This is a genomic window from Vibrio sp. 1-2 (7-a) (genome assembly GCF_013048515.1).
Lineage (GTDB): Bacteria > Pseudomonadota > Gammaproteobacteria > Enterobacterales > Vibrionaceae > Vibrio > Vibrio diabolicus.
This window is the reverse complement of record NZ_VHSQ01000001.1, coordinates 115,343-173,013: the sequence shown is the minus strand read 5'-3', so window position 1 is coordinate 173,013 and position 57,671 is coordinate 115,343. Positions and strand designations below refer to the sequence as shown.

At 45.3% G+C, this 57,671-nt stretch carries 50 protein-coding genes (2 of these 50 running past the window's edge); 22 read left to right on the top strand and 28 right to left on the bottom strand.

What is annotated here, in order from left to right; genetic code table 11:
• Both glpD and FKN08_RS00710 read left to right on the top strand, forming a co-directional pair.
• Window positions 1–931, top strand: the 3' portion of a protein-coding gene (gene glpD, locus FKN08_RS00715; RefSeq protein ID WP_170891036.1) for a glycerol-3-phosphate dehydrogenase. It extends 629 nt beyond the left edge of the window; only the last 931 of its 1,560 coding nucleotides appear in the window; its start codon lies beyond the left edge, outside the window; its stop codon occupies window positions 929–931.
• A 283-nt stretch (window positions 932–1,214) separates the two neighbouring features.
• Window positions 1,215–2,168, top strand: coding sequence for a CorA family divalent cation transporter (locus FKN08_RS00710; protein WP_012841472.1), 954 nt, complete (start codon window positions 1,215–1,217; stop codon window positions 2,166–2,168).
• Window positions 2,169–2,240: 72 nt separating this feature from the next.
• On the opposite strand, the gene FKN08_RS00705 is transcribed toward FKN08_RS00710, so the two are convergent.
• Window positions 2,241–3,425: an NnrS family protein gene (locus FKN08_RS00705; RefSeq protein ID WP_170891035.1), complete on the bottom strand. Its 1,185-nt coding sequence runs from the start codon at window positions 3,423–3,425 to the stop codon at window positions 2,241–2,243.
• Window positions 3,426–3,609: 184 nt separating this feature from the next.
• On the opposite strand from FKN08_RS00705, the gene FKN08_RS00700 reads away from it, so the two are divergent.
• A complete protein-coding gene (locus FKN08_RS00700) occupies window positions 3,610–4,161 on the top strand; it encodes a gamma-glutamylcyclotransferase family protein (RefSeq protein ID WP_170891033.1) in 552 nt (183 codons plus the stop codon).
• A 69-nt stretch (window positions 4,162–4,230) separates the two neighbouring features.
• Here the strand turns inward: FKN08_RS00700 and FKN08_RS00695 are convergent, their stop codons facing one another.
• On the bottom strand, window positions 4,231–4,563 hold the full coding sequence (locus FKN08_RS00695; protein WP_170891031.1) for a tRNA-binding protein: 333 nt from the start codon (window positions 4,561–4,563) through the stop codon (window positions 4,231–4,233).
• Window positions 4,564–4,739: 176 nt separating this feature from the next.
• On the opposite strand from FKN08_RS00695, the gene FKN08_RS00690 reads away from it, so the two are divergent.
• A complete protein-coding gene (locus tag FKN08_RS00690) occupies window positions 4,740–5,738 on the top strand; it encodes a substrate-binding domain-containing protein (protein WP_104970889.1) in 999 nt (332 codons plus the stop codon).
• A 90-nt stretch (window positions 5,739–5,828) separates the two neighbouring features.
• On the opposite strand, the gene FKN08_RS00685 is transcribed toward FKN08_RS00690, so the two are convergent.
• Both FKN08_RS00685 and FKN08_RS00680 read right to left on the bottom strand, forming a co-directional pair.
• Complete coding sequence (locus FKN08_RS00685; protein ID WP_249373346.1) at window positions 5,829–7,217, bottom strand: MFS transporter; 1,389 nt, start codon at window positions 7,215–7,217, stop codon at window positions 5,829–5,831.
• Window positions 7,218–7,287: 70 nt separating this feature from the next.
• Complete coding sequence (locus FKN08_RS00680) at window positions 7,288–8,358, bottom strand: cellulase family glycosylhydrolase (protein ID WP_048625922.1); 1,071 nt, start codon at window positions 8,356–8,358, stop codon at window positions 7,288–7,290.
• A gap of 212 nt (window positions 8,359–8,570) precedes the next feature.
• On the opposite strand from FKN08_RS00680, the gene FKN08_RS00675 reads away from it, so the two are divergent.
• Window positions 8,571–9,596, top strand: coding sequence for a LacI family DNA-binding transcriptional regulator (locus FKN08_RS00675; RefSeq protein WP_167426284.1), 1,026 nt, complete (start codon window positions 8,571–8,573; stop codon window positions 9,594–9,596).
• Between the two features lie 73 nt (window positions 9,597–9,669).
• Here FKN08_RS00675 and galM read toward each other — a convergent pair whose 3' ends face one another.
• From galM to galE, 4 genes are all read right to left on the bottom strand, one after another.
• The gene (galM, locus tag FKN08_RS00670; protein ID WP_170891029.1) at window positions 9,670–10,734 is read right to left on the bottom strand and encodes a galactose-1-epimerase; all 1,065 of its coding nucleotides are present in this window, start codon (window positions 10,732–10,734) and stop codon (window positions 9,670–9,672) included.
• 9 nt (window positions 10,735–10,743) lie between these two features.
• Window positions 10,744–11,904, bottom strand: coding sequence for a galactokinase (gene galK / locus FKN08_RS00665; RefSeq protein ID WP_170891027.1), 1,161 nt, complete (start codon window positions 11,902–11,904; stop codon window positions 10,744–10,746).
• Window positions 11,905–12,013: 109 nt separating this feature from the next.
• Complete coding sequence (locus FKN08_RS00660; protein ID WP_017447731.1) at window positions 12,014–13,066, bottom strand: UDP-glucose--hexose-1-phosphate uridylyltransferase; 1,053 nt, start codon at window positions 13,064–13,066, stop codon at window positions 12,014–12,016.
• 84 nt (window positions 13,067–13,150) lie between these two features.
• Window positions 13,151–14,170, bottom strand: a complete 1,020-nt coding sequence (galE, locus tag FKN08_RS00655) for a UDP-glucose 4-epimerase GalE (RefSeq protein WP_170891025.1) — start codon at window positions 14,168–14,170, stop codon at window positions 13,151–13,153.
• 380 nt (window positions 14,171–14,550) lie between these two features.
• Here galE and ebgR point away from each other — a divergent pair, with 380 nt between their 5' ends.
• From ebgR to FKN08_RS00635, 4 genes are all read left to right on the top strand, one after another.
• Complete coding sequence (gene ebgR, locus FKN08_RS00650; RefSeq protein ID WP_025591165.1) at window positions 14,551–15,537, top strand: transcriptional regulator EbgR; 987 nt, start codon at window positions 14,551–14,553, stop codon at window positions 15,535–15,537.
• 346 nt (window positions 15,538–15,883) lie between these two features.
• The gene (gene ebgA / locus FKN08_RS00645) at window positions 15,884–18,982 is read left to right on the top strand and encodes a beta-galactosidase subunit alpha (RefSeq protein WP_170891023.1); all 3,099 of its coding nucleotides are present in this window, start codon (window positions 15,884–15,886) and stop codon (window positions 18,980–18,982) included.
• 3 nt (window positions 18,983–18,985) lie between these two features.
• Window positions 18,986–19,438, top strand: a complete 453-nt coding sequence (locus tag FKN08_RS00640) for a beta-galactosidase subunit beta (protein ID WP_140064435.1) — start codon at window positions 18,986–18,988, stop codon at window positions 19,436–19,438.
• Window positions 19,439–19,516: 78 nt separating this feature from the next.
• The gene (locus tag FKN08_RS00635) at window positions 19,517–20,950 is read left to right on the top strand and encodes an amino acid permease (RefSeq protein ID WP_006742400.1); all 1,434 of its coding nucleotides are present in this window, start codon (window positions 19,517–19,519) and stop codon (window positions 20,948–20,950) included.
• A gap of 48 nt (window positions 20,951–20,998) precedes the next feature.
• Here the strand turns inward: FKN08_RS00635 and FKN08_RS00630 are convergent, their stop codons facing one another.
• Complete coding sequence (locus tag FKN08_RS00630; protein ID WP_170891021.1) at window positions 20,999–21,943, bottom strand: LysR family transcriptional regulator; 945 nt, start codon at window positions 21,941–21,943, stop codon at window positions 20,999–21,001.
• Between the two features lie 88 nt (window positions 21,944–22,031).
• Here FKN08_RS00630 and chrA point away from each other — a divergent pair, with 88 nt between their 5' ends.
• The gene (chrA, locus tag FKN08_RS00625; RefSeq protein ID WP_170891019.1) at window positions 22,032–23,171 is read left to right on the top strand and encodes a chromate efflux transporter; all 1,140 of its coding nucleotides are present in this window, start codon (window positions 22,032–22,034) and stop codon (window positions 23,169–23,171) included.
• Between the two features lie 223 nt (window positions 23,172–23,394).
• On the opposite strand, the gene FKN08_RS00620 is transcribed toward chrA, so the two are convergent.
• The gene (locus FKN08_RS00620) at window positions 23,395–24,039 is read right to left on the bottom strand and encodes a response regulator transcription factor (protein ID WP_023624282.1); all 645 of its coding nucleotides are present in this window, start codon (window positions 24,037–24,039) and stop codon (window positions 23,395–23,397) included.
• Window positions 24,040–24,607: 568 nt separating this feature from the next.
• Here FKN08_RS00620 and FKN08_RS00615 point away from each other — a divergent pair.
• Genes FKN08_RS00615 through FKN08_RS00600 form a run of 4 tightly spaced genes read left to right on the top strand, consistent with a single transcriptional unit; the run spans window position 24,608 to window position 27,185 of the window.
• On the top strand, window positions 24,608–25,537 hold the full coding sequence (locus FKN08_RS00615; protein WP_152811674.1) for a dentin sialophosphoprotein: 930 nt from the start codon (window positions 24,608–24,610) through the stop codon (window positions 25,535–25,537).
• A 20-nt stretch (window positions 25,538–25,557) separates the two neighbouring features.
• Window positions 25,558–25,881, top strand: coding sequence for a hypothetical protein (locus FKN08_RS00610; protein WP_005380167.1), 324 nt, complete (start codon window positions 25,558–25,560; stop codon window positions 25,879–25,881).
• 5 nt (window positions 25,882–25,886) lie between these two features.
• Window positions 25,887–26,564: a C39 family peptidase gene (locus FKN08_RS00605; RefSeq protein ID WP_005380165.1), complete on the top strand. Its 678-nt coding sequence runs from the start codon at window positions 25,887–25,889 to the stop codon at window positions 26,562–26,564.
• Between the two features lie 54 nt (window positions 26,565–26,618).
• Window positions 26,619–27,185, top strand: a complete 567-nt coding sequence (locus FKN08_RS00600) for a hypothetical protein (protein WP_170891017.1) — start codon at window positions 26,619–26,621, stop codon at window positions 27,183–27,185.
• Between the two features lie 224 nt (window positions 27,186–27,409).
• On the opposite strand, the gene FKN08_RS00595 is transcribed toward FKN08_RS00600, so the two are convergent.
• Window positions 27,410–28,405: a transporter gene (locus tag FKN08_RS00595; protein ID WP_005380160.1), complete on the bottom strand. Its 996-nt coding sequence runs from the start codon at window positions 28,403–28,405 to the stop codon at window positions 27,410–27,412.
• Between the two features lie 476 nt (window positions 28,406–28,881).
• Between FKN08_RS00595 and FKN08_RS00590 the strand changes: the two genes are divergently transcribed.
• A complete protein-coding gene (locus FKN08_RS00590) occupies window positions 28,882–30,573 on the top strand; it encodes an AMP-binding protein (protein WP_170891015.1) in 1,692 nt (563 codons plus the stop codon).
• Between the two features lie 68 nt (window positions 30,574–30,641).
• Here FKN08_RS00590 and FKN08_RS00585 read toward each other — a convergent pair whose 3' ends face one another.
• Entirely contained in the window at window positions 30,642–30,851 is a 210-nt protein-coding gene (locus FKN08_RS00585) for a DUF1127 domain-containing protein (protein ID WP_170891013.1), read from the bottom strand.
• 98 nt (window positions 30,852–30,949) lie between these two features.
• Between FKN08_RS00585 and FKN08_RS00580 the strand changes: the two genes are divergently transcribed.
• On the top strand, window positions 30,950–31,900 hold the full coding sequence (locus FKN08_RS00580; RefSeq protein ID WP_170891011.1) for a LysR substrate-binding domain-containing protein: 951 nt from the start codon (window positions 30,950–30,952) through the stop codon (window positions 31,898–31,900).
• A gap of 118 nt (window positions 31,901–32,018) precedes the next feature.
• On the opposite strand, the gene fusA is transcribed toward FKN08_RS00580, so the two are convergent.
• Both fusA and radA read right to left on the bottom strand, forming a co-directional pair.
• Window positions 32,019–34,109 (bottom strand): elongation factor G, encoded by a 2,091-nt coding sequence (gene fusA, locus FKN08_RS00575; protein WP_012841459.1) that lies wholly within the window; start codon window positions 34,107–34,109, stop codon window positions 32,019–32,021.
• 215 nt (window positions 34,110–34,324) lie between these two features.
• Window positions 34,325–35,704 (bottom strand): DNA repair protein RadA, encoded by a 1,380-nt coding sequence (gene radA / locus FKN08_RS00570; protein WP_046875036.1) that lies wholly within the window; start codon window positions 35,702–35,704, stop codon window positions 34,325–34,327.
• Window positions 35,705–35,840: 136 nt separating this feature from the next.
• On the opposite strand from radA, the gene FKN08_RS00565 reads away from it, so the two are divergent.
• Window positions 35,841–38,189, top strand: coding sequence for a PilZ domain-containing protein (locus FKN08_RS00565; protein ID WP_170891009.1), 2,349 nt, complete (start codon window positions 35,841–35,843; stop codon window positions 38,187–38,189).
• 64 nt (window positions 38,190–38,253) lie between these two features.
• On the opposite strand, the gene serB is transcribed toward FKN08_RS00565, so the two are convergent.
• The gene (serB, locus tag FKN08_RS00560; RefSeq protein ID WP_006742382.1) at window positions 38,254–39,234 is read right to left on the bottom strand and encodes a phosphoserine phosphatase; all 981 of its coding nucleotides are present in this window, start codon (window positions 39,232–39,234) and stop codon (window positions 38,254–38,256) included.
• Window positions 39,235–39,325: 91 nt separating this feature from the next.
• On the opposite strand from serB, the gene FKN08_RS00555 reads away from it, so the two are divergent.
• On the top strand, window positions 39,326–39,931 hold the full coding sequence (locus FKN08_RS00555; RefSeq protein WP_041852892.1) for a YtjB family periplasmic protein: 606 nt from the start codon (window positions 39,326–39,328) through the stop codon (window positions 39,929–39,931).
• Window positions 39,932–40,028: 97 nt separating this feature from the next.
• Here FKN08_RS00555 and deoD read toward each other — a convergent pair whose 3' ends face one another.
• The 10 genes from deoD to FKN08_RS00505 form a co-directional block, all read right to left on the bottom strand.
• Window positions 40,029–40,748: a purine-nucleoside phosphorylase gene (gene deoD / locus FKN08_RS00550; RefSeq protein ID WP_006742381.1), complete on the bottom strand. Its 720-nt coding sequence runs from the start codon at window positions 40,746–40,748 to the stop codon at window positions 40,029–40,031.
• A 138-nt stretch (window positions 40,749–40,886) separates the two neighbouring features.
• Window positions 40,887–42,107, bottom strand: coding sequence for a phosphopentomutase (locus FKN08_RS00545; RefSeq protein WP_170891007.1), 1,221 nt, complete (start codon window positions 42,105–42,107; stop codon window positions 40,887–40,889).
• A gap of 68 nt (window positions 42,108–42,175) precedes the next feature.
• Complete coding sequence (gene deoA, locus FKN08_RS00540; protein WP_170891005.1) at window positions 42,176–43,504, bottom strand: thymidine phosphorylase; 1,329 nt, start codon at window positions 43,502–43,504, stop codon at window positions 42,176–42,178.
• Window positions 43,505–43,600: 96 nt separating this feature from the next.
• The gene (deoC, locus tag FKN08_RS00535) at window positions 43,601–44,377 is read right to left on the bottom strand and encodes a deoxyribose-phosphate aldolase (RefSeq protein ID WP_006742378.1); all 777 of its coding nucleotides are present in this window, start codon (window positions 44,375–44,377) and stop codon (window positions 43,601–43,603) included.
• Between the two features lie 581 nt (window positions 44,378–44,958).
• The gene (locus FKN08_RS00530; RefSeq protein ID WP_047008943.1) at window positions 44,959–46,242 is read right to left on the bottom strand and encodes a NupC/NupG family nucleoside CNT transporter; all 1,284 of its coding nucleotides are present in this window, start codon (window positions 46,240–46,242) and stop codon (window positions 44,959–44,961) included.
• A gap of 204 nt (window positions 46,243–46,446) precedes the next feature.
• Entirely contained in the window at window positions 46,447–47,220 is a 774-nt protein-coding gene (locus tag FKN08_RS00525) for a TatD family hydrolase (protein ID WP_170891003.1), read from the bottom strand.
• Window positions 47,207–47,404 (bottom strand): DUF5363 family protein, encoded by a 198-nt coding sequence (locus FKN08_RS00520; protein WP_046875042.1) that lies wholly within the window; start codon window positions 47,402–47,404, stop codon window positions 47,207–47,209. Before FKN08_RS00520 ends, FKN08_RS00525 begins: the two co-directional genes overlap by 14 nt.
• Before the next feature lie 95 nt (window positions 47,405–47,499).
• The gene (prfC, locus tag FKN08_RS00515; RefSeq protein ID WP_012841453.1) at window positions 47,500–49,089 is read right to left on the bottom strand and encodes a peptide chain release factor 3; all 1,590 of its coding nucleotides are present in this window, start codon (window positions 49,087–49,089) and stop codon (window positions 47,500–47,502) included.
• 146 nt (window positions 49,090–49,235) lie between these two features.
• Window positions 49,236–49,691 (bottom strand): ribosomal protein S18-alanine N-acetyltransferase, encoded by a 456-nt coding sequence (gene rimI / locus FKN08_RS00510; protein ID WP_005394641.1) that lies wholly within the window; start codon window positions 49,689–49,691, stop codon window positions 49,236–49,238.
• A 55-nt stretch (window positions 49,692–49,746) separates the two neighbouring features.
• A complete protein-coding gene (locus FKN08_RS00505; RefSeq protein ID WP_047008945.1) occupies window positions 49,747–50,157 on the bottom strand; it encodes a DNA polymerase III subunit psi in 411 nt (136 codons plus the stop codon).
• A gap of 150 nt (window positions 50,158–50,307) precedes the next feature.
• On the opposite strand from FKN08_RS00505, the gene FKN08_RS00500 reads away from it, so the two are divergent.
• Entirely contained in the window at window positions 50,308–50,754 is a 447-nt protein-coding gene (locus FKN08_RS00500) for a hypothetical protein (RefSeq protein WP_012841451.1), read from the top strand.
• Between the two features lie 64 nt (window positions 50,755–50,818).
• On the opposite strand, the gene FKN08_RS00495 is transcribed toward FKN08_RS00500, so the two are convergent.
• Both FKN08_RS00495 and FKN08_RS00490 read right to left on the bottom strand, forming a co-directional pair.
• Entirely contained in the window at window positions 50,819–51,322 is a 504-nt protein-coding gene (locus FKN08_RS00495) for an N-acetyltransferase (RefSeq protein WP_104970909.1), read from the bottom strand.
• On the bottom strand, window positions 51,306–51,833 hold the full coding sequence (locus tag FKN08_RS00490) for an SCP2 domain-containing protein (protein ID WP_170891674.1): 528 nt from the start codon (window positions 51,831–51,833) through the stop codon (window positions 51,306–51,308). Before FKN08_RS00490 ends, FKN08_RS00495 begins: the two co-directional genes overlap by 17 nt.
• Window positions 51,834–52,196: 363 nt before the next feature.
• Here FKN08_RS00490 and FKN08_RS00485 point away from each other — a divergent pair, with 363 nt between their 5' ends.
• From FKN08_RS00485 to FKN08_RS00475, 3 genes are all read left to right on the top strand, one after another.
• Window positions 52,197–54,236, top strand: a complete 2,040-nt coding sequence (locus FKN08_RS00485) for a bifunctional diguanylate cyclase/phosphodiesterase (protein WP_170891001.1) — start codon at window positions 52,197–52,199, stop codon at window positions 54,234–54,236.
• Between the two features lie 133 nt (window positions 54,237–54,369).
• Entirely contained in the window at window positions 54,370–55,383 is a 1,014-nt protein-coding gene (locus FKN08_RS00480; RefSeq protein WP_005394650.1) for a peptidase U32 family protein, read from the top strand.
• 20 nt (window positions 55,384–55,403) lie between these two features.
• Window positions 55,404–56,282: a U32 family peptidase gene (locus tag FKN08_RS00475; RefSeq protein ID WP_164666362.1), complete on the top strand. Its 879-nt coding sequence runs from the start codon at window positions 55,404–55,406 to the stop codon at window positions 56,280–56,282.
• Between the two features lie 53 nt (window positions 56,283–56,335).
• Here FKN08_RS00475 and FKN08_RS00470 read toward each other — a convergent pair whose 3' ends face one another.
• Window positions 56,336–57,671, bottom strand: the 3' portion of a protein-coding gene (locus FKN08_RS00470) for an MATE family efflux transporter (RefSeq protein WP_109169503.1). It continues 11 nt past the right edge of the window; only the last 1,336 of its 1,347 coding nucleotides appear in the window; its start codon lies off the right edge, out of view; it ends in the stop codon at window positions 56,336–56,338.

The following is a 57,671-nucleotide window of genomic DNA, read 5'->3' as shown; positions in this document are numbered from 1 at the left end:
AGCAAAAGCACTAGTAAACGCAGCTGGCCCTTGGGTAAAACAGTTCTTTGATGATGGATTAGAGCAAGCCTCTCCTCGCAACATTCGCTTAATCAAAGGCTCGCACATCGTTGTTCCTCGTATCCACAACGAACCGCAAGCCTACATTCTTCAAAACAAAGACAACCGCATCGTATTTATGATTCCTTACTTAGATAAGTTCTCAATCATTGGTACAACAGATGTGGAATACAAAGGTGATCCACGCGAAGTGGCGATCTCAGATGACGAAGTCGATTACCTCATCGACATCGTAAACCAACACTTTGTCCACCAGTTGACTCGCGAAGATGTGGTTTGGACATACAGCGGTGTTCGTCCTTTATGTGACGATGAATCTGACTCTCCGCAAGCGATCACACGAGACTACACGCTAGAACTCGATGCGGAATACGACCATGCACCTCTGCTTTCTGTCTTTGGTGGTAAGCTGACGACCTACCGTAAACTGGGTGAAGCGGCAATGAAAAAGCTGGCTCCTTTCCTACCAGAGATGGGAAGCGACTGGACGGCAAATCAAACCCTACCAGGTGGTAACTTCAGCTGTAGTCGTGAACAATTAGCTAAACAAATTCATGCTAAATACGCTTGGGCGCCAGAAGCATTGATTCTTCGTTACGTAACACAATTTGGTACCCAAACGTGGAACTTAATGGAAGGCACAGCAAGCGAAGCTGACCTTGGACACGCGTTCTCATCGCAAACCGGCGGTGTTTACCAACGTGAGATCGACTACTTAATGAACCATGAAATGGCAATGACCGATGAAGACATTTTGTGGCGTCGTACCAAACTTGGTCTGTACATGAACGATGAAGAAAAGCAGGCTTTATCGGACTATTTAAAAGAAAAGCTACAACAGAAAGTGGTTAATCTTTCTCAAGTTGGCTAACTGCTCCTCTCCACCCCACTAGAAAGCCTGCCTCGCTGCAGGCTTTTTTATTTTGCTGTTTTTACACCACACTTTGGCTTGCTTCACTTGATTACAAATAAGAGCAACTATTCATAGACATTTAGCGTTAAATGCAATCATACTCATTTGAATAATTATCCCTGAATAACTTCATGGCGCTGGGTTCAGAACGTTATCACTGATGCACTTCCCGGAAAAAATGCAGTGGAAGAACAGGCTCTTTCCGAGTTATTTGGGGAAAGGCTCAGACAAGGAAAAGAAAATGGGTTTTATGATTGAACATTGGGATTTTTCAACCCCAGAAGCAACTCAGCAATCCACAACGGCGGAGCAGATTCAAGCCAAACATTGGTACCATTGTGAACGGCTGCATCCCGATATTCGTGGCTGGCTAGAGCAAAACCAAGTGCCACGTGCCACTGTTGATCACCTGTTAGCCGACGAAAGCCGACCGTCTTTCCACCCTTTGGATGACGAGAACTTCATGTTGATTTTACGAGGAGTCAATATGAATGGCGATGCTTCACCAGAAGACATGCTCAGTATTCGAATTCTCTATTTTCAAGGCGCACTGATTTCAACACGTAAGATCCCATCGCGTGCCATCATGGAAATTCGTCAAGCATTGGCGGAACACAAAGGTCCGAAAAGCCTTGCTGGTTTACTTCATCAGATTATTGAAGGATTAAATAGCAAAATAGATGTTTACCTTGATACGATTGAAGAGACGTTAAACCAGTTTGATGTGAATGATGAATCGACGTACAAGCATATGGCGACTCAAAAAGCGCTTATTTCCATCAAACGTTTTATTCGCCCTCAGCAATATGCTATTCGTGATCTCGTTGAATCAGAGTCCGAGTTGGTGGCTTTAAGGCCCCATCAATATCGCTTCGCCCACAATAATATTACGCGCATAAATGAAACACTTGAGTTTTATCTTGGAGAAGTCGCACTCTTTCAAGAAGAAATCAAACATCATCGTGACGAGAAAACTAATAAAAACAGTTATCTATTTACCTTGGTGGCGACTATTTTCTTGCCAACCAGCTTCCTAACAGGTTTGCTTGGCATCAACATTGGCGGTATGCCAGGCGTGGAATCCGCCATGGCGTTCACCTGGTTCTGTATCGCTTTAATTGTCATCTTTGCTCTAGAGTGGTGGCTATTCAAACGCTTGGGGTTCACGAATAAAACGGACGACGAAGACGAATAAGCGCTAATCCTATAAAGAACAAAAATCAAAAGAGGAGCGCGCGGCTCCTCTTTCTCTACTCACATTAGCGCCCTATCCGGGATGACCATCAACGCGAGGGGTAATAAGCATCACGCCAAAGCGCCAAACAAACAGGCCAAATGCGACAATCCACAATCCGCCACTGATATTAATCCACAGCATCATATTGGCAGGATCAAATATCACGGCAAAACTGCGAACCAAAGCTGCCGCGGTAATCGCCGCAAACGCAAGGCTCATGTTCGGACCTTTGTAGATCATGCGACCAGTATGTCCCATCGTCACGCGTGCGATCATCGCTAAAATCAAGCCGCCTAATGCACCTATCGCAAACAGGTGAATCAGGTTATGGCTGGCAAATGCATCTCCCCAAGTGCCTCGCAAAATTAAGCTTAGTGGCAAACACAAATACGCAGCATGCAGCGACCACACTAAAGGCTCGCTCAGGGTTAACCAAGGTTTCCAACGAACAAAACGCACCAACTGAGCAACTCCTGCAAACAGCATCAACGGATTGCCTAATTCTGCAAACGTCACAGGGAAAAAGCTCAGCACAAATAGCATTACCAACGGCAAGTTCGCGAACCATTCTAACCAAGCCAGTGGTTGCGCTTTTTCGAAATTAAATCGACGCGCAGTAAAGAATGGAATCACACGCCCGCCCATGACCGACAGTAACAACGTAAACCACCACAACATCGCCTGCCATACAGCAGAAGAGCTAAACGGCGGCATGCCTTTTATCGTCGCGTAACTTGCAAAGTTCGCAAAGATGGCCAAAAGAAACAGCGGTACAAAAAACAAGTTACGCCAGCCTTTGGCTCGATACACACGAATGCCCACCTCATAGGCGACAAACAGTAAAAATACCGCTTCGATACTACTGGTTAACCACAACGGTGCTGGTGTCCAAAGCAATATGCGGGGCACTAACCACAAGCCAAATAAAGCCAGAAGCATGTAATGCTTGGTGCCATTAATGCCAGTCCAGTTTTGTACCGCGGTCAGTACAAAGCCAACTACGATTGCCATCGAAAAACCGAACAACATTTCATGTACGTGCCACCATAATGCCGGTACAGCTAATGCGTTTGGCTGTCCGCTCTGGAACATCCACACCCACAACGCGATCGCAACAATGGCGTAAATCGACCCAAACAGAAAAAACGGCCGAAAGCCTAATCGCAGCCATGCGGGGATTTTTTCTTCCACTTTTTTATCGGTGATATTCAGCATTATCTTGCCCTCAAGCGTCTCTCGATGCTGGTTAACTCAACTACAATATTGATGCTACCATAAACATGCATAAAAAATACATGTTAAGAGTTAAGATTATACTTAAGAGGTAAAGTTGTGCTTCAGAGGCGGGTTAGGTATAAACGGTGAGAGACACAACCATCAGTTAAGGGATGCAACGAAGATGTACATATTTGGCTATGGCAGTTTGATTAATTCTGCGTCACGTAAGTTAACCGGACAAACGGGAGAAGCCATTCCCGTCATTGCTCATGGACTGGTGCGCTACTGGGGAAAAATTGATGACAGCTACACTCTGTCTCCTCTGGTTGTAAACCAAGGCGATGGGCAGGTCAACGGCGTTTTACTCGAAGTGAATGAAGAGGCTCTCGCAGAATTCGATCGCCGTGAGCGTGGTTATCATCGTATTCAAATTCAGCCAGATCAAATAGAAACGGACGCGAACTTTAACCAAGAACATAGCATCTGGGTTTACGTAAAAGACGAGCCATTACCACCGTGCGTAAAAAGCCCAATCATGCAAAGCTATGTCGATACCGTGCTAGCAGGTTGCTTAGAAGTATCTCATGCGTTTGCAGAGCATTTTGTGCGTCACACCATTGGCTGGCAACACGCAAAAGAAAATGACCGCCACCAACCTAAATATGGCAACCTTGCAGGCGTGCAAAAGTATCATTACGAGTTGATTGATAATCTGATTGCCCAAAATTCGTAGCTCAATCCCATCTATAAAAACAGCTCTAAACTAAGAGCTGTTTTTACAATAGAGCGACCAGTGAACTGATTAAACAATTCTCACCCCAGTCGGCATCGCTCTTTCTGGCGTAAGCAACACACTTTCGGACTCATCATCCGTTTCTGCGCATAACAACATACATTCAGAGGTTTCACCGCGCATTTTGGCTTTGGCAAGATTACACAACACGACCACTTGTTTGCCCATCAACTCTTCCTCGGTGTAATAAGGTACTAAGCTGATTACGGTTTGAAGTGTTTTTTCACCAATATCAATTTGCACAATGTACAGCTTGTCTGCATTTTGATGACGAGCCACTTCAATGATTTTTCCGGTACGAATTTCCAGTTTGGCAAAATCAGAGTAAGCGATAGTTTCCATAATTAAAACCTCAGTAAAGTTTTACTAAAAAGATAACGTTTACACTATCAGTAAGCTTAATAAATACAAGTGGTAAAGATCTCATTTCCGAAAGCAAATCTCCTATCAAATTGAACTTATTACACAATGGGTGTTTAATACTTCCAGTCAAAATTTTTAGCCACTAAAGGTTCTATATGGCAACGATCAAGGATGTCGCGAAAGAAGCCGGTGTTTCGGTCGCAACGGTTTCTCGCGTGATCAACAAGTCCCCAAAAGCCAGTCAATCATCGGTAGAGTCGGTCACCAAAGCAATGAGTAAATTGGGTTACAGACCCAATGCCGCAGCTCGTGCCCTGGTGAGCCAAAGCACCAATACCATGGGTGTGTTGGTGAGTGATGTGTCCGATCCTTTCTTCGGCACGCTGGTCAAATCCGTCGATAATGTCGCGCGCGAAAATGGCAAACATATCTTGATTGGCAACGGTTACCATAATCCAGAAGATGAGCGTCAAGCCCTAGAATTACTGATCAACAGCCGTTGCGATGCAATAGTCATCCACTCGAAAGGCTTATCTGATGAGGAGCTAATTGGCTACGCCCAAGAAGTAAAAGGTATGGTGCTTATCAATCGTCATATCCCAGAGCTGGCTGAACGCTGTATTTCCCTTGATAACCGCAAAGGAGCATTCCTCGCGACAGAATATTTAATTCGTCACGGGCATCGCAAAATCGCTTGCATTGCCTCATCCCACGATATCGAAGATACCGATGAGCGATTGCAAGGTTACCAAGCAGCATTGAAAGAACATGGTATTGAACTCTCCAAAAGCTACATCGAATACGGTGAACCCAACAGTGATGGTGGCGAAGTTGCGATGACCAACCTGTTAACCAAATCTTTGGAGATTACTGGAGTGGTGGCCTACAACGACTACATGGCCGCTGGCGCACTGGCAGCGTTAGATCAAAATGGCATTGACGTACCAAGTAAGGTTTCTATGGTCGGGTTCGATGATGGCTTAATCGCCCGCTTTGTTCACCCTAGCTTGACTACTATTCGCTACCCAATCGAGATGATGGCAGAACGCGCCGCCCGTTTGGCTTTGGCGCTATCTCGTGACGAAAAAATTGAAGACGAAACCATTATTTTTAGCCCAACTTTAGTACGAAGAAACTCTGTCGAGCGTTGTTGATGGTGAATAATCTGTAATTTGAAAACGAAAAGCCCGCTCAGGTTATTGAGCGGGCTTTTTCTTTGAGCACTTGTCGAGACGATATGGACTCTAGCTCAAGGCTTCGTTCGGTTTTGCAGACTTCACGTCAACGCCTTCCGCAAACTCACCACGCTGTAATTTTTCTCGTAAAATCGCGTGTTGGTCTTCGGTAAATGTGTAGCGAGACATAATAAAGATGCGCACTAAAGCTCCCAATGCGGGTAGCAACGCAATACAGAAGAACATGCCACTGAGCGCGGTTTCCGTTTGCACCGCATTTGGTACATAGCCAATCATCGTCAAGATTACCCCCGTTAAGCCGCCCGCTACCGCAACAGAAAGTTTGCCTGTAAAGGTTTGTCCCGAGAACGTGATCGCCGCTGTACGTTTGCCACTGTGGTAGTACGAGTACTCTACTGTGTCTGCAATCATGGCCGAGATAAGAGGGTTGGTCATCATAAAGATGCCTGTAATCACCGCTAACCACGCCATCACGACCGTTGGATTATCATAGCCAGTAAAATAGAACCCAATGCGAGCGATGATCTCTAAAACACACAGCGCAATAAAGATGTCACGTTTTTTGAAACGCTTTGTCAGCACAGGCGTAGCCAAACACGCAATCGCACTTACCAAAGTGATGGTACCAATCAGAGAGACTAACCCTGCGTCACCCATGTTGTATGTGAAGAAGAAAATGTATAAGCCATTCACCAGATTGAAGAACACATTCATGAAAAACGCTGCCAGAATAAAAAACAACGGCTTGTTTTTACGAACGGCTTGAAAGGTTTGTTTTAGCGTGACTTTTTCACAGCTCTTCGTCGAGATGCGTTCTTTGGTGTTATAAAAACCGTTCAGCATGAAGAACAAACCCGCAATCATCAACACAATCACAGCTGGTAAGTAACCCTGATCTGCCCGGCCATCAGCGAAGTAAGCGCTCAGTTTTGGGAACACAACCAAAGTCGCACCAATACCCGCATTCACCCCTAACATGGCACAAGTTGCCGCTTTTGCTCGCTCTTGTGGTTCATCCGTCATAACAGAAGACATAGACCAAAACGGCACATCAGAAATGGTGTAAAGCGTACCCCAAAGAATGTAAGTGATACCGGCATACATCACTTTTGTCGATGTATCAGCATCGATGTTATAGAAAGCGGCCACCGTGACCAGAACAATCAGAACCGGCGTAAACAGCATGTAAGGGCGGAATTTACCAAAGCGAGAGTCTAACGTGTCCATGTATCCGGCAATGAGCGGATCGTTTACCGCATCCCACACACGAGCAATCAAAAAAATCGTACTCGCCGCAATTGGAGAAATGCCCAAAATATCGGTATAGAAATAAAGAATAAAAGAGCCGACTAGACCAAAGCTAAAGCACTGGCCTACCCCATAGCCGAAGTAAGACATCAGCTCCTTATTAGTGAGTTTGTTTTGTAGAGTAGTCATTGTTCACGTCTCAATTGATTTTATTGTAAATAAGAAACCGACCCATTTCTCAGAGTCGGCTCACAGGCAATTAATCCACTTCTGCGAGTGTTTTGATCAATTGCACTTCGCTTGCGTCATACGGCTGTCCTTGCTCATCAAGCAGATCGTGGAACCATTGACTCGCATAGTTTGCATCGCTACGTTTTATCTCTGGCCAAGGCAGATGCGTTTGTGTTTTTCCTTTCACTAATCCCCACTGGTAGCAGCCAATGTTTTTCTGTTTAAAGACCGGAAGCTGTTCGTGCATGTACGATTGCGCATGACGAGCAAGCCACTCAGTACACATCATTGGTCGGTTGTAGCTTTCTACAATTTCAACGGCTTTATGGAACAGATCGAGTGGTAAGTAAGCGTGGAAAGTAATGATGTCCGACAGCTCCATCGCTTTTCGATCGGTTGGGTGTTCATAAATCGGTAGACTTCGGTCAAGAATGCTTGGCGCATGCCAAGCGCCGACGGTAAGAGGCTGAGTTGGGTTTTCTTCACGTGCCCACTCAAACGCTTTTTCCATCAGCTCATGGCTAAAGATTTCCATTTCTTCGTCATAAGCGATCTCACCCGTAGTGGTGAAAATCATGCGGTTGGTTGGCTCGTTATAGAGATCCCAAATAACGATTCGAGGGTCATTTTTGTAGGTAGAGATGATGTCGCGAATATACGCTTCGACCTCACCCCACATAGATTTGTCCATCACCACATTGCGACCAGGACTTGCTGCTGCTTGGCTGTTGTGCAAATCCGGTACGGGCGCTTTTTGTTCACCAAGATAAGGATGGTCGCCCGAGAAACCGCAGTCATCCATCGGCGTGAGCATCACTTTGATTTGATTGCGTTCGCAAATATCCAGAAAGCGCTCAATTCGCGCATGTAAACCATCGCGATCCGCTTGCCAAACTATAAATGGTAAGTTGGTACGTAAAGTGTTGTAACCCACATCATGCGCCCAAGCTAACTCTTGTTCCATCACCTCAGGTGCAAAAGATTCCGCTTGCCACATCTCATTCCAGTTAACCGCTGTGCGCGGTAAATAGTTAAAGCCACGTAGCCAGCCATGCTCTTTTTGCCATTGCCACGCTTTCTCTTCCGACCATCTTTTCATCTTACTCACCTTAAAACTAAATTATTAACTAATAATATTAGCTAATATATTAATTAATAATTTAATGACTAGGTAGTCAAAGAATAAACGTGGTTAAAATCACAGCTTTTAAGTTGCTCTGACTTACTTTTGTGATCTTTATCTTTAAAGGATGATCCGAACTTAATCTTTAGCTAATATCTTTAGCTAACGAAATTAAGTAAAAGAACAGAATGGCTAAAAAAATCACCATGAGTGACATTGCGGCGGCGGCTGGCGTCTCTCAGTCGACCGTATCGCTGGTATTGAATGGCTCAACTTCCGTAAAAATCGCGGAAGCGACCAAACGTAAAGTGCTCGAAACCGCAGAATCACTTGGCTACAAAAACAAAAAGGTTGCCCATGCTTTGGGACGCCCTAAAAAGATCGCATTGGTGATCAACGGCTTAACCAGTTATGACCCATTTATCGATGCCATCAATGCAGCGAGAGAAGAAGCGTGGTCGAACGACTACATATTGGTGACGTTCAATTACAGCCATGATGAAGTGTTGGCAAGCAAGATTGAGTCGGAGATCAACGGCGGTGATTACGCAGGCTTGGTTTACGCATCCAGTATGACGCGAGAGTTGGAGCAGCAACGCGTCACAACTTCCTTACCGACTGTACTGCTGAACTGCACCAACGAAGAACACACCGAAACGCCAAGTATTTTGCCGGCCGATATGATTGGAGCTTACAAAGCAGTTTCACACCTCACGACGCAAGGCTATCGTCGCATTGCCATGCTGTCTGGTGAAAGTTGGATGCTAGCCAGTAAGCAACGTGCCGATGGTTATCGTCAGGCTCTCATTGATGCAGACATCATTCCTAACTCAGAGTATTTAGTCGATGCAAACTGGTCGCTAAAAAAAGCGCACCAGCAAACACTGGCACTACTGAATATGGAGCAACCGCCAGAAGCGATTTTCTGTGGCAGCGACTATATGGCAATGGGGTGCTACCAAGCGATAGCGGAGTTGGGGTTGAAGATTCCTCAGGATGTTGCCGTTGTCGGTTACGATAATCAGCAAATCGCCTCTGAAAGCTTCCCAGCATTAACGTCGGTTGAACTGCCCTACTCAGACATGGGTAAACTCGCAATCGAATCGTTGATGGCACTGATTGAAGCGCAACCGTTGCTTTCTAACAAACGCAAAGTAGAGGGTGAGCTCATCGTTCGAACCTCTTCGACAAAAACAAAAAAGGTGGGCATGTAGCCCACCATAACACCCAAAGTCGTTGGAGTTGCAGCATCGCTGCCGCTGCAAGTTCAAAGGGCAGAAGTGCTATCTAAAATTCAAACTGATAAGTAGTTTGATGCTGATAGCAATCCCCAGAGATCAACACCCCATTGTTGAGTCCCCATTCTGGTTTGTTTGGCCCGTCTGGAAAGTATTGCGTTTCCAATGCTAGGCCGTCATAGCGTTCGTAAGTTTTACTTGCACCGGGCGTACCGGCTAAGAAGTTCCCTGAATAAAACTGGATGGCAGGCTTGGTGGTTTTCACCTTCATCACCACATCTTCTTTTGGTGCAATTAAAACCGCAGTGACAGACACGCCATCGGTCACTTCAGGCATGAATACAAAGGCGTGATCGTAGCCACCAGCAGTTTTCAGATCTTGCTCGGCAAGAAATTCTTGGCCAATCGATTTTGGTTCGGTGAAATCGAAACTGGTACCCGAAACTGGTTTTTGTTCACCGGTAGGAATTAACCCCGCATCCGTTGGCAAGTAATACCCAGCATTGAGCTGTAAAGTATGATCCAAACTTTTCGCGCGGCTCGCCTCACCAGCCAAGTTAAAGTAGGCATGATTGGTTAAATTCACTGGCGATGTTTTGTCGGTCTTAGCATCATAGGCGATAGCTAGTTCATTCTCGTCAGTGAGCGTGTACATCACCTTCACATCGAGGTTTCCCGGATAGCCTTGGTCACCGTCCGGGGAGCGAAGTGAAAAAGTGACCTGTTGATCATTTTGCTCTTCAACCTTCCAGCGGCGTTTATCAAACCCTTCTAGGCCACCGTGCAGTGAGTTTTCACCGTTATTGATACCAAGTTGATACTTCTCTCCGTCTATCTCAAACTGCCCCTTCGCAATTCGGTTAGCAAAGCGGCCAACAATGGAACCGAAGTAAGCGTCTTGCTTCATGTGTTCAGCCATATTTGGTGAGCGCAACAACACTTCACGGTTTTCACCATTTACCGGTAATGTGCAACTCAACCACGTCGCACCAATATCCATAAACGACGCTGTCATACCATTCGCGTTGGTCAAATGAATCAGAGTCGCAGTTTGGCCATCAAACGACGGCGTTTGCGCCATCGCTTGTTCTAGTTGTTGAAAATAGGCTTTCATCATCATTCCTTACAGCACTTCAACCAAACCCGCACCATTTTTGGCTTGGCAGACATAAATCGACTCTTTTAAGCCCGTAGCCGCTTGGTATTTCGCTTCAACTGCCGCTTTCACATCATCAACCAGTGCTGGCGGTACAAGTGCCACGATGCAACCACCAAAGCCACCGCCAGTCATGCGCACGCCGCCTTGATCGCCGATCACCTCTTTGACTATCTCCACCAGCGTATCGATTTCTTTTACCGTAATTTCGAAATCATCGCGCATCGAGGCATGAGACTCGGCCATCAGCTCACCCATGCGCTTCATGTCGTGTGCTCGTAGCGCTTGCGCCGCTTCTACCGTACGATCGTTTTCTGTGATGACATGACGGGCACGTTTGGCCACCATTTCATCCAGCTCAGCGACTTTCTCGTTGAACTGCTCAATCGTCACATCACGCAAAGCTTTCACACCGAAAATACGCGCCGCTTCTTCACATTGCTGACGACGAGTGTTGTATTCGCTGTCGACCAAACCACGTTTTTTATTCGAGTTGATGATCACGACTGCCATCTCTTCTGGCATGGAAACCGATTCCCTTTCTAGGCTACGGCAGTCCAATAGCATCGCGTGATTTTCACGCCCTTCCGCTGAAATCATTTGGTCCATGATGCCGCAGTTACAACCGACGAATTCGTTCTCGGCTTGCTGACCGTTTAACGCGATTTCGGCTTGGCTGATCTCAAGATTGAACAGCACTTTAAAAGTTTGACCGATCACCACTTCCAATGCCGCCGATGAGCTCAAACCCGCGCCTTGAGGCACGTTGCCGCTGACTGAAATATCCGTCCCAGTAAACTGGTAGCCACGCGCCAGAAGACACTTCACCACGCCGCGAATGTAGTTCGCCCACATTTTGTCTTGCTGGAAGGTAATGGCTTGCGTGATATCGAACTCGTCCACTGCGTTGCCATAATCGACCGAAACCACACGCACGATATTGTCTTCACGCTTTGCCGCCGCCACGACCGTTTGGTAGTTAATGGCACACGGTAGGACAAAACCATCGTTGTAATCGGTGTGCTCACCAATCAAGTTCACACGACCAGGCGCTTGAATAATATGGCTAGGTGCGTAGCCCAACACTTGCTCAAATGACGCTTTCACATTTTGGATAAGTTCAGACATAGGGACGTTCTCTTAAAATAGTAATTTGTGTGGGATAGCGCGTTGAGCCTAACTTTCTATCTGTAAAGTCGCGCTATCCCGTTATTCGTAATCAGTCCAATTTAAAGACTTAGCATTCTTTGTAGTGGACATCACTTACATCACGCAGACGCTGCGCCGCTTGCTCTGCGGTGAGGTCACGTTGGCTTTCTGCCAGCATTTCGTAGCCCACCATGAACTTACGAACCGTGGCACTACGCAGTAGTGGCGGATAAAAAAGCGCATGAAGCTGCCAATGGTCGATGTCTGTGCCTTGGTCAAAAAACGGCGCGTAATGCCAACCCATCGAGTAAGGGAAAGAGCATTGGAATAAATTGTCGTAACGGCTGGTCAGCTTCTTGATCGCTCGCGCTAAATCGTCTCGTTGCTCATCGTTGAGTTCGCTCATGCGACGAATGTGCGTTTTCGGCAACAACATAGTTTCGAACGGCCACGCGGCCCAGTAAGGCACGACGGCCAACCAGTGTTCGGTTTCTACCACAATGCGTGAGCCGTCTTTGAGTTCCGCTTGCACGTAATCCACCAGCAAGTTGCTGCCGTGTTCTTGGTAGTACGCTTTTAGGTTGTGCTCTTTGCGCTCGATTTCATTTGGTAAGAAGCTGTTCGCCCAGATTTGACCGTGCGGATGAGGCTGAGAACAGCCCATGGTTTCGCCTTTGTTTTCGAACGCCTGAACCCAAACGTACTCTTTGCCGAGCTCTTCAATTTGCTCATTCCATGTATCAATCACGCCACGAATTTTATCCACTGGCAGCTCCGGTAAGGTTTTGCTGTGATCTGGCGAGAAGCAAATCACTCGGCTCAAACCACGCACGCCTTGCGTTTTGAATAGCGGGTTGTTTGACTCCGGTGCATCTGGTGAATCCACCATCAGCGCAGCAAAATCGTTATTGAACACATAGGTGCCTTGGTAGTCTGGATTAACATCGCCAGAGATACGTTCGTTGGTTGGACAAAGGAAACATTTACCGTCATAGCTTGGTAGTTCATCCAACGCGGGCTTTTCATCTGCGCCACTCCAAGGGCGTTTAGCACGGTGAGGTGAAACCAAAATCCATTGCCCAGTCAGAGGGTTGTAACGGCGGTGTGGATGATCCACTGGGTTAAATTCGACATTCGACATGTTACTTACTCAACTTTTAAGAATTCTTTCATCTGCATTTCTCAATGAAATTGGAAAGTGCAGACAACAATGCGGCGACGTAAACTACGCAGGGGAATAGCCATTGGGATTTTTTGACTGCCAGTTCCACGTATCGGCGGTCATTTCAGCCACCGTGCGTGTTGCTTTCCAGCCTAGTTCACGCTCGGCTTTTTCCGTGCTTGCCCAACATTCAGCAATATCCCCTGGACGACGCGGACATAACTCGTAAGGCACAGGTTTACCGCAAGCGGTCGCGAGCGCATCCACCATCTCAAGTACGCTCGAGCCTTTACCTGTACCTAAGTTGTAAATGTGCAAACCCGATTTCTCACCCACCGATTTCAAAGCCGCAATATGGCCGTCGGCCAGATCCATCACATGGATGTAATCACGTACGCCCGTGCCATCAGGGGTTGGGTAGTCATTGCCAAACACGGAGAGTTTTTCACGGCGACCAACGGCTACTTGGGCGATAAACGGCATCAAGTTGTTGGGAATGCCTTGTGGATCTTCCCCCATACTGCCCGATGGGTGCGCGCCAACTGGGTTGAAGTAACGCAGTAAGGTGATGCTCCAATCGTTTTCAGCATGGAACAGATCGCTTAAGCACTGCTCCACCATATATTTGCTGCGTCCGTATGGATTGGTGGTTGCACCTGTTGGTGAATCTTCCGTAATCGGCACTATTTCAGGGTCACCGTAAACCGTTGCCGATGAACTGAATACGATGCTTTTCACGCCCGCTTTACGCATACTGCGCGCTAACACCAATGAGCCATTGACGTTGTTGTCGTAGTACTCAAGTGGTTTTGCCACCGATTCGCCAACCGCTTTGAGGCCAGCAAAGTGGATCACGGCTTGGATGTCGTGCTGCGCGAACACCGTATCCAAAAATGCTTCGTCACGGATGTCACCTTGGTGGAACGCAGGCTGCTTGCCTGTCAGCGCTTCAATACGGTTTAACACTTCCAGTTTGGCGTTACACAAGTTGTCGACGATGATAGGTTCTATTCCCGCTTCAATCATCTGAACGCAAGTGTGACTACCGATATATCCCATACCGCCTGTGACAAGAACTTTCACTTTTGCTTCTCCACGTTTGCTGCTTTCTGTTCATACCTCACTCTGATGCGCTAAAAGCCAATCGCCATTGCATCGAATCGGAACGCCCATTTCTTAACTGGCTAAAAGTCTAGCAACCAATCTCGATCCAGATCCGTGATCGAATTCAAATTGTGTAAACGTTTCCACAAAATTACACAAAAGCTTTATTTTAGATGCTAACTTTAGTTAAATTAAACCAAGAAGATGATGAGCTGTGAAGATGAGTCGAGCAGATACCGCTCTCTTTCGTGGATCGCACGATTTTACTAAAAGTTTGTGCATCCCTAAGTAGCTGTTTACAATAGCCAGATTATTGAGTTCTCACTTGGAGAAGTGAGCAATGCCAACGGGAAATGTACATGGCAACACTAAAAGATATCGCCACTGAAGCGGGCGTCTCACTTGCAACTGTATCGCGAGTTTTGAATGACGATCCGACGTTGAGCGTTAAAGAAGAAACCAAACGCCGCATTTTAGAAATCGCAGAAAAGCTGGAGTACCGCACCAGCAGCTCGAAGAAAGCCACCAAAGAAGCCAAGCAAAAACATCACTTTTTGGCCTTGTACAATTACAAACAAGAAGCAGAAGTGAATGACCCGTACTACTTGTCGATTCGTCATGGGATTGAAACTCAGTGCGACAAACTCGGCATTACGCTAACCAATTGCTACAACAGCGAAGTTGATGTTGAAACGCAAAAGATCACGGGTGTCCTTTTAGTCGGGAAAGTCGACCAAAAGGTGGTCAATAAGTTACCTAAACGCCTAGCCGATAGCATCTGTTACATCGACTTTTCAGATCCAACTAGTCCTTACGATTGCGTTGATATCGACCTTGTAAGAATCAGCAAGCAAGTGGTTGATTTCTTTGTACAACAAGGCTACGAGCGCATCGGATTTATTGGTGGACAAGACGAACCCAACACCGCAGACATTCGTGAAAATGCGTTTGTGGACTACGGCAGTCTAAAAGGTGTGGTTTCTGAAGACGACATTTATCGTGGCGATTTCTCTAGCTTGTCCGGTTATGACTTAGCGAAAGAGATGCTGGCCAAAGGCGATTTCCCAAAAGCGATGTTCATTGCTTCGGACTCCATTGCGATTGGTGTGTTACGAGCAGTGCATGAGTTTGGTTTAAACATTCCTGATGATATTGCGCTGATCAGCGTGAACGACATTCCTACCGCACGCTTTACCTTCCCACCTCTATCTACCGTTCGTATTCATTCTGAAATGATGGGGATTCAAGGCGTGAACTTGTTAGTAGAAAAATACCGTGACGGACGCGCACTGCCCCTTCAAGTGTACGTTCCAAGCAAGCTCAAGCTACGCGGCACAACTCGATAAAAACACCCTCAAAACTGTTCAAATAAAGCACTGAATTTTCAGTGCTTTTTTATTTCTTCTTTTATTTTCTACCGAATTTTACTGTTTTTACTTTCCAAAACAATCTAGATCTCATTCCTTTACGCTGATCACATCTTGCTCAACATTGGTCATTTAAAACGTGACCAAGTTAAAGTAAAACGTTTTCACTGATTTATTTTAGTAAAACTTTTACTAATATCTTTCTCAGATTATTCATAAGCATTTTTCACAATACATCGGCCGTTGTTTTTGCACTGATGTTGAGCCGCGATGAAACCAATCCGCACTCCAACATAAGCGCACCAAGCCGAGGGGAGATCAAAACGTGAACAATTGGGAAAACTTCCAACACTTACACGAGAATCGTATGGCACCGCGTGCGTACTTTTTCTCCTACGACTCTGTTCAGAGCGCACAAACCTTTCAACGTGAACTGAGTCGCCGCTTTATGTTACTCAGCGGCCAATGGACATTCCGTTATTTCACCAACCCAATGTTGGTACCTGATGCGTTTTACTCACAAACAATGAACGACTGGGGACACATTACCGTCCCAAACATGTGGCAAATGGAAGGCCACGGCGATCTGCAATACACCGATGAAGGCTTCCCATTCCCGATCGACGTCCCGTTTGTACCAACCGACAACCCAACGGGCGCTTATCAACGCACATTTACACTTGGTCCACAGTGGGATAACCAACAAACCATCATCAAGTTCGACGGCGTGGAAACCTACTTTGAAGTGTACGTAAACGGCGAGTACGTCGGCTTTAGCAAAGGCAGCCGACTCACAGCGGAATTCGACATTTCCAAGTTCGTCCAACAAGGCGAAAACTTACTCTCTGTACGCGTGATGCAGTGGGCCGATTCCACTTACATTGAAGACCAAGACATGTGGTGGACGGCGGGGATCTTCCGTGACGTTTACCTAATCGGAAAAGAGAACATTCACGTCCAAGACCTAACAATTCGCACCGACTTCGCCGACGATTACCAAAGTGCGACGCTCAGTGCTCAAATCGAATTGGAAAACCTTTCCACCGCTATCGCGTCTGGCTATACGCTGGAATACGCGCTGCATGACAAAGGCACTGTCGTAGCCAGTGGTCAATGCGATTCACTGACTATCCAAAACCACCACTCAACAAGCTTTGCGATTGATATGGTGAATCCAACGCATTGGACGGCTGAAAACCCTTACCTTTACCACTTGTTCATCACCTTAAAAGATCACCAAGGCAACGTAGTGGAAGTGATCCCACAACGCGTGGGTTTCCGTGATATCAAGGTGCGTGATGGCCTGTTTTACATCAACAATCAATACGTGATGCTGCATGGTGTAAACCGTCATGACAACGACCACCTAAAAGGTCGCGCAGTGGGCATGGACCGCGTGGAAAAAGATCTGATTTTGATGAAGCAACACAACATCAACTCGGTTCGCACCGCACACTACCCGAACGACCCACGCTTCTACGAGTTGTGTGACATTTACGGCCTGTTTGTGATGGCAGAAACCGATGTGGAAACCCACGGCTTTGCCAACGTTGGCGACCTGAGCCGTATCACCAATGATCCTGCTTGGGAAGCGGTGTTTGTCGATCGCGCAGTGCGTCATGTTCATGCGCAAAAGAACCACCCTTCGATCATCATGTGGTCACTCGGTAACGAATCGGGTTATGGCTGTAACATCCGTGCGATGTATACCGTGACCAAAGCAATTGATGACACCCGTTTGGTTCACTACGAAGAAGACCGCGATGCTGAAGTCGTCGATGTGATTTCGACGATGTACTCACGCGCTCAACTGATGAATTACTTTGGCGAACACCCACACGAGAAGCCACGCATCATCTGCGAATACGCACACGCGATGGGTAACGGGCCGGGTGGTCTGACGGAATACCAAAACGTGTTCTATGCGCACGACCACATTCAAGGTCACTACGTTTGGGAATGGTGTGATCACGGCATTCTAGCGCGTGATGAGCACGGCCAAGAGTTCTACAAATACGGCGGCGATTATGGCGACTACCCAAACAACTACAACTTCTGCATGGATGGTCTGATTTACCCAGATCAAACCCCGGGCCCTGGCCTGAAAGAATACAAACAAGTCATTGCACCGGTGAAAATCCGCGCCGTTGAAGGTTGCCATGACCGCTTTATCGTTGAGAACAAATTGTGGTTCACTAACCTCGATGATTACACCATTACTGCTGACGTGCGTGCCGAAGGTGAAACCCTGCGTAGCGTGCAATTCAAAGTCGAAGCTTTGGTCGCCAACAGCGAACGTGAAGTGACCATCGACTTGCCAGAATTGGATGAGCGCGAAGCCTTTGTGAACTTCACCGTACGCAAAGACAGTCGCACGCTTTACAGCGAAGCCAACCATGAAATTGCGGTGTATCAGTTCCAACTGAAAGACAACACCGCGACGTTGCCTGCGTTGGTCAACCACAATGTTCAACCCTTGGTGCTTGAAGAAAGCCGCCTAGAGCACGTGATCACAGGTCATAACTTTGCGCTTACTTTCTCCAAAGTAAACGGCAAGCTGACTTCTTGGCGCGTAAATGGCGAAGAGATCATTCAATCTGAGCCGAGACTGAACTTCTTCAAACCGATGATTGATAACCACAAACAAGAGTATGAAGGTTTGTGGCACCCAGCGCATCTGCAAATCATGCAGGAGCACTTCCGCACACTTGCTGTGGAAGCAACTGATGATTCCGTCTTGATTACGACCACCAGCATCATTGCGCCGCCGGTCTTTGATTTTGGCATGCGTTGTACCTATCGTTATCAAATCAATGCTCAAGGCCATTTGAATGTGGAACTGAGTGGCGAGCGCTACGGCGACTACCCTCACGTGATTCCGGTCATCGGCTTGGATTTGGGCATCAACGGCAGCTTTGATCAAGTGAGTTACTACGGTCGCGGCCCAGAAGAAAACTACCAAGACAGTTGCCAAGCCAACCTCATTGATGTTTACCACACCAATGTGGCGGACATGTTCGAGAACTACCCGTTCCCGCAAAACAACGGCAACCGCCAACACGTGCGCTGGGCATCGCTCACCAACCGTCATGGCACAGGGTTATTGGTGAAACCTCAGCAAGAAATCAACTTCAGCGCGTGGTTCTACACCAACCAAAACCTGCATCAAGCGCAACATACGATCGAGCTAGAAAAGAGTGGCTACATCACCCTTAACCTTGACCATCAAGTGATGGGGTTAGGCTCGAACTCATGGGGCAGCGAAGTGCTCGACTCTTACCGCGTGTACATGGACGAGTTCCGTTACGGTTTGACGCTGATGCCACTGCAAGCAGGCGATTGCAACGCACACGTGATGGCAAACCATGATTTCGACAACGCGTTTTTCACTCAAACCAATACTCAATCAGTCAACGAGGCGTAACCCATGATCGTGTTAGACAGCTTAGAGCAATTCAAACAGGTATATCGCAACGGTCGTAAATGGAACCGCTGTGTGGAAGCCATTGGCAACATCGGCAACATCAAAGATGGCGTGATGCACTCGATTGGCGATTCACTGGTTTACATGGTTGAAGATGGCATTGCGAAACAAACCGAAACGTTCATCGGTAACCGTCGTTACTTCGATGTGCATTACTACCTCGAAGGTCGAGAAACCGTTGAGTTCGCGGATAAAACCGCGTTGACACTAGAACAAGCTTATCGTGATGAAACCGACCGCGAATTTTTTTCTGGTCAGGGTGAAACACGTGAGCTTTGCGAAGGCCAAGTGGCGATTTTTGAAAACAGTGAAGCGTACCGCTTCCACGGAGACAACCGCGTAAGAAAAGTGGCGCTCAAAGTGACCATCGAAGATGGCTACTTCCTAAATAAATAAAACAAGAGAAGGGCTGTGGTCACAGCATTACAAGCCCTTCCTCCCTACAATTCCAACGTGATTCACCGGAGATAGAACATGTCTGAATCCAAACGTAATACGATAGGTAAATTCGGGTTGTTATCCCTCACCTTTGCCGCAGTATTTAGCTTTAATAACGTAATCAATAACAACATCGAGATCGGTCTAGCTTCTGCGCCAATGTTCTTTCTGGCGACCATTTTTTATTTCATCCCTTTCTGTTTGATCATCGCAGAATTCGTATCTCTGAATAAAGATTCTGAGGCGGGGGTCTACGCATGGGTAAAAAGCTCACTCGGAGGTCGCTGGGCGTTTATCTCTGCCTACACTTACTGGTTCGTTAACCTATTCTTCTTCACGTCCTTACTGCCGCGTGTTATCGCTTATGCGTCTTACGCGTTCTTGGGCTATGAATACATTCTGACGCCATTCACCACTACCGTGCTCAGTATGATTTTGTTTGCGTTTGCGACCTACGTATCGACGAACGGCGCGAAAATGTTGGGGCCAATTACGTCGGTGACCTCCTCCCTCATGCTGCTACTGACAATGTCGTACATTTTACTGGCTGGCGCTGCGTTGATCGGCGGCGTAGAACCAGCTGACCCAATTACTGTAGAAGCGATGATCCCTGATTTCAGCTGGGCATTTTTAGGCATTACTACATGGATCTTTATGGCGGCAGGCGGTGCGGAATCGGTCGCGGTTTACGTAAACGATGTGAAAGGCGGCTCGAAATCGTTTGTTAAAGTCATCATCATCGCAGGTATCTTTATCGGTGTGCTTTACTCAGTCGCGTCTGTTTTGATTAACGTATTTGTTCCTAGCGAAACCCTAAAATACACGGGCGGATCGGTACAAGTATTTGAAGGTTTGGCTGCGTACTTTGGTTTGCCAGAAGTATTGATGAACCGCTTTGTAGGCTTGGTATCCTTTACCGCTATGTTTGGCTCTCTACTGATGTGGACAGCAACGCCAGTGAAAATCTTCTTCTCTGAGATTCCAGAAGGCATTTTTGGTAAGAAAACCGTAGAGCTGAACGAAAACGGCGTACCAGCTCGCGCAGCTTGGTATCAGTTCCTTATCGTTATCCCATTGATGATCATCCCAACATTAGGTTCTAACACCGCTCAAGATCTGATGAACACGGTGATCAACATGACCGCAGCGGCATCCATGCTGCCACCACTGTTCATCATGTTGGCGTACCTGAATCTGCGCTTGAAACTGGATCACGTTGAGCGTGATTTCAAAATGGGCTCACGCAAAATGGGCATCGCTACCGTATCGGTACTGATCGCTATCTTTACGGTTGGTTTCTTAGCATCGACCTTCCCTACTGGGGCCGACATCATGACCATCATTTTCTACAACGTTGGCGGTATCGTGATTTTCCTTGGCTTTGCTTGGTGGAAGTACAGCCAATACGAAAAATCATTGAATCAGGAAGAGCGTATAAAAGAAGCCGCGCCAGCTTCGCAAGCGGTATAACACAGACTCTCAATGACAAACATTCTGGGCACCCTTTGGTGCCCTTTTTTATATGTGAGAGGTAATGGTCGAAGAAACCAACTCGCGTAGCCAAATGCCTTTGTCTTCATTGTTTCGGCTTGAATGCCACAGCATGGCAATATCAAAATCCGCAACGGCGATCGGCGGCTTAATAGTAATGAGATCGTCCGAAAAGCCCTCCGCCAACGCCATTTTTTCTGGCACGATGGCAATGAGATCGCGCTTTTTCAACAAATGCCGAATAGTGAGAAAGTTGCGCGACGCCACGGTGACTTTACGGCTCAAGCCATGTTCTGCGAGCTTTTGGTCTACTTGTGTCTTTAAGCTCCCATCGGGACTTACCAGAGCTTGCTCTATGTTCGCGAACGCTTCCAGAGATAGCTGTGTTTCCCCTTTCAATACCTGTTTATCACACATACACACATGTTTTTCCGTGTACAAGTACAAGCTCTCAAAGTTGTCATCCAACACCGGCATGCTGCCAATAATGACATCGAGCTTTTCGTGCTCAGTTAATGCCACGTAGTTGCTACGATTGACGTTAATAAAACTGATCTGGGCCTCTGGTGCGCGCTGGCGTATTTCGTCATAAAGCCGAGGAGCAAAAATAAACTCGGCATAATCCGTTAACCCAATGCGACATACACCCGCGTAATTTTCAGGCTGGAAGACAGACTTAGTGAGCAAGTCTTTGGCGATAGAGTCCAGCAAATGATGCACGGTTGGCGCGATGTGGTGAGCGTGCTCGGTGGGCTCCATCTTGTGTCCTTTTCGCTCAAAAAGCGGGTCGTCAAACAACAACCTTAAACGAGACAAACTATGACTCATCGCCGACTGGCTAACGTAACTTTTCTCTGCCGCGACGCTAACGCTTCGATGGCGATACAAGTAGGAAAACGTCACCAATAAGTTCAAGTCAATGTTGCGCCACTGAATGTCCTCTTTCACCTCAACACCTTCATCCCATTTCATTCATAAACGAAATTAAATCTATCAATTTGAGTCATTTTAGAGCATCCGATAAATTAGCAACAATGCTTTTTAGATAAACAGGCTCGACATGTTCACCATCTTCAAAACTTTTTTCTGGCTAGGTTGGTTCAGCTTCGGCGGCCCTGCGGCTCATATTGGTTATTTTCGCCAAACCTTTGTTGAGAAACTGAAATGGCTTGATGACAGCGAGTACGCGCAAATCGTCGCACTCAGTCAGTTTTTGCCGGGACCGGGATCAAGCCAAGTCGGCTTTGCATTGGGTTATAAGCGCGGTGGTTTAAGTGGCGCATGCGCAGCATTTGTCGGATTCACGCTTCCTTCGGTGATCATCATGTTGGCACTGGCGATGGTGAGCAGCCAAATCACCGACACCGCTGTGTTTCAAAACATAGTCCACGGCCTAAAACTGCTCGCAGTCGTGGTCGTGGCGGATGCGACTTGGGGCATGTACAAAAACTTCTGCCAAAGCAAACTGACCGCGGGTTTGTGCGTCGCGACTGCGATTGCGTTGCTGGTGGCACCAAGCATCATGACGCAAATGTTCGTGTTGCTCGCAGCAGGTTTTGTCGGCATGCGATATCTGAAGAAAGACTCCGCGCCATCAACCGAGCCGTTTAAACCGTCTATCGCGCCATTGGCTCTATTTGCGGTGCTTTTACTCGGCTTACCGTTAGTGGCTCATACGTTGCCTTTGCTTGGGCTGTTTAGTGATTTTTTCCAAGCTGGTAGCCTAGTGTTTGGTGGCGGTCATGTGGTTCTGCCGCTTCTGCAAAACATTGTTGGTGACCAGCTTAGCCAAGATGCATTTTTAACAGGCTACGCCGCTGCACAAGCTGTACCGGGGCCAATGTTCACCTTTGCGACTTTTATCGGCTATGAGCTTTCGGATACGCCAATTTTAGGCGCGCTGATCGCAACGCTTGGCGTATTCCTCCCAGGTTTTCTTTTACTGCTTGGCGTTCTTAAAAACTGGCAAGCACTGGCAGGCAAACCGCTGGTCTCCGGCGCCATCAACGGTGTAAATGCCTCGGTAGTAGGGTTACTACTCGCGGCACTTTACCAGCCAGTATTTAGCAGCGCAGTTGTTACTCCCATCGACATGGCGTTAGTGATTTCGGGTTTCTATCTACATAAAAAACTCAACCTTTCGGTGCTGTGGATGATCGTGTTTTTTGTGGGAGCAGGCCTTGTCACGGGCATGATGTAGCCTGCTGATACGCCAACTATTAAATCCAGATAAACCACGGGCACTCAAATACGAGTGCCCTTGCTTAGATTAGATAGCGATAACGGAACAGACCCCCGATTAAAAGAGCATCACAAAGGTAGGAGATAATTACCCCATATCCACACTACATCCCGATGTACAAGTCGATAGCCGCAAAACCTCAATGCTGTTGATTAAAGAACGTACACCACGATTTTATGACTTAACTTCTCTCGGTTAAGCCATTGTTCATTCTTACCAACTTAACCGCATCATGACGAGAATGGACATCGAGTTTTTTATATAATTTGTATATATGGCTTTTCACTGTACTTTCAGACAAGAAAAGTCTTGAAGCAATTTGTTGATTTGAAATGCCGTACACAAGTAGCTCTAGAATCTGTTTTTCTCTGCATGTTAACTCATCATGCTGCTGTTCTTCGGACAAATTTGCATGCCGATAATTGAGGACTAACTTCTCTAGGTACATTCTTGGCAGCCACAACCCACCTTTCAGTACGTATTCCGCGCCATCACATATATGTGTCACTGATGCGCTTCGGAGCAAAATTCCTTTTAACAACTTCCAATGCAGTAAGTCCGTTTGTACTTTTTCACAAGGGACGTTGTGAAGCATAAAGGACCACCCAAATAGATCAAAATCTGGTAACTTTCCTTGCATTTCAAGCTGACGCATAAAATCGTAATCAATAAACATCAAATCGATACTGAGTGAGTGACTTCTGAACACCACTTCATCTGGTTGCATTATCTTTACATCGACATCATGAATGGAAGACAGCTGTTTTTTTATTAAGTTACTTTGTAAATTACTCTCAGCTAGCAGTATCAAGTGCTTCTTTTCCATAGTCCCACCACATTAACTTACCTGTTTCACCAACCCCCGTTAGAAAATTAATTGGGGATAGCAAAGAGAATTTATCTTCATTTTAAGTAGAAAATATAGCACTTCAGAATGATATCGCATTGCTTTTCAGCACCGAAAAAGGCTTAAAAAGTATGAACCTGTTATATTTTTATCCATACTTTTCAACCTGTGTTAGCATAAGGATATGATTTATAATATTAAATAATAAAGATAATAATTGGATAAAATACCATTTATAAAAAATGGATGACTGCTCCGCTCAGTGCGATAGAACGAACTACTTCTTTATATTGGCTTCATTTCATACTTGATGAGTACTTAAAGTAAATACAAAAAATAACATTCTGATTATGTTATTTTTTTCTTTAATACCTTAAAGAGACGCACCTAAATACTCCCTTTCAGCCTGAATCATTCTCAATAATGAGAACAGATTTCACTAATCCTTTCTTATAATTTCATCGCTTCCCACAACATTTGAAGGAAGCAGCAAGAAGTTAAGTGCAGTCATTTTTAATCAGGAATAACAGGAAATGGAGTAATCGTTATGACTCTAAACAAAACAGGGCTTGCTTTAGCAATGTCAGCAATTTTATTTAGTGGCTCTCTAATCGCGAATGAGATCGATGATGGAGACGACAACATGCAATGGACTGACAGCGCTAATACTGCTATCGGTTTATCAGGCAGCTTTAACGACAACAGTGACAACAGTGCTTCATTGGGTGTTGGCGATAGCTTTAACGACAACAGTGACAACAGTGCTTCACTGGGTATCGGTGATAGCTTTAACGACAACAGCGATACTGACAACAGTGCAACTCTTGGCGTTGATGACAGCTTTAATGACAACAGCGACAGTTCAAACTCGAGCATGAACACAGCTCAAAGCCACAACGACAATAGTACGTCTAACGCTAACGACAACAGTACCAGTGCTGATCTTGATGTGAGCCTAAATAGTGATAGTAGTGATTCAAGTACTAACACAAATAGAAGCCACAACGACAACAGCGACTCTAGTACTACTGTAAGACGTAGCAACAACGACAACAGTGACTCTAGTATCAACAGTAGCTTTAACGATAACAGCGATAATCGTAATCAAAGCGACAACCGTAACCAGAGTGATAACCGTAGCTACGCTGATTCAAGCACAACAAACTCGAACAGCTTTAACGACAATAGTAACTATCAAAGTGACTCGAGCTCAACAAATGTTGATAGCTTCAATCAAGTCCATATGGATACAGATATGGTTGTTGCGAGCTCAAGTCTAATGGGTGGTGTTACAGGTGCATCAGTTATTTATGCAACTAACGCGGATGATACTCGAGTTCGAGTTGAAAACATGAACACCCTTGGTGGTCTTGGTGGTGCAGCTGGTATTACTACCGTTGGTCAGAATGCTGGTTCAAATTCACTTGTACAACAATCTGTTACAACTAATGCAAGTGTGTTTACTGGGGGTGAGTAACCGACTAGTAGGAGAAAGCGATGCGTTTGGCAATCTGTACTTTGAGTATGATAGTGGCCTGCACTGCACTCGCTGATGACATTGCATTATCTGGCGGAGAAGTTAGCTTGGATATCATGAATGAATCAAGAGGTGGACAAAATGTTGAACTCGACTTGGTTTATGCAGAATCAGATATCAATGGTATTTCGTCAGATAATGTCGCGTCAAACACCGTGAGTGGTAACAATATACTATCAAGTGGAGCGTTCGCAGACAGTTCGGGTATATCCAACGTAATTCAGAACAGCGGAAACAACGTTTTAATCCAGAACTCTACCGTCGTTAACCTGACACTCAAGTAAACAATATGAAAGTATTAAATAACTTAATTTGGCTGATGCTCGTTTATTCAGCATCAGCCATTTCATTAGAACTGCTACCTTACCGAGCACATTACTCTGTTCCTGTTAAAAGCTACAAAGAAATAGTGTTTGGTGATGTTTTTCGCCAACAGTATGACTTCAGCTGTGGCTCTGCCGCCCTGGCTTCTCTTCTCACTTTTCATTATGCAACAGAGTCATCTGAACAAGATATCTTCAAAAGCATGTTTGAAAAAGGTGATAAAGAAAAAATCAAAGAGAAAGGTTTTTCTTTGTTGGATATGAAGTTTTACTTGGATTCCATAGGGTTACGTTCTGACGGCTTTCAAGTAGGACTGGAGAAAATTAAAGAAGTCGGCGTCCCTGGGATTACTCTCGTTAATTTCGATGGGTATATGCATTTTGTTGTAATCAGAGGTATAAACAATCACTCAGTTATTCTAGGAGACCCTTCTAGAGGAACCATGATAATGAAACTGGATGAGTTTGAAAAATATTACCAAGGAATTGTGTTACTGGTCCGTAACGAAGCGGAAATGGGACGGTCTAGCTTTATTACCAATGATAATTTCACTGTATATCAAAGATCACCACTAAAAACAGGTGTGTCTAGAGATTCCTTGGGTGTATTTAGCATTACTCTCCCAGTTTCCGGTGAAAATTAATATAACATTGTTTTAAATAACTTTAATAATTTAACTACCTGAAAGGCCAGCATTATGAACTACAATAAATTTTTGTTAATGCTTTGTATGTTAATACCTCATTTTAATGTGGATGCTAAAGATGTTGGTCTACAAAAACTTACTCCTCTTTCAAATTCATCTCTAGAAGAATATCGAGGTGGTTTCCAAGTTACGAACGAGTATATTATTAATATTGGATTAAGCATTACTACGACTATAAATGGCGATGATATATTGAACACAAACATTGCCAACTTAGTAATTGAAAATGGCAATTTAAAAAACATTAGCGCAAATAGTGAAAATCAAAGTGGAGATGTTTTCAACCAGGGTATTGTTAACATCATACAATTTGGTGAAGGAAATATTATTGGAGATAATTCTATAGATTCCCCTCAAATGCCTTCGTCTCAAAATCCTAATATAATAAGTTCAGACTTTATAAACTCAAGCATTATCAATATTATTCAAAACACGAAAGATAACAGTATTATTGGACTTAGCACGCTCGTAGACATTGATGCTCAAGTAAATGGGGTAATACGGGAAATCAAAGCAAACCAACAATTAGAAGACGCCTTATTGAACCACCTTCAATGAGCATTTCCATTTTTATCTGAAAAATTATCACGTTAAGCTTCTTTGATATTAGAAACGACTGATATCTATGATTACATACCAAAAGAAAGGTTGAAATATCAATCGGCCACCATCATTTTTAGAGTATATACCTACTTTATCCAATATAATCCAATTAATTTATAATGCGAACACTAGACGCTAACGGTAGATTAGGCCCAAAAATCAAGGGCCTAATATCCATTTTACAAATTAAAAGGTACTCGTACTGTTAATTGAAAGTCGGGAGTATCTTCTGTAAGACCGGCTTGAGCACTAACATTGATAGATGAGCGTTCACTAAAGGCATAGTTTATACCAAAAGTTAATGCATCTAATTGAAGCAACTTAGCATCATCTGCCGATCTGCCATTTACTTTGCTTTTTAAAATAGTTTTATGGCTAAGCCCTAAAGAGAATGAAAGATCAGGATTCACCGCAAACCCCATTCCTCCTGAAAGAGAAATAGTGTCTCCAAGTTCAACATCAGCTTTTGTATCGCCAACTGTAACAGTATCCTCTAAGTTATAAATGTAACTTAGACTAGCGAACAAGACCGCTGGATCAACAGGGTGAATAAGAGATAAATTAGGCTCAAAACTCCAAAAACCCGAGCCAGTAGGGACATCACTAAATGAGTTGCTTCCATCTTCAATAGAAACATCATAAGGCGATCGTCCTGTATCCGACTTGACTCTAAGGCCACCTACCCAGTATGGCGCAGACTCAAAGTTAAACTGGTGCCTCAATGCGAACTCTACATCACCAAGCCCTCCGCCATCCACCGTGGTGTTTACTACTTCACTGTTTGAACCATCCTGAATGGGGCGCGTAGAAACTTGGTCATTACGATAAACATACGGCACTCTAACTTCTAACTCTGTGGCGTTTGTTAAACCGTACCGAGCAGTTAATCCAACGGTTACGGTAGTCCTATCCGAATCACTCACTTCAATTCGCCCAACAATCAGAGTTGGTAAGACTGTATACCCAACAACAGATACTTTGTTTGAAGAGTTTTGTGTATAGCTTAAAGACGAATCAAATGACCATTTACCTTTAGGTGTGAGAACGCCTGGGCGCTCAATAACATCACCAACCGTTTGGGCGCGCTGAGGAATATCATCTCCTTCAGCACCATATGCATTCCCCGCAATGAATAAACTACAAAGATAGGTACCCAGTAAAGTCTTCCGTAACATCACATCTTTCCTTTTGCTGATGATCGTACCCAAGTAATCTCAGGCAATAGCTTGAGGTGAAGCTCCTAACTTTCCAAAGTAAGATTAGTATAGCTACTTCAAAACCACGACATACCTTTAAGTTTGGCGCTTTGAAGAAATTAGGAGACATTTATACTTATCTTCAACACTAAGCCACTAGTTAATAAATAATTAGGATAGATTCTATGTTTTCGCAATATTATTAATAAAATAAATTGCTTACCTGTGCTCTTAGTATGAAGTAAGTATGACATAACAGCTGAAAAGCCTGTTCTCTTTTGCGTAGCATCAATCACATTGCTTTTTAGATCGAGTCGCTCCGACTTCAACCATAACTAACGCTATCTTCCCCACATATTTCATCAAAATGCATTCCCGTGTCGCGATTTAACATGCTAAAGTTAACAATGCGTTAACAATTATAAATACAATGAGAAGACATGGAGTCACTTAAAATGAATCAGCCGAATCTAAATAGCGCTGCTGGTTGCGCTCTCCCACCACCAAATGAAATGATTCTCAAATGGGCTCAAGAGCGTCCAAATGAGGTCTACCTAAAGCAAATTATTAACCGACAATTTGTTGAATACACGTTCGCTGATGTTGCCGATCAAGCCTTAAAACTCGTCAGTGCACTACGCAACCTCGGAGTACAACCTGGCGACAAAGTGGCGTTAGTGTCTAAAAACTGTGCAGAGTGGTTTATTTGCGATCTTGCTATGATGCTTGGTGACTATGTCAGTGTGCCAATCTTTCCTACCGCCGGCGCGGACACCATCGAATACTGTGTGACTCATAGTGAAAGTAAAGCGCTCATTGGCGGAAAACTTGATGATCCTAAAGCAACCCAGCAAGTCATTGATGCTATGCCTGAACTCATTAGCATCGCTCTACCTTATGACACGGCACCAAAGTGTAAGCACGAATACCAAGCGCTCATTGCAGATGCAGTGCCAAGTGAAGAGAGTCCGCAGCATTACGATGACAAGCTAATGTCGTTGGTGTATACCTCAGGCACATCAGGGTTACCGAAAGGCGCGATGCTAACTTACGGCGCATTCAGTTGGTCTGTTCAGCAACTGATCAATCATATTGGTATCCAAGAAAACGACCGACTGTTCTCTTATTTACCGCTCGCTCATATTACAGAGCGTGTTTATATCTTCGGTTCATCGATTATGGGTGGCGTGCCAACAGCATTTCCAGAGTCACTGGACACTTTTATCGAAGATGTGAAGATGCACCGACCAACTCTGTTTATCTCCGTCCCACGATTATGGACGCTATTCCAACAACGTATTCAAGACAAACTTCCACAGAAGAAGCTCAACATTCTATTGAAAATCCCATTCGTCAATTCTCTGATCAAGAAAAAGCTCGCAGAAGGATTGGGGTTGGATCAGGCTCGAGTATTAGGCTGTGGCTCTGCCCCGGTATCACCAGCACTGCTGGAATGGTACCACTCTGTAGGACTCAATATTACTGAAGCTTGGGGCATGACTGAATCATTTGCCTATAGCACGCTCAACTACCCATTTAGAGCTGACAAAATTGGTAGTGTCGGTAATGCAGGGCCAGGCATCGAGTTAAAAATCGCAGCTGATGATGAAATTATGGTGCGTGGCAAAGGGCTATTTTCTGGCTACTATAAAAATGACATTGCCACCCAAGAGTCTTTTGATTCAGAGGGCTGGCTACACACAGGTGATATCGGCGCTATCGATTCAGATGGTTATCTAACGATTCAAGGCCGTAAAAAAGATAACTTCAAAACCGCCAAAGGTAAGTTTGTCTCTCCAGTTCCTATCGAGAAAAAACTTTTCGAATACAGTCGCGTAGAGATGATGTGTCTCATCGGTTTAGGGCTACCAGCCCCGATTCTTTTGGTTGTGCCACATGACTTCCCTAACTTTGATCGAGAGCGATACGCACGAACCACCCGCAAAGTCATTGCAAAAATGAATCAAGAACTCGCCTCTCATGAGCAAATCAAAGGCGTATTAATGATTAAAGAGCCTTGGAGCATTGAAAATGGCGTATTGACGCCAACACTCAAAATTAAACGTCATGTGCTTGAGCAAAAGTATCATGAAGTTGGTCACAACTGGCCGAAAGGTGAATTGGTTGTGTGGGAAGAAGATTTATAGCCTTGTCTGCACTCCTCAATATCATTGGGGAGTGCAGTTTAATTCTGAGCTTGAATCAAACTCATAAACTACTCTCTCCAAAAAGGCTTCCTCACTTCACTATTAATCTCCTTTTCATCTAATCCAATATCGTCCCAAAGATGCTCTGGTAACTCTCTCAAGTGACGACGTGTCTTGTAGTTTCTTCTCCAACTAGCAAGTTTAGAATAAATTAACTGTAATCCGGTCCGATGGTCAGCTGGTAAAGTGCGCTCACAAGTGTGTGTCATGTTTTCCATGTAACCAACTCCTATAACAATGTTGACCACTTAATAATCAGCGACTACGCTGATATCCTCAAACGATAGAATCTACCATTGAGTTAAGGAAAACTAATGTGAAAGATCGAATGCCTCCTTTACAGGGCTTGTATTACTTCTTCGTTGCAGCAAAGGAAGGAAGCTTTAAAACAGCGGCAAAAGAATTGTTTGTTACGCCAGCTGCCATTAGTCAGCAAATTCGTCATCTTGAAGAGTTTTTAGGAACGGACTTATTTGTTCGTCAGCACAGAAAAATCGTGCTCACACCTGAGGGAGAGCTGCTGTTTACTCAGGCAGAAAGAGGGTTTGCACATTTGCAGCAAGGGATGAGATTGGTTAATCAAGATCCTAACCCTAACCACCTTTCGATATCAACACTCCCCTCTTTCGCTCACCATTGGTTAGTCCCGAAAATTACGGCTTTTCGTCAGCGTCACCCTGATATCGCCTTACTATTAGAACCAACCAATGATTTAGTGTCTTTTCAAGATAGTCAGATCGATTTGTGTGTCCGTTATGGTTTAGGAAAATACCCTAATTTAGAATCACAATGGCTAATGGATGAAGCTTTTTATCCTGCCTGTCACCCGGTATATCAGAAAGAGCACGGCATCTATCGCATTGAAGATTTAAGCAAAGCAGAGCTCATCGAAGACGTTTGGCCAGATCTGGACTGGAACATGTGGTTAGCGAGACTTGGTCATTCAGCGGCAAAGCCTGCTTTAAAATACAGTGGCTCACACTTAGTGTTAGAAGCCGCGTTATCACTACAAGGCGTAGCGCTCGTCAAACACAGTTTAGCTCATCAATATTTCCGTTCAGGCAAACTGGTCCGAATTGGTGATATAGCCATTAAACCCAAATTTGCGTATTACCTGTGCGCTCCAAAAGGCTACTTAAAGCGACCTAAAGCCCAATTGTTCGCACAATGGTTGAGAGAAGAAATAGAAACATTTGAAAAGTCAGTGATACCAGATTTTAAAACCATCGACCTCAATGTTAGTAATACTGGCTCAGCTTCAGAATAGTAGGTAAACAACACCAAAGGCGTATATCAGCGAAACAAAAACGCGCTATGTATAAGCGGTTAGATACAAAAAGCCCCGCACTAGGCGGGGCTTTCAAGTTATAGAGTTAACTTAAGAATTACTTCTTAGCGTTACGCTCTTTAACGTCAGCAATTACTTGCTCAGCAACGTTTGCTGGACATGGTGCGTAGTGTGAGAACTCCATAGAGAACTGACCACGACCAGAAGTCATTGTACGTAGAGTACCGATGTAACCAAACATTTCTGATAGAGGTACATCACCCTTGATACGTACGCCAGTAGACGCAGCTTGTTGGTCTTTGATCATACCACGACGACGGTTAAGGTCACCGATTACGTCACCAACGTGATCTTCTGGAGTGAACACGTCAACTTTCATGATTGGTTCAAGAAGTTGCGCGCCAGCTTTAGGCATAGACTGACGGAATGCGCCTTTAGCAGCGATTTCGTAAGCGATTGCTGAAGAGTCAACTGCGTGGAAACCACCGTCGAATAGTTCAACTTCAACGTCTAGAGTTGGGAAGCCAGCTAGAACACCGTGCTCCATCATTGACGCAAAGCCTTTCTCAACTGCAGGCCAGAATTCTTTAGGTACGTTACCACCAACAACTGTTGACTTGAACGTGAAGCCAGAGTTTGGCTCACCTGGTTTGATGCGGTAATCGATCTTACCGAACTGACCAGAACCACCAGACTGTTTCTTGTGCGTGTAGCTGTCTTCGATTGCTTGAGTGATAGTTTCACGGTAAGCAACCTGTGGAGCACCAACTTCTAGCTCAACGCCGTAAGTACGCTTAAGGATATCTACCTTGATGTCTAGGTGAAGTTCACCCATACCTTTCAGGATAGTTTCGCCTGAATCTTCATCAGTCTCAACTTGGAATGATGGATCTTCTGCAACCATTTTACCGATCGCGATACCCATCTTCTCAGAACCGCCTTTATCTTTAGGCTTAACTGCGATAGAGATTACTGGATCTGGGAAGATCATTGGCTCAAGAGTACATTCGTGCTTAGGATCACATAGAGTGTGACCAGTTTGAACGTTCTTCATACCAACTACAGCGATGATGTCACCAGCTTGTGCTGAATCGATCTCGTTACGCTCGTCTGCGTGCATCTCAACCATACGGCCGATACGCTCTGTTTTACCAGTTGCAGAGTTAAGTACTGTGTCACCTTTCTTCATCTTACCAGAGTAGATACGGATAAAGGTTAGAGCACCAAAACGGTCGTCCATGATCTTAAATGCAAGCGCACGTAGTGGCTCGTCTGCAGATACAGTCGCAACTTCACCAGTTGGCTCACCAGTCTCTGAATCAGTTAGAGGCTGTGGATCAACTTCTGTTGGAGATGGTAGGTAATCAATTACCGCGTCAAGAATAAGTTGGATACCTTTGTTCTTGTACGCTGAACCACAGTAAGTTGGGAAGAATGCTAGATCACGAGTACCTTTACGGATACAACGTTTGATGTCTTCTAGAGATGGCTCTTCGCCTTCTTCTAGGTAAGCCATCATTAGATCTTCGTCTTGCTCTAGAGCAGTTTCGATTAGCATTTCACGGTATTCAGCAGCTTTTTCTACCATGTCTGCTGGAATATCTTGAACTTCGTAGTTCTCTGGCTGGCCAGACTCATCCCATACGTAAGCTTGTTGGCTTAGTACGTCTACAACACCTACGAAATCTTCTTCGATACCGATAGGTAGAGTCATAACTAGAGGTGTAGCACCTAGTACGTTTTGTACTTGATCTACAACTTTGTAGAAATCTGCGCCCATACGGTCTAGTTTGTTAACGAAGATCAGACGTGATACGTGTGATTCGTCAGCGTAACGCCAGTTAGTTTCTGACTGAGGCTCAACACCACCAGAACCACAGAATACACCGATACCACCGTCAAGTACTTTTAGAGAACGGTAAACTTCGATAGTGAAGTCAACGTGTCCAGGAGTATCGATGATGTTTAGACGGTGATCGTTCCAGAAACAAGTTGTTGCTGCAGACTGGATTGTGATACCACGTTCAGCTTCCTGCTCCATGAAGTCAGTTGTAGTTGAACCGTCGTGTGTATCACCGATCTTATGGATCTTACCAGTTAGCTTTAGGATACGCTCTGTAGAGGTAGTTTTACCCGCGTCTACGTGAGCAAAAATACCAATGTTTCTGTATTTTGATAAATCAGTCATTGTCTTACTCTGTTAATAAGGTATAAAGTGCGCGCAGAGTATATCACATTCTGTCAATACTGATACCCTTGCGTGCGGATGGAAGAAAAAAAATTTTAACGTGAAATTTCCGTCCCCAAAGCATAGTCAAACACAGCAATTTATGTACTTTATTCGCATTTTATTGAGGACGGATAGAACAGTTTGTGATTCCACAAATACCATTCTTATGAGCATTACAGCTCGTCAAAAGCCTCTATAGCTTCCGACAATTTCTTAACGCCGTGAATTTGCATGCCAGGAATGCCGCCTTTCGGCATGTTGGCTGCAGGCACAATGGCTTTCTTGAAACCATGTTTGAACGCTTCATTCAAACGTTCTTGCCCACTTGGCACAGGACGGATTTCGCCTGCAAGCCCGACCTCACCAAAAATAACCACATCTTTGGGAAGTGGACGGTCACGAAAACTCGATAAAAGCGCCATAACTAACGCAAGATCGGCACTCGTCTCCGTCACCTTAACACCGCCAACCACATTAACAAAGACATCTTGGTCTGCCATTTGTAAGCCACCATGCTTATGCAACACAGCGAGCAAAAGTGATAAGCGGTTCTGCTCCAAACCGACCGCAACACGGCGAGGGTTTGCCAATTGCGAGTAATCCACCAACGCTTGAATCTCTACTAATAGAGGACGCGTACCTTCCCACACGACCATAACAGAAGAACCTGATGTTTCTTCTTCACCACGAGAAAGGAAAATCGCGGATGGGTTACTCACTTCTTTCAACCCTTGGCCTGTCATTGCAAAGACACCGAGCTCATTCACAGCGCCAAAGCGGTTTTTATGACTACGCAATGTGCGAAAGCGGCTATCAGTACCACCATCAAGCAGCACTGAACAGTCTATAATGTGCTCAAGAACTTTAGGGCCCGCAAGGGTACCATCTTTTGTTACGTGACCAACAATAAATACCGCGACGTTATTCTGTTTTGCGTATCGTGTCAGAGCAGTCGCAGATTCACGTACTTGAGCAACACTGCCCGGTGACGATTGAACATCTGAAACGTGCATTACCTGAATCGAGTCAATCACCATAATGCGAGGTTGCTCTTTTTCGGCGATTTGGCAAATTTTGTCGACGTTCGTTTCCGATAGCATTTTTAAGTGCTCTTTCGGCAACCCTAGTCGAGAAGCACGCATTGCTACCTGCTGCAACGATTCTTCACCTGTTACGTAGAGCGTTGGCATTTGCGCAGACAAACTACACATGGTTTGCAGCAACAAGGTGGATTTACCAGCGCCAGGGTTACCACCAATCAAAATAGCGGCGCCGGGTACAACGCCCCCACCTAATACGCGGTCAAGCTCTTTAAACCCACTGGTGAAGCGTGGCACTTCCTGCAGATCAATTTCAGATAACGTTTGAACTGTAGCTTCTGTTGCGGAGCCCGCGTAGCCGGATAAACGTTCATTACGAGCAACCGTTGGCGATGCAGCGATACGGACTTCTGTTATCGTATTCCACGAACCACATGCGTTACACTGCCCCTGCCAACGGGGAAAATCCGCGCCACAATCATTACAAACATACGCTCGTTTTGCTTTCGCCATGATGCCTCGATTTTTTCTACAAATGTGACTAAGCACAGCCAAGTCAGACCTTAACTGAAATGAACTATTGATATACTTAAGTTTTACTTCGCTTAGCCGATACAATTTAAAGTAACGACATACTCTAACAGAAATAATGCAGCAATCTGAAATTCTCTCGATCGCAGAACGACTCATTCCCGTTTACGGTTCGGATGACTTTGACTTTGTCCTTGGCCAATTGACCGAGGAAGAGCCGCCTTCGGCCAAAATCTTAGTGAAAATGGAACTTAACCGCTTGATGGCTCCGTGCAAAAAAAGCATCGATCTGCGCGGTCGCGTCCAAGGTGAATGTCGCGAGTATATTTTGGATGGTATTCCACATTGGTTAGATGACGTTGCTTTCAACGCTTACCATAAAAACATCAAAAAGTTTGGCGGCTACACTGAGGGAATGTGGGAAGCTTTGGTCAACACACGGAATAACTTTCGCGTAATGAGCAAACGTCTTACTCAACAAAAAACGCAATCGTTAACGGATCCTAAAAGCCCTTTCTTAGCGGAGCCCGTTCACCTCGGCTATGACTTAAAGCGCCAAGAAAAGCGCTTGAAAGTCCAATCTCAAGTCGAGATTTGCCGATCTAAAGGGCAACTTCTGCATGGGTTAAGCATTGACTTATCCTGCTCTGGCGCAAAGTTCAAAGTCCCAAGTGCGTTTAAATATAACCTTGGGGAGATTATTCAGGTCACGTTTACTGAGTTTGCCAGCAAATCTCAGGTTGCCGGTATAGAGAAACCGCTGGCGTACCGCATACTTGCGGTTGATGACTGTTACGAGAATGACTCAGTTCGATACCTCAGAACCATACGTTTAACTGAAACCAATGTCGTTACTCGAGTGATCGATGAAGCGCTCAACAGCGCAGCTAAAAGAGCTCGTCACGATAATCAAGATAAGATCATTCGAGCTCGAACTCGTGGTTATGAGCACATCGCACTTAAGCACACCAGCAGCTTACCTCTATTCTTTGATGGCAGTGAGCTGAAACTCGCTATGTTGACGCCAAACAATCAAAAGCTTTGGCAGTACTGGCATGATGAAAGGAACCAGCAAATGTTTGGGTCCTTATTTAATGAGAAGCGAGTCGCGTCACTCATTAAACCTGGCGTTAAAGGCACCACCAATGTCCTTTATTCATTTACTCACGAGCACGAAAACCGAACCTATTTCTATTCGATGCTTCGTCCTGAGGCCACTCGTGAACAACGCCAGCTATTTTGGCATTTAGGTGCTAAACGTGAAAGTTGGCGCGCGTTTAGAATTTCGATATTTGAACTGTCAGAGCAAGAACAGGAAGACTTAGCCGCTTTCTCTCCGGAGTTGGCTGAAACGTCCCAATCATTGACTCATATTGGCATCTTGCAAGAAATTGCTGACGAAAAATCAGGGCAGGATTATCTGCTCACTGAAAAGCCGCGCTTACCCGCGAATACGTTAAATGCATTTCGCCATCCGAGAAGAATTATAGGCAACCCGAAAGGCATTTATTTTGATGCTAAGTCTCGTCGTAAAGAGCCACGTTACCGATTTAAGACCCCAATAGAACTGCGTTCTGGGCCCGTCACAGCGATCGGCAGCACCGTCGATATTTCAAAGCGAGGGCTCGGCATTAAACTGGACGAACCTACTATGTTGCGCTCTGGGCAAGAGGTTCAGGTCAACTTCCGAGAGTTACAACTCTACGACAAAAAGCTGCCTTTAATGTCGGTGCCATACCGGGTAATTCGTGTTAGCCCAGATGGCTGTAGCGTACAGTTAGTTATTGATGAAAGCAGCCACACCATTAAAGTGATCGCCTTTTTCAACAGCATTATCGAACACAATCAAGATAAGTTGATCCCGCAAAAAGAGATGCTACCGAGTAATGCGTTACTTGAAAGACTGCACAGCATGTTGCTCTCTCGAACTCTGAGCACACCCATTTTTATCAGTAAAACAGCGTCGTCTTCAATCAAAACCCCCGTTATTGGGGTGAATTTGCCGCTACCTAAGCACATTGAGCTTTTTGCACGCCTTGGGCACGATCAATTGTTGTCACTTGAACCTATCTTTAAAGGTCGAACAAGCACATTAATCGCAGAGCCGATAAAGCGTGTAGAGGGAGCTCAAGCAAGGCATCAGGATATCTACATTAGCGCAGCCAAAGTCGGCAATAAAATTACAGGCATTGAGTCTAAGCTTCATCAAGAGTTCAACAGCGTAAAAGAACGGATTCAATTTATAAAGAAAGCGCGAATGATGGGTGACTTCTACGTAATTCGCTTATCTACAGCCCCAATTTTCGATCCGATGACATCGTTGCTGCAACAAGATTTAAGTGACTTAACCCAATTTGGTGTACATCAAGCGAGCAAATTAGAAAAGGAGCTGACCGCTTTGGTCGGTTACAGTGAGTTTGAAGACATTACGGAAGAGGTTGTAATTAGATTGGAGTTAACCGAGTAAATTTAGAGCCATACTAAGTCAACGAAAAACACCGCCAGAAAGGCGGTGTTTTTGAATGGATAAATTAAGGTTTTGCTTTCCAGCTGACCTTTTGCTGCTTCACCAGTGCACCAGATAAAATACAGAGCACACCGCCTAAGCCTGCAAAGCGAATCGCAGATTGCGCTTGAGCTTCCACTTTAGGTTTTGCGTGGTACGCGATACCTAAGCCCGCCACCGACATCATCACAAGATCGTTAGCGCCATCACCGACAGCAACCGTGTTGTGCTGCTCAATTTCGTATTCATCCGCCAACTCCACCAGGATATCTGACTTCATCTGCGCGGTAACCACATCGCCAAGTACGTTCCCCGTGAGCTTACCATTAATGATTTCTAACTGATTAGAGCGAGCAAAATCTAAATCGACTTTATCTTTGATGTAATCCGAGAAGTAAGTAAAGCCACCGGAAGCAATCGCTGTTTTCCAACCTAGTGCTTTTAACGTTGCGATTAACGCTTCAAAGTCCGGCATAAATGGCAATTGGGAACGAACTTGTTCAAGAATTGATTCATCAGCACCTTTGAGCTTGCCTACGCGTTGACGCAAACTTTGCTCAAAATCCAGTTCTCCTTGCATCGCACGTTCAGTAACTTCTGCTACCTCATCCCCGACTCCGGCCAATTTTGCGATTTCATCAATACACTCTATCTGGATTGCCGTTGAGTCCATGTCAAATACAATCAAACCTTGGGTTGAGAGATCTGGAACTTCATTAAGCGAGGCGTAATCCAAGTTGAGGCTTTGTAAGATCGTTTCGTGTTGAGGGGTCAACTCTCCTGCCATCAAGGCGACTTCATATTGGCCAACTTTCCACGTTTCTAACACGGGGTTGTAGACACCTGTGAAGAAATCAATGTCTTCAAAATGACGTGGCGAAAGGTATTCTGCAAACACTATCCAGTTTGCTTTTGCTTTATCTAGTTGGGAGGCAAATCGAGTCTCGGGTAATCGTTTTAAAAGTGTCGTATGTTTTCTGATAGGCAAGCTTTTTGACGCGTCCATGTATATAATCCCTTATGACTTTGCTAAAACGTTACCTCAACAAACTAAAAAGGCAAGTCTTTGTTTTATTTTAAATGGATGAGTAAAGAGCATGAGTGAATCCTTGTTCTCAGTAAGGAATGCCCTAAGAATTCTGGCACTAATCCTACTGTGTGTGATGTTGTTTATCACGATCAAAAACAGTGTTGTGATCAGTAAGGGCAATGAGAAAATTCAAGCACAGCAGCTTGAGACACTCACCAAAGTTTTGATTTCACAGGCGTCTCTTTCTGCCAGTGAAATGATTTTGACCAAAGATCAAGAACGCTTACTTAAGCTGACAAACCAGCTAGCACAAGACCGTTTGGTGTTTGATGCGACAATATATGATGCACAAGGCGTACGTTTAGCGTCTAGTGAAGATGCGCTATCGGTACGCGAAGTTTTAGGCTTAGACACGCCTTTGGCAACAGCTTCCATTGGCCGCCAGCAGTTGGTTGAACCAGTATTTGCCGATGAAGCACTCATCGGTTTTGTTCGCGTTACCTTTGAGACAGGTCGTGTAACCGCAATTTCTGACCACCACTATCGTAAGAGTGATCGCTACATGTACATGATGGTGCTAATGAGTTTTGTGTGCGGCATGTTATTCATTATGATTTTACGTAGACAGCCTATCCGCCGTAAAAAAGCGCAAAACCTACTGCTAACCAAATAGTCAGTCGGTAATCGACATCTAATACAAAAACAGCCCGCATTGTGCGGGCTGTTCTTTTAGTTCTTAATGTCAAGAAACTAAGATGACTCTTTGTCGCTTATTCTTCGTCGCCTAGCAATACTGAATCTAGTGCGATTAGCATCATGTCGTTGAATGTTGTTTGACGCTCATCAGAAGTTGTTTGCTCACCCGTTTTGATGTGATCTGAAACCGTACAGATTGTCAGAGCTTTTGCACCGTATTCTGCCGCTACGCCGTAAATACCCGCCGCTTCCATTTCAACACCAACAATGCCGTACTTGTCCATTACGTCGAACATTTCTGGATCAGGCGTGTAGAAAAGCTCCGCTGAAAATAGGTTACCGACTTTCACATCAATGCCACGTGCTTTTGCTGCGTCTTCTGCCGCGCGAACCATTTTGTAGTCTGCGATTGCTGCAAAGTCATGACCTTTAAAACGGATACGGTTCACTTTAGAATCCGTACACGCGCCCATGCCGATCACAACATCACGCACTTTGATGTCTTCGTTTACTGCGCCACAGCTACCAACACGTATAATTTTCTTCACGCCGAAGTCTTTAATTAGCTCCGTTGCGTAAATCGAGCATGATGGGATACCCATACCGTGGCCCATTACCGAGATCTTACGGCCTTTGTATGTGCCTGTGTAACCGAACATATTACGCACATCACATACTTGCACAACGTCTTCAAGGAAGGTTTCTGCGATGTATTTTGCACGTAGCGGGTCACCCGGCATCAGTACGACGTCTGCGAATGCGCCCATTTCAGCATTGATATGTGGAGTTGCCATTTTCTTTTCCTTAACCTTTCTCTAGCGCTCCGCGCTTAAGGCGATATAAGCCAGAGTATTCTCATTTCCGACAAGCAGTACTTGCATACTGCAAACATAAAACTAGGAGCATTCTGCTCCTAGTTTTCAATATCCTAATTATAGGAAATTCTTACCGTAATCCATTGGAGAAGTACCGAAGTAGCTCGCCAATGTTTGGCCGATGTCTGCGAATGTTTCGCGGCGGCCAAGAGAGCCTGCTGGCACTTTTTGACCGTAAACCAATACTGGGATGTGCTCACGAGTATGGTCAGTACCTGGCCATGTTGGATCACAGCCGTGGTCTGCTGTTAGGATAAGCACGTCATCTTCACCCATCAGTTCTAGCACTTCATTGATGCGACCATCAAAGTACTCAAGCGCTGCAGCGTAACCCGCCACATCACGACGGTGACCGTAAGCTGAATCGAAGTCGACGAAGTTAGTGAATACGATGGTGTTATCAGCCGCTTCTTTGATCGCTTCTTTCGTTGTTTCAAATAGTGCTGGAATGCCTGTTGCTTTGGTTTTTTTAGTGATCCCGCAACCAGCATAAATATCTGAAATCTTACCGATGGAATGCACCTGACCGCCCTTCTCATCAACTAACTTTTGTAAGATAGTCGCTGATGGTGGCTCTACAGATAGGTCACGACGGTTACCCGTACGCTCAAATTGACCTTTACCCGGACCAATAAATGGGCGCGCGATTACACGGCCGATGTTGTAATCTTCTAGTTCTTCACGCGCAATTTGGCAAAGCTCTAGTAGACGGTCTAGACCGAATGTCTCTTCGTGACAGGCGATTTGGAATACAGAGTCCGCAGAGGTATAGAAGATTGGCTGCCCAGTCTTCATATGCTCTTCACCCAAGTCATCAAGAACTTGAGTACCAGATGCGTGGCAGTTACCTAGGAAACCGTCAAGACCCGCGCGCTCAAGGATGCGATCCGTCAACTCTTTAGGGAAGCTGTTTGCTTTGTCTGTGAAGTAACCCCAGTCAAACAGAACAGGAACACCTGCGATTTCCCAGTGACCAGACGGCGTGTCTTTACCAGAAGAAAGCTCTGCGGCGTGGCCGTACGCACCGATAATTTCTGCTTCTGCGTCTAGGCCAGGAGCAAAGCGACCTGTTGATTCTTTGTGTGCCATTGCCAAACCTAACTTAGATAGGTTTGGAAGGCGAAGTGCGCCTTGACGTTGGTCGTTATCTGCTAAGCCTTTTTCGCATTGTTCTGCGATGTGGCCTAGTGTGTCTGAACCTACATCACCAAATTTCTCAGCGTCAGCGGTTGCACCAATACCGAATGAGTCTAGTACTAAAATAAATGCTCTTTTCATTGCTCGTTCCTTAGGCCCACTCGGCTTTTTATTATGGTTGAGTAGGCCTTGTGTAATTACTTGTTCTGTTAAATATCTTCTGCACGAATTTGGCGGTAAACCTCTGGAGTTGGTGTGTACTCACCACCTACTTTGATTGCACTGCGCAGTGCTTTTGCCGCTTCTTCCCACTGCTCTTCGCTGCGAGCGTGGATAACGGCAAGAGGTTTATCGCTATCTGCAACTTCACCCAAGCGGATGAACTCGTCGAAACCTACGGCATAGTCGATTTCATCAGTAGCAACACGGCGACCACCACCCATAGCAACGACAGCCATGCCAATCGCACGCGTGTCCATTGCTGAAACAATGCCCGTTTCCGTCGCGTAAACAGGCTTGATGATTTCCGCTTTTTCTAGGTAGTTATCGTAGTTTTCTACGAAGTCTGCTGGGCCGCCAAGACCCGCAACCATCTTGCCGAAGCATGCTGCTGCTTTACCGTTGTCTAGTGCTTCCATCAACTTCGCACGTGCATCTTCTGTGTTCTCAGCCAGTTTGCCAAGTACCAGCATTTCTGCACAAGAAGCCATGGTGACTTCAAGTAGGCGTGGATTACGGTATTCACCAGTTAAGAAACGAACCGCTTCACGAACTTCCACCGCATTACCTGCCGAAGAGGCCAATACTTGGTTCATGTCTGTCAGGATTGCAGTGGTCTTAGTACCCGCACCGTTTGCTACTGCTACGATTGATTTCGCTAGCTCTTCAGACGCTTCGTAAGTTGGCATGAATGCACCAGAGCCGACTTTAACGTCCATCACTAGCGACTCCAGACCCGCCGCCAATTTCTTAGAAAGAATGGAAGCCGTGATCAGAGAAATGTTGTCTACGGTTGCGGTAATATCACGAGTCGCGTAAACACGCTTATCCGCTGGAGCAAGGTCACCTGTTTGACCGATGATCGCCACACCAGCGTCTTTAGTTACTTGCCCAAACACATCGTTGCTTGGTGTGATGTTGTAGCCTGGAATAGACTCAAGCTTATCTAGCGTACCGCCTGTGTGGCCAAGACCACGGCCAGAGATCATTGGTACGAAACCGCCGCATGCTGCCACCATAGGGCCAAGCATCAAAGACGTTACGTCACCCACACCTCCGGTAGAGTGTTTGTCGACAATTGGGCCACCAAAGTTCATGTGGCTCCAGTCGATAACCATGCCCGAATCACGCATTGCACACGTTAGGGCGATACGCTCATCCATGGTCATTTCATTGAAGAAAATCGTCATAGCAAACGCCGCGATCTGACCTTCAGATACGGTGTTATTTGCTACGCCTTGAATAAAGAAGTTGATTTCTTCTGCGGTAAGTACTTCACCGTCACGTTTTTTACGAATGATTTCTTGTGGTAAATACATTAGTGCCTCCCATGCTCTCGTGAGCCATGGTTAAGTAGGATAGAAGAGGTTTGGTAGCACCCGTTTAGGTGCTACCGTTCAGACATATTATTGGGATTAGTACGCTGCTGGATCAGCAGTTTCGTCTGTCACTTCTAATGTATTTAGTAGGTTAGTTAGCAGGCTAGACGCACCGAAACGGTAGTGACGGGCATCAACCCAGTTGTCACCTAGGATTTCGTCAGCCATTGCTAGGTATGCAGCTGCATCTTCAGCAGTGCGCACACCACCTGCTGGTTTGAAACCAACAGTTTCTGCAACACCCATGTCACGAATCACTTCAAGCATCATGCGTGCATATTCTGGTGTTGCGTTTACTGGCACTTTACCAGTTGAAGTTTTAATGAAGTCAGCACCTGCTTCAATACAGATTTGAGATGCTTTCTTGATTAGTGCTTCTTCTTTTAGTTCACCCGTTTCGATGATCACTTTAAGAAGAATATCGCCACAAGCCTCTTTACATTGCTTAACTAGTTCGAAGCCTACTTTCTCATCACCCGCCATTAGCGCGCGGTATGGGAAAACAACGTCAACTTCGTCTGCACCGTAAGCAACCGCCGCTTTTGTTTCAGCAACAGCGATTTCGATGTCGTCGTTACCGTGTGGGAAGTTCGTTACTGTTGCAATGCGAACCTCTGGCGTACCTTGCTCACGAAGTGTCTTCTTAGCAATAGGAATAAAGCGAGGGTAAATACAAATTGCAGCTGTGTTGCCTACTGCTGTTTTCGCGTCATGACATAATGAGATCACTTTTGCATCAGTGTCATCGTCATTCAACGTAGTTAGGTCCATAAGTTTAAGTGCACGTAGCGCTGCTGCTTTTAAATCGCTCATTTCTATCTCCGATCAATATTCAAAAAATTCACTACTCAGCCTTACATCACGTCTCTAACTATAATCAACAAGTCGAGACAATGTGAGTAAATGGCTAAACAGTCTATTAATGAACGGACTTGGTTCCCTGAAGACTCGGCATATACAGCGAAAATTTCATATGCCAATTGCTATCCTTGTCACCGCACAGTACCAGTTTGGCCTATGGCACAACAATCTATGATTGCGGTGTCTTTAATATCACATCACACAGCAAAACGCCTATTAGATCTGATATTGCTGGGCAAGTCATTTGCCCATCGATTATGTAATATTCTTTACGTGATTAAGTATCAACCTTAACCACTATCCTGTGATTAATACATTATAGAGTTTCACCGCAAAACTGTAGCACCAAATAGAGCGCAAACGGTTTGTATCTCAAAATTTCCTAGCCCCTATTCCATCGGCTGCGTAACTCATAGACTGAGTCCGGCATCCGGTGAGATTTTAGAGCCCGAAAAACGAAAAATGCCCCGCAGCAATCTCTTGCTACAGGGCATGATGTAAAACGGCGTCTATATATTAAGAACCGATTCTAATTATAGTGCTGCAAGGCTTAAGCAGAAGCCTGCAATTGTCGCTGCCATAAGGTTAGACAACGTACCAGCAAGAACAGCTTTAACACCCATGCGAGCGATGTCACTACGACGGTTTGGTGCAAGGCTACCTAGACCACCAAGTAGAATCGCGATAGAAGAAAGGTTCGCGAAACCACATAGTGCGAATGAGATGATAGCTGTTGTCTTCTCAGACATTACTTCACCAGTTGCCGCGATTACTTGAGCGTTTTCACCTAGGTATGGTGTGAAGTTCAAGTAAGCAACGAATTCGTTCACTACGATTTTCTGACCGATGAATGAACCAGCAGTTACTGCTTCAGCCCATGGAACACCGATTAGGAATGCTAGTGGAGAAAATGCGTAACCTAGGATTAGCTCTAGCGTTAGTTCTGGCATGCCGAACCAACCACCGATGCCACCTAGCATACCGTTGATCAGCGCGATTAGACCAACGAATGCGATTAGCATTGCACCTACGTTAAGCGCAAGTTGTAGACCAGAAGCCGCACCGCCCGCTGCTGCGTCGATTACGTTTACTGGTTTGTCGTCGCCGCCGTCCATCGCTTCTTCGATACTTTCGTGAGGCTGGTCAGTCTCTGGGTGAAGGATTTTAGCGAATAGTAGACCACCTGGTGCCGCCATGAATGATGCTGCTACTAGGTACTCTAGTGGAACACCCATTGAAGCGTAGCCCGCTAGTACACCACCAGCAACAGAAGCTAGACCACCACACATTACCGCGAATAGCTCTGATTGAGTCATTTTTGGAACGAATGGACGAACAACTAGAGGTGCTTCTGTTTGACCTACGAAAATGTTTGCTGCTGCTGACATTGATTCCGCACGTGAAGTGCCCAGCGCTTTTTGTAGTGCGCCACCAAGAATCTTGATAACCCATTGCATAACGCCAATGTAGTAAAGAACCGAAATCAGTGCAGAGAAGAAGATCAGTGTAGGAAGAACACGGAATGCGAAGATGAAACCGCCGCCGCCGAATACTTCGAACATCTTGTCAGAAACAAGACCACCGAACAGGAATGATGAACCATCGTTACCGTAGTTGATAACGTTAGAAACACCTGAAGAGAAACCGTTTAGTAGATCACGGCCCCAAGGTACATACAGAACAAATGCACCTAATGCGAATTGGATAGCGAATGCGCCACCCACAGTTCTTAGATTGATAGCTTTACGGTTATTAGAAAATGCAAATGCAATCGCAAGAAGCACTACCATACCGATTAGGCTCATAAACAGGCTCATAGTTTATGACTTCCTTATAAGTTATTTATTGGCGTGTTACAAAATGGAGCTATAAAGCGGGAGCAATTATACTCATGCAGAATCAATTAAAGTAATGCCAGCCTCACACTTTCCTATAAGATTCATGATTGATTCAGCCAGCTTTGTGAGTTAATTCACAATAAGCAGGAAAACGTTTTCTATTTCAAACCACATCTTTAGATTTTATTCACATATCGAGAAAGCAAAATTGCTATTTTTCCATAACTGAGAGGCAATCGATTGCTTTGGACCGTTATGCAACTCTACGAGCTCATTAAAGACGTGAATGAGTTTGGCTGGGTGATTCGACTCCCCTTGATATCCAAGTATAGGCATATCCGGTGCATCTGTTTCGATCACGAGATGTTTGAGTGGTAATTTTTGAATTGCGTCGCGCGTTTTCTTCGCTCTTGGGTAGGTGATGGTTCCTCCTACACCGATAAAAAAACCTAATTTGACCCACTCCATTGCTTGCTGATAACTCCCAGAGAAAGCATGTAGCACACCGCCCCGAGGGAGCTTCGCCGCTTTAACCATTTGAATAAGGCGATTGTGCGCTTTTCGGCTATGTAAAATAACTGGGAGTTCGAAGCATCTAGCCAGTTCAAATTGAACTTCAAGTGTCTTTTCTTGCAACTGTGGGTCAACATCAATGGCAAAATCTAGCCCACACTCTCCTATTGCCACGCACTGGGGAGCATTTTGTTTTAGATAATGTTCCAATTCAGCAAAGTGCTGCTCGACGTTATCTTCAAGAAAATACGGATGAAACCCAAGGGCGTAATACAAATTGGCATGTTGATCTGCCAAGGTTTGAATACGAGCCCAGTTTTGAGGTCCCACTGAAGGAATCAGAATTCTTGTCACGTCTTGCGTTTGAGCTAGCTGAAGTTGATGTGCAAAGTCACCTTGGAATACATCAAAGTCAAAGTGACAATGGGTATCAAAGAGCTTCATCTTGAGACTTTTTATCTGTACCGACAAACTGAGAATCAGAAAATAGTAGAGCTTCACTGTTCTCTTCATTTTGATGGGCAGGATCTTTTCGATACGGAACGCAGCTGCGTTTTTGATCAGGGGTTAGCCCCATCTCCTTGCACCAGTCGTCGTAACGCTTCAATCCTCGTTTAAACCAGTTCATATCTCATCCTTATAAAAAACGCCCTTGGCTAAGTTTATAGCCAAGGGCGTTTTAAAATCTAGTTTGCGTTAAAGCTTACCCAAACCGCTTTTTGATTAGTGCTCACGCGTCGCACGGAAATCAATATCAGGGAAACGCTCTTTCGCCAAGTTTAAGTTAACCATTGTTGGCGCAATATACGTTAGGTTATCACCACCATCCAATGCTAAATTTGCTTGGTTCTTACGTTGGAACTCATCCAGTTTCTTCGCATCATCACACTCAACCCAACGAGCAGTTGCAACGTTAATGCCTTCATAAATCGCTTCAACGTTATATTCAGACTTCAAACGAGCCACAACAACATCGAACTGAAGTACACCAACAGCACCAACGATCAGATCGTTGTTTTGTAGTGGACGGAATACCTGTACCGCACCTTCTTCTGATAGTTGCACCAAGCCTTTTAGTAGCTGTTTCTGCTTTAGTGGATCTTTCAGGCGAATACGACGGAACAGTTCTGGGGCGAAGTTCGGAATACCAGAGAACTTCAATGACTCACCTTGAGTAAAGGTATCACCAATCTGGATAGTACCGTGGTTATGCAGACCAATGATGTCACCCGCGTAAGCGTGTTCTGCACGTGAACGGTCACCCGCCATAAAGGTTACTGCATCAGAGATACTCACCTGCTTGCCAAGACGAACGTGGTTCATCTTCATACCCTGCGTGTAAGTACCCGATACAATACGCATGAATGCGATACGGTCACGGTGTTTCGGGTCCATGTTTGCTTGGATCTTGAATACGAAACCAGAGAACTTCTCTTCTGTCGCTTCAACTTCACGCTCAACCGCCTGACGCGTTTTCGGTGCTGGCGCCCACTCTGTTAGACCATCTAGCATGTGGTCTACACCGAAGTTACCTAATGCGGTACCGAAGTAAACTGGCGTCAGGTCACCTGTTAAGAACATTTCCAAATCAAACTCAGGGCAAGCACCCATAACAAGCTCAAGCTCTTCTCGAACACTTTCCGCAAGGCCTGCACCGACTTTTTCATCAAGCTCTGGGTTATCTAGACCTTTGATGATTCGAACTTCTTGAATCTCATGACCGTGACCAGATTCGTATAAAATCGTTTCATCACGGTGAATGTGGTACACACCTTTAAACTCTTTACCACAGCCGATTGGCCACGTGATAGGCGCGCACATCATGCCCAATTCGTTTTCTACTTCGTCCAATACTTCCATTGGATCACGAACGTCACGGTCAAGTTTGTTCATGAAGGTCACGATTGGCGTATCGCGTAGACGGGTTACTTCCATCAACTTACGAGTACGATCCTCGACACCTTTCGCAGCATCGATAACCATCAAACACGAGTCGACTGCCGTTAGAGTACGATATGTATCTTCCGAGAAGTCTTCGTGTCCAGGAGTATCAAGTAGGTTTACCAGGCAATCATTGTAAGGGAACTGCATCACAGACGTGGTTACCGAGATACCACGTTCCTTTTCCATTTCCATCCAGTCTGATTTTGCGTGCTGTGCATTACCACGACCTTTAACCGTACCTGCTTTTTGAATCGCGTTTCCGAATAAAAGGACTTTTTCAGTAATGGTGGTTTTACCCGCATCCGGGTGAGAAATAATAGCGAACGTTCTACGTTTAGACACTTCGCTTAGAAAAGGTGTATTTGACATGAAACTGGTCTTCTTTGATGTCTGAATGCTTGCTCGAAAAGCAAACACGCTTTTTAGATTCAATATTGCGCGGTATTCTCGCTTATTATTGCCTCAGGGGCAACTGATCGCTTTAGGGGCGACCTCCCTTATGGGATGAGTTAACGTTAGTGAAAGAAGAGATAACTCATGATGATCGCATCTTCTTTTCCCGTGCCAGTTTTCGCAGGGTAATAGTTATGACGTCGATCAACTTCATTGAATCCAGCTTGTTCATAAATATAAATAGCAGGCTTATTACTCTCTCGCACCTCAAGCCAAGCACTCTCCGCTTTTGATTGCTCACAATGTTCTAAGAACGCATCCAACAGTTTTTGACCATAGCCTTTACCCTGAAGATGCGGCGCGATAGCAATATTCAGCAACGTAACTTCACCGACAATATTCTGCGCATAGAAGTAGCCAATCACCATCTCGCCATCGAGCATCACATGATGACATGCTCCACGGCTGGATAAATCACGTACCAAAGACTCTGCCCACGGATGCGAGTGTGCTTGCTGCTCAATTTGCCAAACTTGATCTAAGTGCTCAGCGCACATTGGTAAGATTTTAGTTGTCATTATTTACCTAGGGGTTCATGTGCAATACCAATTGCAGTAAAACGGGGATTAATGCTTATTTGCTCGAATTGTTGTAAGAACAAATCTGTTGCCAAAGTGCACGTTTTTGTTGGGTATTCCCATCCACATCTTGCAACAATGGCGATGTCAGTTGTTTAGTGTCAGGCAATACTTCGGCTTCACACCCTGCAAACCAAACCCACTCAAGCTCGTGCTGGCCAAGTAATGGAAATCGCTCTGGCTCAATATGTAACGCTTGGTCAAGCGTTAACTTCATACTCTTTAGGATGTTTTCAAACAAAACCGCCGTCTCATTCTCTGGACATACCGGAGAGATCAACAGGAGTTTGCAAGAACTTTGCAAATCGATTTTTGGCGATTGGTAACCTGCCAATCTATCTGGGTGTACCAGCTCCCATGTGCTGATGCCCATTTCGTGTAAATACTGTTTCTCGTTAATTGACATTTTCCGTCACCTATTTGAACGAGGGCAATCCTAACAAATAATCGTGATTATACCTAAAGGACTTCAAGGAACACCTCAATACATTGGAATGATTGAACTGTTCTGCCTATGACAATGGCCACACCGTAGGTATAACATATGAGGTACATTATGAAATTCTTACCTACACTGCTGCTTTGCGCACTGGTAGCCACCACCAGCATGAGTGTTTTTGCTAATAGCAGCGATGAGTGGGAGCTGATTGCAACGAAAACCGTCAAATTCCAAACAGAAACGGATACCGTGACACCAAATAGCCTATTCCGAAATCGCAGCTTCAGTAAAATTAAACTGAAATGTGTGCAGGGCACGGTAGACATTAACGACTTAAAAGTCGTGATGACGGACGGTAGTGAGAAAAAGCTAACCTCTATGGGTGTGCTAACAAGTGGATTATCGACTCGTGCATGGAGCCTTCCTGGCTCAAAAGAAGCGAAGCTAAAACAGATTGAAATGACTTACAGCAGTTGGGGCAGCAGAAAACTCAATGTTTTAGGGCTAAGTAAGAAAGCAAAAATAGAGGTTTGGGGTAAGAAGAAAAGTGACCAGTCATCCTAATCTCCCTATCTCAGTTTTCAATGAACTAAGAAAGAAGCCCACTGAGTTAGTGGGCTTCTTTCATTTACAGTTCAGAGAACTCTGGCGCGTAATCTATGCGTCCGGAGAGTCCGGCACATTGACCTTCGACCAACTCTGCGATACGAAATGCACCTTTAGGAACATCCCAAGCGCATTCGAATCCCATCTCGTCGCATGATTGAAAGCCCTGGCGCGCGTAATAATCAGGATCGCCCAACACCACACACACTGGATAGCCAAAATCACGAAGTGAATCAAAACCTTCTTTGATCAACTCTGCAGCGATGCCTTGGCGACGGTAATCTTCATGAACAGCCAATGGCGCCAGCCCTTGCCACGACAAATCTTCACCATTTAAGGTCACTGGGCTAAATAAAGCATGGCCTATTACCTCTCCCTCATCTGTACACGCGACTAAGGAAAGTGTGAATTTGCTGTTTTCGCGCAAACGCATCACAAGCTTAGCTTCAGCTTCCGTCGGGAAGGCGTGTTTCAATAAGCGGTCAATGGTAAGAATGTCCGCAGGGGCTTCAGTTCGAATAAGCATTCGCTACTCCGGTTGGTTGTGCAGGCGCTTGAACTCCTTTCTGAACAAAATCAGCCAATTGATTCAAAGCGACTTGCATTGCTTTCGGTAACTGCTCTAAGTCGACACTGTCCATTAAGTTTTTCACTTCTAAGCCAAGCTCAGTATCGCCTTCAATTGAAAGGCGACGTTGGAAGAACAGTGTGTCAGGGTCTTCTTTACGACCAGCAATCAGTACTAGGTCGTTTAGATTACCACTAAAACTCACATCTTCCTGAACTGGTTTTTCAGCTACCACTAATTTTTCGCCTTGATAGCTGATGTACCATGCTAAGTTCAAGTCTTTAATCGCAACTTTTAACCACTTGTCTTCAAGGAACTCAAAGTCACCATCTTCCAAGGCTTCTTTAAACACCATTTTTAGCCCTTCCAGCAATGCTTTTTGCTGAATTGGCTGTGGTAATAACTGGACTGGAGAACGCAAAATGTTAGCTGCGTTCTTTACTAGTTGACTGCGAATCTTGTTTAACACGTTCATTATCCGTTACTTTGTCATTAGGTTGCCTATATTAAGCAATCGTGGCAATGAGATTACTGTTATGTATCAATAAAGTGCTTATTTTAGATTGGTGGATTATTGTTCACTAACGCTTCTTTTTTTGAAGTTACGTGTATTATTGATGCGAACAGGTGGATAAACACTTTTACAACCGTATTTTCAAAGTTATAGTTATCTGAGCGTATCCATGTGATTGTCAACTGTAAAGTTAAAACCGCGAGCCCTTTAATGGCAAGCGATACTGTGACTTGATAGTAGACCGCCGCAGGCTTATCAGGGTGTCGCTTTTTATACACGGACGAATAATCTGGCTCATTGGAGATCGGTAATACCCTAATGCCTTCCCAGCAATTAAAACATTGGTTTGCCACGCTAACCTCAAATAGCCCTTTCTTCTTTGCCATTCTTGATAAAAAACACAATTATCGAATGGTAAGTGACCGTTACTGCGATATCGCAGGTTTAAGTCATGAGGAAATCATCGGCTTAAACGATTGCCAGGTACTGGGCGAGCAGTTTTATAAAAAGCTGGCGCCCTACTATCAGCGTGCATTCAAAGGAACGCATGTCGAAGCCGAAATCACCCTCGATGAAACCGACCTTGAAACCAGCCTGCACTTTAGTCTGTCACCGGTTTTTGAAGGTAACGAAATTCGCTTTGTCGTTTTTCACGCTGTGGATACTTCAGAAAAGCAGATCCTCGTACGCTCCTTAGAGGAGTCCGAAAGTAAATTTGCGAAATTGACACAACTACTGCCTGACGGTCTGCTGCTTATCGAAGATGACATTATCATCTCTGCCAACCCTGCATCAGCACGCCTTCTGGGACTGAACTCTCCCCATGAGTTGCTAGGCGAGGAGCTCAGCCGTCTATTCATCGATGAAAACAGCAAGAAAGTGTTTAGTCATCGTTTGAGTGCATTAATTTCTGACAAGCCGTTTGTTTGCTTAACCAGCGCGAGATGTGGCTTTGAACGAAAAGTTCAGTTACACGCAGATTCTACGGCGATATTAGGCAGCGAGTCTCAAATCATCTTGATCCAAGACGCTGACGATACACCCAAGAATTTGTCTTCTGCATCGAATGAAGACATGCATATTGATTCGCTCACCAAACTGTACAACCGCTTTGGTTTTACCAAACGTTTGGAACAGCTGATCAAAAAGCAAACGCCGCTTCTGGTGTTCTATTTGGATATCGATAACTTCAAAAACATTAATGACTCACTTGGTCACCACATTGGCGATAAAGTGATTCAAGAGGTATCGGCCCGTCTTAAACGATTGCTGCCAAATCAAGCGATTATTGGTCATTTGGGTGGCGATGAGTTTGGCGTCATTCTGCCAGAACCAGAAAATACCCGCATGGCTGAAATTTTGTCAGATCGCATTATCTCGTTGATCAACCAGCCTTTCGACTTGCACCACTTCAGTAAACGCCTTGCGTGCTCAATTGGTAGCGTTCGTTACCCTGAAGACGGGCAAGATGCGAGAATCCTGCTACAAAATGCCGATACGGCGATGTATGAAGCCAAAGATCGTGGCCGAAATCGCCTGATCAAATTTAACGACCAGATGAACAAAGAAGCGCGCATGCGTTTGTGGCTTGAAATCGAACTGCAAAAAGCATTGCAGCAGAACGGTTTGGAGGTGTGGTATCAACCAAAGGTTAACGCGCGAGACTTCAGCATTAACGGTGCCGAAGCGCTCGTTCGTTGGAAACACCCTGTCGAAGGTTACATTAGCCCAGGTTCATTCATTCCTGTCGCCGAGCGTGCAGGGTTAATCGAACACCTTGGACGCGTCGTGATGCGTGATGTTTTCAATACGGTAAAACGTTGGAAACAACAAGGCATACTGCCAGGTCGTGTCGCTATCAACCTCTCTCCCGAGCAATTTGGTAATCCACAGCTGATCGACTTTATGGAAAAGTTGCTTCGCACTACCGAGCTTGATCCAAGCTGCATTACCTTCGAGCTAACCGAAAGTGCCGTGATGAGTGATAGCGAACATACACTGCAAATGCTGAATGCGATTAAGAAACTGGGCTTCGCCCTCTCTATCGATGACTTTGGTACCGGTTACTCTTCCCTTTCCTACTTAGCGCGCTTCCCTATCGACGAGCTGAAAATCGACCGCGCGTTTATTAACGATATCGACACGCTACCCAAACAGGTCACTGTGATTGAAAACATCATTAATCTGGGTAAGTCACTCGACTTGACGGTCGTGGCCGAGGGGGTGGAAACCCACCAGCAAGCTACTTTGCTCTCTAACCTTCAATGTAATGCGATTCAAGGATTCCATTTTTATCGCCCACAGCCAAAACATGAAATTGAAGAGCTGTTTGTACAGAATCGTCGTCACAAGAACTAACCCCGACTCGATACCCTTACTCTCAAGGGGTAAATATCGACTTTATTGAGCTAAACCTAACTTAGGTCAATTTCGCTATTCATAATTCTTCATAAAATGCGGACACCTTTTTATTCTCAATGATTGTGAGCATATGGAACTCTTGTGTCCCGCGGGTAACCTGCCTGCGTTAAAAACTGCGATTGATTGCGGTGCCGATGCCGTCTACATTGGCTTCAAAGATGATACCAACGCCCGTCACTTTGCTGGCCTCAACTTTAACGGCAAAAAGTTAGAAAAAGCGGTGCAATACGTTCACGACCGCGACAAAAAAATTCATGTCGCGTTGAATACCTTCGCTCATCCCAATGGCTTTGAGCGCTGGACGAACGCGGTAGACAATGCAGCGGCATTGGGTGTGGACGCGCTGATTGTTGCAGACATTGCAGTTCTGGAGTATGCAGCTCGCAAATATCCCGATCTGGAACTACATCTTTCAGTGCAAGCATCAGCGACCAACATCGCAGCCATTGATTTTTATAAACAGAACTTCAACGTAAAACGTGTGGTGCTGCCTCGCGTCTTATCGATTCATCAGGTGAAGCAGCTTTCGCGCAACATCACTAGCGATGTCGAGCTAGAAGTCTTTGCTTTTGGTAGCCTTTGTATTATGTCCGAAGGCCGTTGTTATTTGTCATCATACATGACGGGTGAGTCCCCAAACACTGTGGGTGCCTGTTCTCCTGCCAAATACGTTCGTTGGCAAGAAACTGATCAAGGTCTTGAGTCTCGTCTAAACAATATCCTAATTGACCGCTACTGCGCAGGAGAAAACGCGGGCTACCCTACGCTCTGTAAAGGTCGTTTTGAAACAGAAATTGATGGTGAGAAAAAACGCTATCATGCTCTGGAAGAGCCAACCAGTTTGAACACCCTTTCGATGCTGCCAGAACTGTTTGCCGCTAATGTCGCATCTGTAAAAATTGAAGGGCGCCAACGCAGCCCAGCTTACGTAGAGCAAGTCACTCGAACATGGCGAGCCGCGATCGATCGCTACCAAGCCAACCCAGAAGCTTACCAAGTTGAAGCCGCATGGGATGCGACGCTCGCAAATGTGTCGGAAGGAACGCAAACCACCCTAGGTGCTTACCACCGTAAATGGCAGTAGAGGTTAAGATGGATAACTCAATGAAATACGCACTTGGCCCACTACTCTATTTTTGGCCAAAACAAGATGTAGAAGCCTTCTACCAACAAGCAAAACAAAGCTCTGCAGACATTATTTACCTGGGTGAATCGGTTTGCTCTAAACGCAGAGAAATGAAACCAGCCCACTGGTTGGAAATCGCCAAAGACTTATCTGCCTCTGGCAAGCAAGTCGTTATCTCTACGATGGCGCTACTGGAAGCACCTAGTGAAGTAAACATCATGAAGAAGTACATCAATAACGGTGACTTCGCCATTGAGGCTAATGACGTATCGGCAGTTCAATTAGCATCAGAGCATAAAGTGCCTTTCGTTGTTGGTCCTGCAATCAATACTTATAACGCACACACGCTCAACTTATTTTTGAAGCAAGGTATGATGCGTTGGTGCATGCCTGTCGAGCTCTCTCGCGAATGGTTAAACGATACTTTAGTTCAGTGTGACGAGCTTGGTATTCGTAACAAGTTTGAAGTTGAGGTATTTAGCCACGGTTATTTGCCTTTAGCGTATTCCGCTCGCTGTTTCACAGCCCGAGCTGAAAACCGAGCTAAAGACGATTGCGAAACCTGCTGTATCAAATACCCTACGGGTATCCAGGTCAGCAGCCAAGAAGGGCAAGAAGTCTTTAACCTTAACGGCATTCAAACGCAATCAGGGTATTGTTATAACCTGAGAAATGACTTACCAAGCATGCAAGGGCTGGTTGATGTGGTCCGCTTAAGCCCTCTCGGTGTGAGTACACTTTCTGAGTTAGAGCATTTTCGCTCAAACGAGCACGGCGACAACCCTGAAAAACTTGAAAGCCGCCAATGCAATGGCTATTGGCATCAGCTAGCTGGCTTAGAAGTAAAAAACATTTAGCTCCCCAAAAAAGAAAAGCGAGGCCCAACCTCGCTTTTCTCTATCAGCCATTGTTAACAGGCTTGCACTGTTGGCTCAGCCGAAGTTTCGTTTAGCAGCTTTTTCACGTCCCGCCACAACATACTGACCACAACTAAACTCAGCGCAATATTGGACAATGGGAAAGCCAACCAAATGCCTGTCACGCCAAACAGTTTCGGCATAACGAACAAAAACGGCAGTTGAACCAACATGTTGCCTAGTGTCACAAACATGGCTTTGCTGCCTTTGTTTACCGATTGGTAGTACGCAGCCGCCACGACTAAAAAGCCATCTAGGAACAACGCAAACATGTGTAAACGAATCCCGATCACCGTGCTATCAATCAACTGTTGATCAGCATTGTTAAACACCGAGACCAACTCGTACGGGAAAAGGTTCATCAAACCCACAAACGCTACACCACCAAGCACAGATGTCCCCATTGCGACTTGCAGTAATTTTCTGACGTTCGCCTGGTTGCGCGCCCCGTGATTGAAACTCACTAGAGGTTGCATACCATTCGCGATTCCCTCTGCAATCAAATAGTAAACCGTCACGATATATCCCAAAATAGCGTACGCCCCGATCAACATTGCACTTCCGTACTGAGCAAATAATGCGTTGTGCATTGCCACCATCACAGAGCCGTACGCGTACATAAAGAAGCTAGATGTACCGATCATTATAATCTTTGGTGCAACATCAACTTGAACCTTAAAGTCACTGATTCGAAGGCGTAAGGTCGCTTTTGAAGTAAAGAAGTAACCAATACCAAGCACGGTTACCACCAATTGTGCCAGCGCTGTAGCAATGGCCGCTCCGGTTAACTCCCACCCCAACCAAGCAATAAATACGTAGTCTAATACAATATTAATGACGGCACCGATGACCATCAGCATCGTTGCTAAGTTCGGGCTGTCGTCATTGCGTAAAAGAAATGGAACCGCGATAGAGCCTAGCGTAAATACGCACGCGACAATCAGAATATGCAGATATTGCAGCGCGAGTTCAAACACTCGCCCTTCCGCCCCCTGCCAGCGAATAAATTCATCGGCAAAATAGAACAATATGGTAGCAACGACCGGCATCAATATCGCTAACAACCCCAATCCGGTCGTTAAAATACGCTTCGCGCCCTCATGATCGTTTTCTCCTTGCTTAATCGACGTTAGCGCACCAGTCCCCACCCCAATCATCATCCCTATACCGAGGATAGAACCGATGATCGGCCACGCAACATTGATCCCTGCTAATCCGTCAGCACCAACATAACGGCCAATAAAAATGCCATCAACTATTTGATATAAACCGTTCACGAGCATTGCTGCGACGGTTGGAATCGTATATTTCCAAAACTGTCTATAAATT

Excerpts from the sequence above, each read along its gene's own strand:
- FKN08_RS00710 (WP_012841472.1), top strand. The coding sequence starts at position 1,215 with ATGGGTTTTATGATTGAACATTGGGATTTTTCAACCCCAGAAGCAACT.
- FKN08_RS00705 (WP_170891035.1), bottom strand. The coding sequence starts at position 3,425 with ATGCTGAATATCACCGATAAAAAAGTGGAAGAAAAAATCCCCGCATGG.
- FKN08_RS00700 (WP_170891033.1), top strand. The coding sequence starts at position 3,610 with ATGTACATATTTGGCTATGGCAGTTTGATTAATTCTGCGTCACGTAAG.
- FKN08_RS00695 (WP_170891031.1), bottom strand. The coding sequence starts at position 4,563 with ATGGAAACTATCGCTTACTCTGATTTTGCCAAACTGGAAATTCGTACC.
- FKN08_RS00690 (WP_104970889.1), top strand. The coding sequence starts at position 4,740 with ATGGCAACGATCAAGGATGTCGCGAAAGAAGCCGGTGTTTCGGTCGCA.
- FKN08_RS00685 (WP_249373346.1), bottom strand. The coding sequence starts at position 7,217 with ATGACTACTCTACAAAACAAACTCACTAATAAGGAGCTGATGTCTTAC.
- FKN08_RS00680 (WP_048625922.1), bottom strand. The coding sequence starts at position 8,358 with ATGAAAAGATGGTCGGAAGAGAAAGCGTGGCAATGGCAAAAAGAGCAT.
- FKN08_RS00675 (WP_167426284.1), top strand. The coding sequence starts at position 8,571 with ATGGCTAAAAAAATCACCATGAGTGACATTGCGGCGGCGGCTGGCGTC.
- galM (WP_170891029.1), bottom strand. The coding sequence starts at position 10,734 with ATGAAAGCCTATTTTCAACAACTAGAACAAGCGATGGCGCAAACGCCG.
- galK (WP_170891027.1), bottom strand. The coding sequence starts at position 11,904 with ATGTCTGAACTTATCCAAAATGTGAAAGCGTCATTTGAGCAAGTGTTG.
- FKN08_RS00660 (WP_017447731.1), bottom strand. The coding sequence starts at position 13,066 with ATGTCGAATGTCGAATTTAACCCAGTGGATCATCCACACCGCCGTTAC.
- ebgR (WP_025591165.1), top strand. The coding sequence starts at position 14,551 with ATGGCAACACTAAAAGATATCGCCACTGAAGCGGGCGTCTCACTTGCA.
- FKN08_RS00640 (WP_140064435.1), top strand. The coding sequence starts at position 18,986 with ATGATCGTGTTAGACAGCTTAGAGCAATTCAAACAGGTATATCGCAAC.
- FKN08_RS00635 (WP_006742400.1), top strand. The coding sequence starts at position 19,517 with ATGTCTGAATCCAAACGTAATACGATAGGTAAATTCGGGTTGTTATCC.
- FKN08_RS00630 (WP_170891021.1), bottom strand. The coding sequence starts at position 21,943 with ATGAAATGGGATGAAGGTGTTGAGGTGAAAGAGGACATTCAGTGGCGC.
- chrA (WP_170891019.1), top strand. The coding sequence starts at position 22,032 with ATGTTCACCATCTTCAAAACTTTTTTCTGGCTAGGTTGGTTCAGCTTC.
- FKN08_RS00620 (WP_023624282.1), bottom strand. The coding sequence starts at position 24,039 with ATGGAAAAGAAGCACTTGATACTGCTAGCTGAGAGTAATTTACAAAGT.
- FKN08_RS00615 (WP_152811674.1), top strand. The coding sequence starts at position 24,608 with ATGACTCTAAACAAAACAGGGCTTGCTTTAGCAATGTCAGCAATTTTA.
- FKN08_RS00610 (WP_005380167.1), top strand. The coding sequence starts at position 25,558 with ATGCGTTTGGCAATCTGTACTTTGAGTATGATAGTGGCCTGCACTGCA.
- FKN08_RS00605 (WP_005380165.1), top strand. The coding sequence starts at position 25,887 with ATGAAAGTATTAAATAACTTAATTTGGCTGATGCTCGTTTATTCAGCA.
- FKN08_RS00600 (WP_170891017.1), top strand. The coding sequence starts at position 26,619 with ATGAACTACAATAAATTTTTGTTAATGCTTTGTATGTTAATACCTCAT.
- FKN08_RS00595 (WP_005380160.1), bottom strand. The coding sequence starts at position 28,405 with ATGTTACGGAAGACTTTACTGGGTACCTATCTTTGTAGTTTATTCATT.
- FKN08_RS00590 (WP_170891015.1), top strand. The coding sequence starts at position 28,882 with ATGAATCAGCCGAATCTAAATAGCGCTGCTGGTTGCGCTCTCCCACCA.
- FKN08_RS00585 (WP_170891013.1), bottom strand. The coding sequence starts at position 30,851 with ATGGAAAACATGACACACACTTGTGAGCGCACTTTACCAGCTGACCAT.
- fusA (WP_012841459.1), bottom strand. The coding sequence starts at position 34,109 with ATGACTGATTTATCAAAATACAGAAACATTGGTATTTTTGCTCACGTA.
- radA (WP_046875036.1), bottom strand. The coding sequence starts at position 35,704 with ATGGCGAAAGCAAAACGAGCGTATGTTTGTAATGATTGTGGCGCGGAT.
- FKN08_RS00565 (WP_170891009.1), top strand. The coding sequence starts at position 35,841 with ATGCAGCAATCTGAAATTCTCTCGATCGCAGAACGACTCATTCCCGTT.
- serB (WP_006742382.1), bottom strand. The coding sequence starts at position 39,234 with ATGGACGCGTCAAAAAGCTTGCCTATCAGAAAACATACGACACTTTTA.
- FKN08_RS00555 (WP_041852892.1), top strand. The coding sequence starts at position 39,326 with ATGAGTGAATCCTTGTTCTCAGTAAGGAATGCCCTAAGAATTCTGGCA.
- deoD (WP_006742381.1), bottom strand. The coding sequence starts at position 40,748 with ATGGCAACTCCACATATCAATGCTGAAATGGGCGCATTCGCAGACGTC.
- FKN08_RS00545 (WP_170891007.1), bottom strand. The coding sequence starts at position 42,107 with ATGAAAAGAGCATTTATTTTAGTACTAGACTCATTCGGTATTGGTGCA.
- deoA (WP_170891005.1), bottom strand. The coding sequence starts at position 43,504 with ATGTATTTACCACAAGAAATCATTCGTAAAAAACGTGACGGTGAAGTA.
- deoC (WP_006742378.1), bottom strand. The coding sequence starts at position 44,377 with ATGAGCGATTTAAAAGCAGCAGCGCTACGTGCACTTAAACTTATGGAC.
- FKN08_RS00530 (WP_047008943.1), bottom strand. The coding sequence starts at position 46,242 with ATGAGCCTGTTTATGAGCCTAATCGGTATGGTAGTGCTTCTTGCGATT.
- FKN08_RS00525 (WP_170891003.1), bottom strand. The coding sequence starts at position 47,220 with ATGAAGCTCTTTGATACCCATTGTCACTTTGACTTTGATGTATTCCAA.
- FKN08_RS00520 (WP_046875042.1), bottom strand. The coding sequence starts at position 47,404 with ATGAACTGGTTTAAACGAGGATTGAAGCGTTACGACGACTGGTGCAAG.
- prfC (WP_012841453.1), bottom strand. The coding sequence starts at position 49,089 with ATGTCAAATACACCTTTTCTAAGCGAAGTGTCTAAACGTAGAACGTTC.
- rimI (WP_005394641.1), bottom strand. The coding sequence starts at position 49,691 with ATGACAACTAAAATCTTACCAATGTGCGCTGAGCACTTAGATCAAGTT.
- FKN08_RS00505 (WP_047008945.1), bottom strand. The coding sequence starts at position 50,157 with ATGTCAATTAACGAGAAACAGTATTTACACGAAATGGGCATCAGCACA.
- FKN08_RS00500 (WP_012841451.1), top strand. The coding sequence starts at position 50,308 with ATGAAATTCTTACCTACACTGCTGCTTTGCGCACTGGTAGCCACCACC.
- FKN08_RS00495 (WP_104970909.1), bottom strand. The coding sequence starts at position 51,322 with ATGCTTATTCGAACTGAAGCCCCTGCGGACATTCTTACCATTGACCGC.
- FKN08_RS00485 (WP_170891001.1), top strand. The coding sequence starts at position 52,197 with ATGCCTTCCCAGCAATTAAAACATTGGTTTGCCACGCTAACCTCAAAT.
- FKN08_RS00480 (WP_005394650.1), top strand. The coding sequence starts at position 54,370 with ATGGAACTCTTGTGTCCCGCGGGTAACCTGCCTGCGTTAAAAACTGCG.
- FKN08_RS00475 (WP_164666362.1), top strand. The coding sequence starts at position 55,404 with ATGAAATACGCACTTGGCCCACTACTCTATTTTTGGCCAAAACAAGAT.